The organism is Nannocystis punicea (assembly GCF_026965555.1).
Lineage (GTDB): Bacteria > Myxococcota_A > Polyangia > Nannocystales > Nannocystaceae > Nannocystis > Nannocystis punicea.
In genome coordinates, this window is the sequence record NZ_CP114040.1 from 7600001 (window position 1) to 7657671 (window position 57671).

Genomic DNA, 57671 nt, shown 5'->3' on the forward strand with positions numbered 1-57671 from the left:
CAGCTCGACGGCCGAGGGGGTGAAGCGGTCGTCGAAGAGCTGCTCGAGCCGGGTGTCCCAGGTGCTCGCGCCAGTAGGCGCGCCGAGCTCGCCGCTGTTCGACGCGCGACGGCAACCCGCGAGCGCGGACCACGAAGCCAACGACAACCCGAGCGCGATGCTGGCCCAAGGGCCAGGTCTCCGCGCTGCCCGACGAACGTCCATCTATGAGGAGAGTAACGTATGCTCACGCCCGTGCGCACCCCTCTCCGCTCTGGCCTCGGACTCGCCCTCGCCGCGCTGTGCGCCTGCGCGAGCGGGCCCCGGCCCTTCCCGCCGCCGGTGCCGGAGGTCCTGGCGAAGAACCAGGCCGCCGGCGATCCGCACGCCGGCCGCTTCACCTACGACGAGGCGGTCGCCGGCCTCCCCGAGGGCTCGCGCCTGCTCGCCGTCCTCAGCACCGACGCCGGCGAGATCCACTGCGCGCTCGACCCCAGCGAGGCGCCGATCGCGGTGGCCAACTTCGTCGGCCTGGCCCGCGGCGTTCGCCCGTTCCAGGACACCCCGGACGGCCCCTGGCACACCGCGCCGTACTACGACGGCACCCCGGTCCACCGCGTCCAGGACGGTGAATTCATCCAGACGGGTCGCCGCGGGACCGGTCCGGGCTTCGTCCTCCAGGACGAGATGTCTGCCGGACACGTGTTCGATCGCCCGGGCCTGCTCGCGCTCGCCAACACCGGGGCGCCGCACACCAGCGCGGCCGAGTTCTTCATCTCGATCGCCCCGCTGACCCAGCTCAAGGGCAAGCACACCATCATCGGCTCGTGCGACTCCGAGGATGTCGTCCGCGAGCTGGCGCGCCGGGCCCTGGCCGATGCCGCGAATCCGCCGCAGATCCAGACGGTCACGATCCGGCGCGAGCCGTGACCCGCGATCTTCCTCACGGCTCTGCGCTCGCAGATTCGCTGGCCACGGCGCGCGGTCGTGGGAAAACCCTCGCCGTCTACGGACCTACGACCATGCCCGAGATCTCGCACGTCCGCATCCTCTCCTACTCCTGTGCGCTGGTGCTTTCCGCCTGCGCCCCCGACGCCGACAAGACCGACGCCGGCAAGGCCGCGCCGACCAAGACCGAGGCCAAGAAGCCGGACGCCAAGGCGCCGGAAGCGAAGGCCCCGGAGGCCAAGGCCCCCGAGACCAAGCAAGAGCCCAAGACCGAGGCGCCGCCCGCCTCGAAGTTCAAGAAGGGCCAGATGGCGCGCCCGGGCCTCTCGCCGGCCGAGGTGCTCGAGTTCAACAAAGCCCAAGGCGACCCGATGGGCGAGATCACCCTCGAGCAGGCGCTCGCCGGTGACGAGGCGCTCGCCGACAAGTCGAAGGGCAAGCTGTTCGCCACCCTCGACACCACGATGGGGCCGATCCGCTGCGAGCTGTTCGAGGAGCAGACGCCGAAGACGGTCGCCAACTTCGTCGGCCTCGCGCGCGGCGTGCGGCCCTACTACGTCAAGAAGGAAGACACCTGGAAGACGGGCAACTTCTACGACGGCACCCTGTTCCACCGCGTGATCCCCGGCTTCATGCTGCAGGGCGGCGACCCGCTCGGCACCGGCACCGGCGGCCCCGGCTTCCTCATCGTCGACGAGTTCGACAAGAGCCTGCGCCACAACGGCCCGGGCATCCTGTCGATGGCCAATCGCGGCCCCAACACCGGCAGCTCGCAGTTCTTCGTCACCGTCGCGGCCACGCCGCACCTCGACGACAAGCACGCGGTGTTCGGCAAGTGCGACTCCAAGAACGCGATCGCCATCAGCAAGGTCAAGACCCGCGCCGACCGCCCGCTCGACGACGTGAAGATCAACAAGGTCACGTTCGAGCGCGCCAAGAAGTGAGCGCGTCTCCACGGCATGGCCGCCTGGACCTGTGCTTCGAGACAGGTCTAGACGGCCATGTGCCGTTTCATCGCGCGCGGCCGGCGGGATGACGAGCGCTCTCAGGTGAGCTCCGGCGGTCGGCGGGCGTAGGTTTGGCATGTCCTCAAGGGCATGTGCGAATCGACATGCCCTGACGGACAGTATGATTCAACGCCGCGAGCCGCGATCGGCAGCTCGCGAACAAACTGACGGCGAGTGACCGATGCAGCGCCTCGGCGACTTCGCCGATGCCGCCCGACAAGCCCCAACTGCCCTTAAACGGCGAAGCCGCCGGAGACTCGCGTCCCGGCGGCTTCGTTCACGCGGCTGCGCCTCAGTGCGGCCCGTGCTCGCTCTCGTGGGCGGCGCGGTCCTTGCGGCGGCGCTCGTCGAGGTACTGCGCGACCGCTCGCCAATCGGCCGGCCCTGCCACCAGCTCACCGGACATGAACTTGCGGAACGGCGCGTTCGGGTGGTCTTCCGGCGGCATCGAAAGGGCGGCGCGGAGCACGTCGTCGATGGTGTCGGCGAGCTTGACCTCGAGCGCCTTGAGGACGTTCTTCGGCACGTCCTGCAGGTCCTTCTCGTTGTCGCGCGGGCAGATGACGGTCTTCATGCCGCCGCGGAAGGCCGCGAGCAGCTTGTCCTTGAGCCCGCCGATCGGCAGCACCTTGCCGCGCAGGTTGATCTCGCCGGTCATCGCCACGTCCTTGCGCACGGGCACCTGCAGCAGCGCGGAGACCAGCGAGGTGACGATCGTGACGCCGGCGGAGGGCCCGTCCTTCGGCACCGCGCCCTCGGGGAAGTGGACGTGGAAGTCGATGTGCTCGTAGAAGTCGGGCTCGAGGCCGAACGACAGCGAGCGCGAGCGGACGTAGGTGACGGCCGCCTGGGCCGACTCCTGCATCACCTCGCCGAGCTTGCCGGTCAGGGTCACCTTGCCCTTGCCGGCGGAGACGGTGACCTCGGCGGGCAGCAAGTCGCCGCCGAAGATCGTCACGGCGAGGCCGTTCGTCATGCCGATCTGGTCGTTGGTCTCGGCGACGTTGTAGCGGAACTTCTGCGGCCCCAGGAGGCGCTGGACCGTGCGCACGTCGACCTTGTACGCCTTCTTCTTCTTGCCCTCTTTGATGTACTCGCGGGCCAGCTTGCGGACCACCGAGCCGACGGCGCGCTCGAGGTTACGGACGCCGGCCTCCTTGGTGTAGTGGTGGATGAGCTCGCCGACCGCCTGGTCGGTGAACGTGACCTCCACCGACGCCAGGCCGTTGGCCTCGAGCTGCTTCGGGATGAGGTACTGGCGGCAGATCTTGCCCTTCTCCTCGTCCGTGTAGCCGGTGAGCTCGATGATCTCCATGCGGTCCTGCAGCGGCAGCGGGATCGAGTGCAGCGAGTTCGCGGTGCACAGGAACAGCACGTCGCTGAGGTCGTAGTCGAGGTCGAGGAAGTGGTCGACGAAGGCCTGGTTCTGCTCGGGGTCGAGGACCTCGAGCATCGCCGCCGACGGGTCGCCGCGGAAGTCCATCGAGATCTTGTCGATCTCGTCGAGCAGGAACACCGGGTTGTTGGAGCCGGCCTTGCGCAGACCCTGGATGATCTTGCCCGGCATCGCGCCGATGTAGGTGCGCCGGTGGCCGCGGATCTCGGCCTCGTCGCGCACGCCGCCGAGCGACACGCGGACGAACTTGCGGTTGGTGGCCCGAGCCACGCTCTTCGCCAGCGACGTCTTGCCGACGCCGGGCGGGCCGACGAGGCACAGGATCGGGCCCTTGAGCTTCGGCACCAGCGAGCGCACCGCCAGGTACTCGATGATGCGCTCCTTCGGCTTCTCGAGCCCGTAGTGGTCCTGGTCGAGGATCTTCTCGGCCTCGTCGACGTCGAGCTTCTCGACCGTGCGCTCGTCCCACGGCAGCGCCAGCACCGTGTCGATGTAGTTGCGCACGACCGTGGCCTCGGCGCTCATCGGGCTCATCATCTTGAGCTTGCGCAGCTCCTTCTTGAGCCGGTCGGTCGCCTCGGCCGACATCTTCTTGCGGCGCACCTTCTCCTCGAGCTCCGCGATCTCGTTCTTGAACTCGTCCTGCGAGCCGAGCTCCTTCTGGATCGCCTGCATCTGCTCGTTGAGGTAGTACTCCTTCTGGTTCTTCTCCATCTGCTTCTTGACGCGCGTCCGGATCTTCTTCTCCACCTGGAGAATCTCGATCTCGTTCTGCATCAGCTCGTAGAGCTTCTCCAGGCGCGCGCGGACCGACTCGGTCTCGAGCAGCTCTTGCTTGGCCGACAGCTTGAAGTTCACGTGCGCCGCGATCGTGTCGGCCATGCGCGACGGGTTGTCGATGCTCGCCACGCTCGCGGCCAGCTCGGGCGGCACGCGCTTGTTGAGCTTGACGTAGTTCTCGAAGGTCGCCTGCACCGAGCGCATCAGCGCCGCCAGCTCGGGCTCCTCCTCGACGGTAACGACGCTCGGCTCGACGACGTCGACCTCGACCAGGAAGTACTTGTCGTGGTCGATGTAGCGCCCGATCTTCGCCCGGCTCTTGCCCTCGACCAGCACCTTGACCGTGCCGTCGGGCAAGCGGAGCAGCTGGATGATGCTGCCGATCGTGCCGAACGTGTGGATGCCGTCGGGCCGGGGATCGTTGACCTTGGCCTTCTTCTGCGCGCAGAGCAGGATGCTCCGATCGCTGGCCATGGCCTCTTCGAGGGCGTTGATCGACTTCTCGCGCCCGACGAAGAGCGGCACGACCTCGTGCGGGAAGACGATGAGCTCGCGGAGCGGGAGAAGCGGGATCTTGCGTGCCATGAAGGAGCCTGGCGGCAAACCTAGCATCCGGCCCAGGTGGGGTCAAACACCGCGCGTGCGCTGCCCCCCCGCGGCACACCTCGGCGCGACTCGAGACCGATGTGTGTGTCTCCAACGAGTCCGATCGGCCAGGCTCGTTTTGTGAGCCCTCGCTCACCCTCTCGGCGCGATGAACCACCGCCACAGCCGCGCGAGCGCGGCGCCGACGAGCACACCCCAGGGCAGGCCGGGCGCGCCCGTGACGGCCAGCGCGAGCGCGACGACCTCGACGCGGACGTCGCTGTGCGACCACGGAGGGAGCCTCGCGCCGAGCCGCGCCGCGAACGCGTCGGCGCTCGGCAATTCGAAGCGCGGTCGCTCGCCGCGCAACACGTCCCGCGCGTGCGCCAGCGACAGAAATGCCGCGAACGCGCCGAAGCCGAGCAACACCAGGCCCGCGACGCTCGAGCGACCCGCCTCGGCGACCAGCGCGTAGGTCAACGCGGCGACGTAGGCCGCGTGCCCGAACGGCTGCACCGCGGGCGCGAGCCACTGCACGTCGGCCGCGCCCCCGCGCCCGCGGACCAGTCGCGCGAGCGCGGGCACCACGGCCGCGAGCTGCACCCCGATGCAGAGCAGCGCGGCCCCGAGGACGATCCCGAGCCGACCACCGAGCAGAGCGGCGGGCCCGGCGAGGACCGCCGTCACCGTGGCCGCGAGCTCGATCTGTCCCAGCGGACGGCCGCCGTCGGCCAGGCGACTCACGATCGCGCGCAGCCACCCCGACGCGCTCGCGGCGCCCTCGACCGCGTCGCCGCGATCGCTCCAGATCACCGCCTCGAGCCGCGCCCGATCCTCGCCGTAAACATAGCGCGCGAGATCTGCGGGCCCGCGCTGCGGCGGCCACCGCATCTCCTCCGCGATCGGCAGCTCGGCCGGCACGCTCGCGAGGTGGCCGGTGCACCACGCACTCGGACGTCCGAGAGCGTCGCCGAGCGAGTAGCCCTCGTCGGCCGCGAGCGGGTGCTCGACCAGCGCCCGCAGCAGCGGCTCGGCGATCACCGCGCTCTCGAACGCCAGCAGCGCCGGGGCCGCGATCGGCTCGCCGGACGACACGACCCTCGCGCCATGTACGATCGAACATGTCCCCGGGGCCATGAGCACCTCGGCGAAGCCGGCGCGGCGGGCGGCGTCGGCGAGGCGGACCGCGGTGGTGGTGCCGAGCACCGGGAGGGCGAGGTCGACCCGCGCCTCGGCGTCGGGCATGAGCACGAGGACGGGCGCGCTCACGACGTCATCACCGCCGCGAGGTCGCTCAGCTGCAGCCCGGCGAGCCCGGGGATCACGCGGTGGGCCGACTGTTGCCGCTGGTGCCCCGGCCGGCCTGGCGGCGGGTTGGCCGCCGCGGTCGCCAGCACCCGCATGCCGGCGGCCAGCCCGGCTGCGATCCCGGCCTCGCTGTCCTCGATCACCAGGCAGCGCTCCGGCGCCGCGCCGAGCCGCTGGGCGGCCAGGACATAGCCCTCCGGCGACGGCTTGCCGCGGGTCACGTCCTCCGCCCCGACGTAGAAGCGCAGCGCCGCGGCGATCTCGAGCACCGCCAGCGCTTGCACGATCTCCGCCCGCGACGAGCCGCTCACAATCGCCACCGGGATCCCGGCGGCGTGGGCCAGAGAGACCAGCTCGCGCGCCCCCTCGAGGACAGGAAGCCTCAACCCGGCGGCGAACATCTCGTCCTTGGCGGCCGAGGTGCCGGCGAGGACTTCGGCCAGGGTGGTCCCCAGGCGCGCTTCCAATCGCAGCTCGGCGTAGATCTCCTGCCACGCGTGGCCAATCACGAACAGCTGTTCGGATTCGCTGAGTTCGAGCCCGCGTCCTGCGCAGAAGCGGACCAGGCCCTCGGTATGGATGTGCTCGCTGTGGACGAGGGTCCCGTCGAGGTCGAGGAGCAGCGCTTGCGGCAGGCCGATCATGCCGCGACAGGCTAACCGACCTCCGGCCCTGATACACTGTCACCTCCAGATGCCTGACCCCGGCGATGAACGCTGCCTGCCCGCCCTCGCCGCGGCCTTGCGGAGCCTCCTGCTCCCCGGCGCGGGCGCGGCCGAGCGGGCGCTCGCGGCCTTCGCCGAGCCGCAGGGGCTCGACTTCGCCGCCTTCCTCGAGCCCAGCGGACTCGGCTTTGCCCCGCGCGGCGTGTGGATGCGCGAGCGTGGGGCGCCGCGCGGCGACGAGCTGCGGTTGCCCCCGCGCTGGCTCGAGGCGTTCGCCGAGGGCCGAGTCGTCAGCGCCCCGGCCGGCGAAGTGTCTCCACCCGAGCTCAAGCCGCTGCGACTGTTCGGCGCCCCTGCGCTGCTCGCCGCCCCCGCGCGCGGCGACGGCCTCGTCGGCGTGCTCCTGTTCGCCGCCTTCGGCCAGCGCTTCACCTGGTCCGAAGGACATGCCCATTCGGCCAGCGCCCTGGCCGCCGCCCTGGCCGCCGCGCTCGTGCGCATCGACGAGACCGCCGCCGTCCTCGACCACCTGCCGCAGCGGATCGCCTGGAAGGACGGCCGCCTGCGCTACCGCGGGGCCAACCGCGCCTTCGCCCGCGCGGCCGGCCTCACCGGCGCCCAGCTGGCCGGCCGCACCGACCGCGAGTTGGTCCTGCGCCCCGAGCTGTGCGACGGCGGCGACGTCGCCCGGCGGCACGAGCGCGAGGTGCTCCAGAGCGGCCGGCCGCAGATCGCCCGCATCGAGGCGACGCAGGTCGCGGCGGGGCGCGAGCAGTGGCTCGCGGTCAGCCGGATCCCGCTCACCGGCAACGACGGCAAGCCCTCGGGCGTGATCGTCGTCAGCGAGGACATCACCGACCGCCTGCAGGCGGCCGCGCTGCTGCGCCACGCCGAGCGCACCGGCGCGGTCGCGCGGCTGGCCGCGGCGATGAGCGCCGACCTCCAGGCGCCGCTGACCGACATCGAGAACCTCGCCACCGACGAGCGGATCCGCGGCGCCGCGCGCAACGCCACCGACCTCGTGCGCCAGCTCGCCGCGTTCGCGCGCCGCCAGCTGGCCGACCCGATCGACGTCGCCCCCGCCACGCTGATCGCCCGCATGGGCAGCCTGCTCGCGCGCGTGCTCGGCGACGGCCTCGCGCTCGACCTCCCGGTCGAGGGCCTGCGCAGCGCCGTCCGCGTCGACCCGCGCCAGCTCGAGCTGCTGGTCGTGGCCATCGTGCGACATGTCCGTTCGTACATGCCCCAAGGTTCCAAGCTCTCGATCGACGTCGCCCCGCAGACGCTCGGCCTCGAGCGCTCCCTGGGCTTCGGCCTGCCCGCCGGCGAGTACGTCCGGATCCGCTTCCTCGCCTACCCCGTCGACTACGGCACCGCCGAGGAGAGCGAGGCCCTGCGCGCGCGCCTGGCCCTGGCGCAGACGATCGCCCGCCACGGCGGCGGCGCCCTGCGCCTCAACCGCGACGGCGAGTCGAGCTTCCGCGCCGGCCTCGACTCGCTGGCGATCGAGGTCGTCCTGCCGCGGGTGTTCAGCATCCCGCGCGTCGTCGACACGCCCCCCGCGCCCGACACCCGCGGCATCGAGTCGGTGCTGATCCTCGACGACGACCTCCACCTGCGCGGGGCCGTGGCCGCCGCCCTGCGCCAGCTCGGCTACACCGTCCACATCGCCGAGCACCTCGACGAGGCGCTGGCGATGCAGCGCCAGACGCGGCCGCCGCCGGCCCTGGCGCTGATCTCGTCCGAGCTGTCGGCCGGGACCGGCGAGGCCGCCCGCGCCCTGCAGAAGGCCCAGCCCGAGCTGCGCGTCCTGGTGCTGTCGCGCCACGCCGGCGGCGAGGGCGTGGTCGTGTCCGGCAGCTTCGAGGCCCTGGCCGCCCGCGTCCGCCAGGCCCTCGACACCCGCCCCGGCTGACGCGCGCGCCGGCGCGAGAGAAGCACGACGCCTGTCTGCAAGGACATGTCGTCGTAGGCATGTTCGAACGAACATGTCCATTCGAGCATGCTCTCTCGATCCTGCCCTCCGGAGCATCCTCCCGCGCGCCGCGCTCGCCGCCGGGTCGGCGCGACCTCGCCCCCGATCTGCGCACGCGGACTGCGCACGCGGACACGCACGCGAGTTCGCCGGTGCTGGTTCGCCGTCGCGATTCGGGCGCGGTCCGGTCCGCATCGCGGGTCTGCGTCCGAACAACGCACAGCGGGCCCTGCGCGCCCTTGTGGGCCCGATCCGGCCCTGGAGATCTCCCCGCGCGCGTTGCTGGGGTGAGGCGCAAGAACAGCGTATCGAAGCGACCGCGGGGCCTGTCGGCGCGCGCGCCGCTGCGCGTGTTCGCGGCGAGTTTTGGTACACCTTGCCCAGCAACCGGTGATGACGGCGCAGGGGCACACGGGAGTTCGCATTGCCGTGGCGTGACCACTACCTCGCGGCGATGCACGACATCCGTCGGGGCCTCGGCGAGCAGGTCGACCTGCCGGCGCTCGTCGGCTCGATCTTGTGGCACGCCGAGCAGTTCTTCGACGGCGGCGGCGCGGCCTTCTACCTCGCCCAGCCCGAGGGCCTGCGGGCGATCGCCGGCGCGAGCGCGGTGATCCGCGTCCTCGGCGAGCACATCGAGGGCGACGGCAGCCCGGTGATGGACGTCTGGCGCACGGGTCACGCGGTGCTCGTCCCGCCCGACCACGACAGCTCGATCGGCCTCGCGCTGACGCCCGTCGAGACCCACGACCGTCGGCTCGGCGTGATGGTCATCGGCGGCCTCACCGGCCTGTCGGCGGTCGACAACATGACGCTCGCCGAGATGACGCCGTTCGCGGGTCTCCTCGCCATCAGCGTCGTCAACGCCGGCCTCTACATCACCGCCCGGCAGGAGCTGGCCGAGCGTCGCAAGGCCGAGGCCGCCCTGCGCGAGAGCGAGGAGCGGTTCCGGACCCTGTTCGAGTACGCCCCGGACGCGATCCTCGTCGTCGACGCCGACACCGGCCTGTTCGTCGACCCCAACGCCAACGCCACCCGGCTGTACGGCCTCTCGCGCCAGGAGCTGCTGCACGTCGGCCCCGGGACCATGAGTCCGCCGGTCCAGCCCGACGGCCGCAACTCGCTCGAGGGGGCGCGCGAGCACGTCCTCGCGGCCATGGCCGGCGAGGCGCCGGTGTTCGAGTGGTACCACCGCAACGGGGCCGGCCAGGACATGCCGTGCGAGGTCCGGCTGGTGCGCATGCCCGCGAGCGGCCGCAACCTGGTGCGCGCCAGCGTCACCGACATCACCGAGCGCAAGCGGGCCCAGCAGGCGCTGGCGGCCGCCAAGGAGGCCGCGGAGGCCGCCAACGCCGCCAAGGGCACCTTCCTCGCCAACATGAGCCACGAGATCCGCACGCCGATGAACGCCATCATCGGCATGACGGGCCTCCTGCTCGACACCCCGCTGAGCAGCGAGCAGCGCGACTTCGTCGACACCCTGCGCTCCTCCTGCGAGTCGCTGCTGACCATCATCAACGACATCCTCGACTTCTCGAAGATCGAGGCCAACAAGCTCGAGCTCGAGAGCGAGGCCTTCAACCTGCAGGAGTTCATCGACGGCGTGGTCGACCTCGTCGCCGCCAGCAAGCTCGGCGACAAGCCGCTCAACCTGGCCGTCTCGATCGCCGCCGACGTCCCGCGCCGGCTCGTCACCGACTCCACGCGCCTGCGCCAGATCCTCCTCAACCTCCTCAGCAACGCCGTCAAGTTCACCGCGCACGGCGACATCAGCCTCGACGTCAGCGTCCGCGGCGTGCGGCGCCCGGGCGAGGGCCCGCCGCGCTACAGCCTCCTGTTCGCGGTCGAGGACACCGGCATCGGCATCCGCGCCGACCGCATGGACCGCCTGTTCCAGAGCTTCAGCCAGCTCGACAGCTCGACCACGCGGCGCTTCGGCGGCACGGGCCTCGGCCTGGCGATCAGCAAGCGCCTGGCCGAGATGCTCGGCGGCACCATGTGGGCCGTCAGCGAGGTCGAGCGCGGCTCGACCTTCTACTTCACCATCGACGCCGCCAGCGAGCCGTCGGCCCAGGCGATCGTCGCCGACCACGACGGCCGGTTCCGCGGCAAGCAGTTGCTGCTCGTCGACGCCAGCGGCCCGCAGCGGCGCCTGCTCGCCGGCCACGCTCACGCCTGGGGCCTGCAGACGCTCGCCTTCGCCAGCGCCGGCGAGGCTTTGGCCGGCCTGCGCGAGGTCGCCGTCGACGTCGCGGTCGTCGACACCCTCCTGCCCGACGAGCGCCACAAGGAGCTGCTCGAGGCCCTGCGCGGCGCCCAGGTCCCGGTGGTCCTGCTCGCGCCGATGGCGAGGCGGTCCTTCGGGACAGTGATCGAGGAACACGACGCACTGGTCACCAAGCCGATCAAGGGCGCCTCGCTGCTGGCCGCCCTGTCCAGCGTGCTCGGCGACGCCGACGCCCAGCCGAGCCCGCGGGTCGAGCTCGGCGCGTCGGAGTTCGACCCGTCCCTGGCCGAGCGGCTGCCGCTGCGGATCCTCGTCGCCGAGGACAACGCCACCAATCAGAAGCTCATGCTGCTGATGCTCGAGCGGTTCGGCTACCGGGCCGACTGCGCCTTCCACGGCATCGAGGCGCTCGACGCCATCAGCCGCCACGCCTACGACATCGTCCTCATGGACGTGCAGATGCCGGAGATGGACGGCCTCGAGGCTACGCGGCTGATCCGGCGCAGCGGCGGCCCGCAGCCGCGGATCGTCGCCATGACCGCCAACGCCATGGACAGCGACCGCGAGGCCTGCCTCGCCGCCGGCATGGACGACTACGTCAGCAAGCCGATCCAGATCCGCGAGCTGCGGGCCGCGCTCGAGCGCTCGCGGCGGCCGGTCGAGGTCCCGCCGCCGGTGCCGCAGCTCGACCCGTCGCTGGTGTCGACGCCGGTGGAGCTCGAGCGCGAGGCCATGGCCGGTTACCGCCAGCTGCGCGACCTGCTGGGCGTCGCCACGGCCGACGAGATCGCCGCCCTGTTCCTGCGCGAGGCCGACGAGCTGATGGCCCGCCTGCGCGCCGCCATCGCCGACGGCGACGTCGACGGCGTGCGAGAGGCCGCGCACAGCCTCAAGGGCAGCTCCGGCGGCCTGCGGCTGATGAGCCTCCACGCCCTCGCCGCGGCGCTCGAGGCCAGGAGCCGCGCCGGCGACCTGTCGCACGCGCCGGTCCTGTTCGGCGAGCTCGAGCGGCAGTACGGCGTCGTCTACGACCACCTGGCCGGGCGCCCCGGCTGACCCGACCGGGCTCACGGCGCGCGGGCCGGAGCCCCGGCGCGCTCCTGCTATACCTGCGGCGCCCGCCATGCAACGCGCCCTCCGAAGCCCCAAGGACAACGCCCCGGTCGCGCCCGAGATGAAGGTCTGCGGCGTCAACGCCTGCCTGGCGCTCGCCGCCCGCCGCCCCGACGACGTCCGCCGCGTCTACGTCCATCCGTCGCGCCTGCCCGCCTTCGGCGCCTTCCTCAAGCGCTGCGCCGAGCGCCGGATCGCCTACCACGTGGTCGAGGACGACGAGCTCGAGCGGATCACCCAGTCCGTGCACCACGAGGGCATCTGCTTCATCGCCCGCGAGCGGCCCCTGGTCGGCCTGCAGGGCGCGCTGCAGCGGCGCGACCCGACCCGCCCGCGCTGCCTCCTCTACCTCGGCGGCGTCGGCAACCCGCACAACCTCGGCGCCATCGTCCGCGTGTGCGCCCACTTCGACGTCGACGCGGTCTTCGCCGGCGGCCTCGAGTCGCACGCCTCGCCGGCCATGCTGCGCACCGCCGAGGGCGGCGCCGAGTTCGTCGACGTCGTCCCGGTCGCCGACGGCCCCAACCCGCTGGTCGCCGCGCGGCGGGCCGGCTTCCGCCTGATCGCCACCGCCGCCCGGGCCAAGCGCTCGCTCTACAGCGCCCCGCTGCCGCCGCGCTCCATCATCATGCTCGGCGCCGAGGCCGACGGCCTCGCACCTGCCCTCTTGAACATGGCCGACGAGACAGTCCAGATCCCCGGCACCGGCGCCCTCGACAGCCTCAACGTCGCCTGCGCCGCCGCCGTCGTCCTCGGCGAGTTCTGGCGCTGCCACCGGGCCCCCGCCGCGGAGTAGCCGTGGCGCGCCACCCGGTCCTCACCGACGCGCTGCTCGACGCCGCGCTCGGGCCCGAGGCCAAACCTGACCTTCAGGCCAGGTCCCCGCGCTTCTTCCACCGCCCGCTGTTCGAGCGCCTGACGCGTGCGCACTGGGCCAGCCCCTACCTCCTCTGGTCCGCCCCGATCGCGGTCTGCCTGGTCTTCGGGACAGCCGCCTACGGCCCCGCGCCGCTCGCCCTGTGGGTCGCCGGCGGCTGGCTGGTGTGGACCTTCGTCGAGTACTGGCTGCACCGCGGCTTCTTCCACCTCGCCCCGACCACCCCGGCGCGGCGGGTCACCACCTTCATCGTCCACCGCCACCACCACGTCGCCCCGGGCGACCGCGACCGCCTGGTCGCCACCCCGCTCTACAGCGGCGGCCTGGCCCTGCTCCTGTTCGGCGTCTACGGCCTCGTCGCCGGCCCCGAGGCCCGCTGGCCGCTGCTCGCCGGCACCTTGCTCGGCTACCTCGCCTACGAGTGGGCCCACTACGCCGCCCACCACCGCCGCCCGCGCACCGCCCTCGGCCGGGCCCTCCGCCGCCGCCACCTGCGCCACCACTTCGGCGACCGCGCGGTCGACTTCGGCATCTCCAGCCCCTTGTGGGACCTGGTCTTTCGCACCTGCTCCAAACGACCTGCCGCGGAGGACATGCCCGATCGGGCATGCCCTCCGTGACATGTCCCTACGGACCTGACCGCAGCAGCGCCACGCTCGCCTGCCCCGGCGCGGCAGCGATCACGTCGGCCCGCCCGTCGCCGTCGACGTCGCCGGCCGCCAGCAGCTCGGGCGTCGGGTCGTCGGCGAGCGGGTGGCTCTGCACGCACGGCCCCTCGCCGCCGGCGACGAAGATCACGCGCATCGCCGCCGGCGCGCCCGTCACCAGGTCACCGGCCCCGTCGCCGTCGACATCGCCGACGGTCCCGAGCACGACCGCCCCCTCGACGCGCAGGTCCGGCCGCGGCTGCTTCAGCGACCAGATCGTCAGCAGCTCGTGGCCCTGCGTCTCGCGGTGTCCGATCAGGTCGACCTGCCCGTCGCCGTCGACGTCGCCGGCGACCAGGCTGTCGAGCGCCACCAGCCCCGGGGCCTGCAGCGCCTCGACCTGCTCGAGCCCCACGCCGGCCGCGAACTCGAACACGTTGACCTGCGGCCCGTTCCAGTCCGTCAGCAGCAGATCGAGCTCGGCCGGGTCGCCAGCCGCGAGCCCGACCGCCGCAGTGAACTTCGCCGTGCCCAGGTTCACCGCGCCGAACGGCTCGCCGAGCCCGCCCATCCCGTCGCCCAGGCGCAGCGCGATCCGCATGTCCGGGTCGTCGCCGCGCGACAGCAGGTCGGGCGCGCCGTCGCCGTCGAAATCCCCGCTCCACAGCTGCAACGGGCCGTTCCCCGCCGAGTCCGCCACCGGCGCCGCGAACACCCCGTCCTGGCCGAACAGGAGGCTCAGCTCCGCGAGCGGCACCTGGGACACGGCCAGATCCTGCGACCCGTCGCCGTCGAAGTCCGCGACCGCCAGCCGCTGCGTCCCCTCGAACATCCCGGTCGGGAACACCTCCCCTGGCGCGAACCCGCCGAGCCCGTCGCCGAGCAGCACCTCGACCTGCCCGGCATCCGGCAGCACGACCACCAGGTCGCGCGCCGCGTCGCCGTCGAGGTCGACCAGCGCAAGCGCCTCTGCCTGGCCCTGCAGCGGCAGCTCCGACAGCGTCAGCGGCAGGCGCTCGCACAGCGGAATCGCCTCGATCAGCACGCACCCGCCCGGCTCCTCGCAGACCTCGCCGTCGCTGCAGTCGTCGTAGTACTCGCACCCGTAGCCCTGACAGCGCAGCTCGAGCTCGCCCTGCGGGCCCGCCACCACCCCGCAGCAACCGACCGCGTCGTAGCACTCGCCCTCGACGCAATATTCGCAGAAGCCGTCGCAATCGCTGTCCGACCGGCACTCCGGCGGCGGGCCTGACGTGTCGCTGGTCTCACTGGTCGCGCTGGTCTCACTGGTCGGCTCGGTCGGCGACGGATCTCCCGTCGAAGAGGTCACCGTCGACGTCGACGTCTGCTCCCCCGCGCTATCGCCCTGCGGGGGTACAGGACCACACGCGGTCACCCACACACCCGCAGCAATCCAAGTCAATCGAGTCTGCATGACGCGTAAGCTTCGCACATTCGCCGGGGCCCGACACGACAATCATGCGCCTCGCCGAAGTAGACACGTGGGGCCCGCGCGACGCAGGCGCGCCTTCGCTGCTGGTCTTCGCCTTGCGGAGTTTGTTTACTCTACGATGGGCCCGTGATCGGGCCGTAAGGAGCACATGAAGACCACGACTCTATGGTGCACGATCCTCGGCGCGTGCGCGCTCGCCTGCGATGTCTCTGACGATTCCACTCCTGGCGAGGCCCAGGACGTCGTTCTCGACCTCGACGAGGACGCGCGCGACATCTGTGAGATGGACGACGACGCCTGCGTCGACGACCTCGCGGCCGCCGAGGCGGCGCTGCAGCACGGGCGCTGCGGCGTGCATCCCAGCGCCTTCGAGGTCGCCGCGATGGAGGCCGACTTCCTGCATCGCTTCGCCGCCGGCCCCTCGCAATCGGTCGAGGGCCCGCGCGCCGCGATCCCGGTGTGGTTCCACGTCATCCGCAGCAGCACCGGCGGGGGCGACGTCACGGACCAGCAGATCAGCGCCCAGATGAACCTGCTCAATTCGACCTACGGCCCGGCCGGCTTCTCCTTCGCGCTGGCGGGCGTCGACCGGACCAACAACAACGCCTGGTACGGCATGCTCTCGGGCAGTTCGGCCGAGGTGCAGGCGAAGAACGCCCTGCGCAAGGGCGGCAAGGAGACCCTCAACGTCTACACCGCCAACATCGGCGAGGATCTGCTCGGCTGGGCCACCTTCCCCTCCCAGTACAACAGCAGCCCGAAGTACGACGGCGTGGTGCTCCTCAACGAGAGCATGCCCGGCGGCAAGGCGGCCCCCTACAACCTGGGCATGACCGGCGTCCACGAGGTCGGCCACTGGATGGGCCTCTATCACACGTTCCAGGACGGCTGTAAAAAACAGGGCGACCTGGTCGACGACACCCCGGCCGAGAAGTCGCCCGCGTTCGGCTGCCCCGAGGGCCGCAACACCTGCCCCGCCGCCGGCGTCGACCCGATCCACAACTACATGGATTACACCGACGATGCTTGCATGAACAACTTCACCGCCGGCCAGGCCACCCGCATGAAGGGCCAGATGACCACGTACCGCTGAGCTGTCGCCGGCGAGCCCGTCGCTTTCCCGAGGTCTGTCGCCCTCAGCAACGCGAGCCCCGGCCGGCACGCCATTCGACTGTCTCGCCTGAAAGGCCGCACCATGACCACGGAAGGTCACGCGGCCTTCGTTGCAGCTGCACCGCGCGTGTATTGAAAGCCGGCGGCGACCTGTGGTCTACGTGGCGTCGTCGGAGAATCTGTGATGTCGCAGCGTAGCCTCGAATTCCTCTGTATCTGCTCTCTACTCCTCCTCGCCTGCGGTGACGACGGCGGCGGCACCGGCAATGCGTCGGCGACCGGCGTGACCTCGGCCAGTGGCACGATCACGGCGACGGCCACCGCCACCGCCACCGCCACCGCGGGGACCGAGAGCACCTCGGGCAACAGCGGCACCGAATCGACCGGCACCGACCCGACCACCGGGAGCCCGACCACCGGGACGACCGCGCCGGTCGACACCACCGGGCCGGACACGACCGGCACCTCGAGCAGCACCGGCACCACCGCCACCACGCTCGACACCACCACCACCACCACCACCACCGGCGACGACACCACCACGACGTCGACCGGCCTCTCGACCACCGACGGCACCACCGGCGACTGCGCCGCCGTCAGCGAGACGGCGACGAACAAGAAGCAGCCGGCCGACATCATCTTCGCCATCGACAACTCCGGCTCGATGGACATGGAGATCGCCAGCGTGCAGGCGAACATGAACCAGTTCTCGGCCAAGATCATCAACAGCGGCATCGACGTGCACGTCATCGTCGTCTCCGACAACAGCATCTGCGTCGGCGCCCCGCTCGGCTCCGGCAACTGCCCGGCCGACAGCAAGCCGCCGACCTACACCCGCATCAATCAGGGCGTCGGCAGCAACAACGCCCTGCAGCTCATCCTCGGCACCTACCCGCAATACAAGGACAAGCTGCGCCCCGACGCCGCGACCCACGTCGTCGTCGTCACCGACGACAACTCCGACATGGGCGCGAACGACTTCGACGCCCAGTTCAAGGCGCTGGAGCCCGGCATGGCCGACTACAAGATGCACGCGATCTGCGGCGCCAAGGGCCCGAGCGACTTCCTGTGGTGCATCCAGAACGCGGTGTGCTGCGCCTTCACGGCCGACGCCGGCGACGTCTACCTCGACCTCATCGCCAACACCGGCGGCAAGTGGGGCGACCTCTGCCTGCAGGACTTCACGCCGGTGTTCAACGAGCTGTCGACGCAGGTCATCATGGGCGCGACCCTCGCCTGCGAGTGGACCATCCCCGAGCCGATGGGCGAGCCCATCGACTTCAACAAGGTCAACGTCGAGTTCGACGACGGCACGCCCGAGACCTTCGGCAAGGTCCCCAGCCCGGCCGAGTGCGCCGACGTCAGCGACGGCTGGTACTACGACGACGAGCAGAACCCGACCAAGATCTTCGTCTGCCCGCAGACGTGCGACAAGATCCAGGGCGTCCCGGACGCCAAGATCAACATCGAGTTCGGCTGCGAGACGATCATCGCCCAGTGATAGACTGGCCTCGCGCGCCATGTCCTTCCGCGACCAGCACGTCGAGCCCGGCCCCGCCGCCGACCCGTTCGCCCGCTTCGAGGCGCTGTTCGCCGCCCTGGAGGGCCTCGGCGGCGACCCCGACTCGCTGCGCCTGGTCGCCATCAACCTGATCGGCGTCGCCGGCGAACCCGACGGCATCGCCGAGCAGGTCCGCGAGTGCGACCGCCAGCTGGCGCAGCGGTTCGGCTGGTGGAGCAACACCGCCGGCGACACCCGCCGCGTGCTCGCCTCGCAGCTGGTCAAGAACGGCGACCGAGCCGAAGCCTTCGTCGCCGAGGTCGATCGCGTCGGCGACCTGTTCCGCGACGTCGGCGTCCGCCGCGGCGGCGTCTACGAGACCCTCGCGGTGCTGGTGCTGCGGCGCACTCTCGGCGGCGCCCCCGCCACGCGCGCGCACGTCGAGCGCTTCGCCGCCATCTACGGCGAGATGAAGCGCTATCACTGGTGGCTGACCGGCCCCGAGGACTTCCCGGCCTGCGCCATGCTGCTCGGCTGCGACGGCACGCCGGCCGAGATCGGCGCCGGCATCGAGGCCATCTACCAGGCGCTGCACGAGCGGGCCCACCTGTGGCAAGGCAACGCGCTGCAGACGGCCGCCAACATCCTCTACCTCAGCCGACTGGGCGCGCTCGAGATCGCCGAGCGGTTCGCCCTCGTGGTCCAGCAGTTCCGCGCCGCCGGGGTCAAGATCGGCCAGCAGGAGTACGACGACCTCGCCATCCTGTGCTTCCTCGCCCTCCCGGTCGAGCGGATCGTCGCCACAGTGCTGGCCATCCGCGATCGACTGACCGCGAGCCGGTGGTGGTCCCGGCGCGGCGACCTCGGGCTCGCCAGCAACCTCGCCTTCGTCCACCTGGTCGGCGAGGACGGCGCTCTCGGCCCGCTCGCCGACGCCAAGCTCCTGCTCGACATCCAGGCCCTCGTGGCCGCGCGTCAGGCCACCGTCGTCGCCATCGCCGCCAGCTGATCGGGCCTTTTTCGCCGCGCCTCCGGTCTGGCATCCTGGTGGCGATGTCCACGCCGCGGCTGCTGGCGCTCGTGCTCGTGCTCGCGGGTCTGCGCCTCGGCGTCGACCCGGTGGCGGCCGAGCTCGCCGGCACCCTCGGCGCAGCCCTCGCGGCGCTCCGCTTCAGCCCCGGCGATCCGCCGCGCCGCCCGTGGCTGCTCCGCGCCGTCGCGCTGAGCCTCGTCATGTCCGCCCACGCCCTGCAGCGCCTCGGCCTGGTCGGCGAGCACCGCCTCGACTACCTCCTCCTGATCGTCGCCAACATCGTCGGCGCGCTCGCCCTGCTCGGCTTCTTGCGCGTCATTCGCCAGAGCGGCCTCACCGTCCCGCTCCGCCGGAGCGAGCGCGTCGTCGCGGTGCTGATCGCTTGCGCCACCCTCGGCGTGGTCGCGTGGATCCTCGCCGCCCTCGTCTTCCACTCGCTGCGCGACGTCGCGGTCGCCGTCAGCACCCTGTGCGACGCAGTCGTCTTCACCACCGCAGCCTTGCTCCTCCGTCACGTCCTGCCGATGCGCGGCGGCCTCGTGGCCCAGCCCTACTTCTTGCTCGCAGTCGACGGCCTGTGCTTCCTCGCGCTCGACCTCGCGCACGCGCTGCGGCCGATCCCGGGGCCCGTCGTCGCGCCCCTCGGCGCCCTCGGCGGCGCGACGGGCGGCGCCGCCGGCTTCGCGCAGGCCGCTCTGGTGCGTCGCAGCGCCCGGCTCTCGCGTTGACAGCGGCAGCCTCGCCGCGACACGCTCGCGTCATGGCCGAAGAGCCCCACGCGCTCGTCCCCGTCGCGGCCTCGCGCCCGCCCGACGCGTACGAGCGGCAATACATGGCCGGCGACGGCACCGTCCTGTACCGCCACAAACACCGCGCCCCCTGGCAGCTGCACACCATCTTCGCCCTCAGCATCATCGCCGTCTGCGGCGCCGCGCTCGCGGCCGGCGGCCTCGTCGGCGGCCTCGTCGGCATCGCCGTCGGCCTGCCGATGTTCGTGCTGATGTGGATCCTCTCCTCGGTCCTGCGCGTCACCGTGTCCGAGGGCCACGTCAACATCCAGTACGCGATGTTCGGGCCGAAGATCCCGATCTCCGGCATCGAGCACGCCGAGCTCGTGCAATACGACTGGCGCCGCTTCGGCGGCTGGGGCATCAAGCGCTCGCTGGCCGGCGAGTGGATCTACAACATGCCCGGCGACGGCGGCCGCGCGGTCCGGATCGTCTGGCGCGACGCTCGCGGCAAGCGCCACGCCACCCACGTCGGCAGCCCGCGCGCCGACGAATTGTTGCAGCAGATCGAGCACGCCCGCCGGGCCCCGCCCGCGCTCGAGCCCGGCGAGCCCTGACGCGCACAATCGACAAAGGAATGCGCGCTCGCAACGTCCGCCGAGTCGCCCCGCGCCCGCGAACACGCGCGAGCCGCCGCCGCTCCTCGAACGAGTCAGGCCTGCGCGAACGACGATGCGAAGGGTCGCGGCAGATCGAGCACGACCAGGCCGCGGCACGCTCTTCGCGGCCCCGTCCCGTCGATCGACGACAGCCCCTCGCCCCGGCACCGAGACCTACTCGTCCTCACGCCTCACGCCCGCTCACGAACGCCCCCGGCCAGCCGCCGTGCGCCGCGATCGCGGCGTCGATGTCCGTCATCAGCGCGAGCGTCGCCCGCAGGGCCGCGACCATCCGGCGGTAATGCGCCACGTCCTCGGCCGTCAGCGTCCGGCCGCGGCGCGCCTTCAACCACTTCTCGCACGGCGCGTAGCCCCCGACCTCGAATTCCCAAATTGCAGCAGGTACCCCCGAGAAGCCCCGCGTCTTTCGTCTATCTATAAAGACATGTCCTTCGGACCATGTCACTTGTTCGATCGGCCCGCTCGCACCTGTCCATTCGGCCAGCCCGCCCACCACCACCTCCCCCGTCTCGAGCAGATGCGACTTCACCAGCGCCGCCCCGCGGTCGATCAGCACCAATGCCAATTCGGCCCCGGCCGCGATCGGCACGCGCGCAAAGTCCTCGCGGATCGCCGCGCCGTGGCGGGCGCGGTACGTCGGGCTGTGGACCACCGCGTACACGTAGTGCAGCAGCGCCTCCGGGCCCAATTCCAGCCCTGTCGCCGCCCGCACCGCCGCCGCGAACTCCGGCCGCAGGTTGCTCCTGCGCGGCCCGTCGGCGTCACACAGGTACAGCGGCGCCAGGAAGTCCTGCCCGCGGTTGCCCAGATAGAACGTCCCGTGACAGATCGGGTCGCGCGTCACCCCGAAGTGCGACACCCGCGGCCCGACGATCTGGCGGTTGTACACCAGCGCCAGGTTGTCGCCCGCGAGCATGTGCCGCATCACCGCCGCGCGCGGCCGGCCCAGGAATCCACCTGACCTTTCGGACATATAAGTCCAGCGCCAGTCGAACGGCCGGTAGAGGATCCGCCGCACCCGCTCCGGCGCCGGCCCGAGCGCGCGCAGCTCCGCCTGCGCCGCCGCCAGCGACCACGCCCCGTCCTCCGCGATCGCCAGCGCCCGTCGCGCCTCCGCCTCGCTCGCGCGCGCCAGCAGCTCGACCCGCGCCCGCACCTCCGCCGCAGTCCAGCCGACGCACACCGCGTCGTTCTTGCTCTGGATCCCCGAGCCGTGGACCGCGAAGATCTCCGGCAGCGCCCACCAGCCCGCGTACTCGGCCGGCCGATTCGATGTCTCTTCGGACATGTCCCAGCGGTAATACGGCTCCCGCGGCGCGTGCGGCCGCAGCAGCCCCGCCAGCCCCGCCGGCTCGCCCAGCCGCGCCAGCTTGTCGGCCCGCCGCCCGGGCAGCGAGCAGCCCTCGTGCCCCGCACCCCCGCCGCGGCACAGCCACGCGATCGCCACCCCCTGGGTGATCGCGAACACGTTCTCGTCGACCACGTCGCCGCGGACGTCGCCGTGGAGGTCGACCACCCGGCGCCACGGGAACGTCGCCTGCAGGCTGGCTCGCAGCCCGCGCTTGGCGATCCCCACCAGCAAGTCGCGGTTGATCACCAGCCCCACCACCGCGCGCGGCACCTGCTCGGCCAGCCACTCCGCCAGGCGCAGGAACTTCCACTCCTCGCGCAGCAGGTCGCTCTTGGTCTCGGACAGGCCCGACTTCCACCGGCGCAGCTCCGCCACCAGCCACGCCGGCGCCGACGACGACGACGCGTAGGGCGGATTGCCGACCACCACCGTGAACCGCCGCCCCGGCGGCTCGGCCAGCGCGTCGCGCCGCACCAGCCCGATCGGCTCCTCCCCGCTCGGCACGTAGCCGCTGCGGATCAGCGCGTCGGCCAGCCGCAGCCGCGCGACCACCAGCGGCGCCAGCATCGGCTCGTACGCGTGCACTCGCGGCAACAGCTGCGCCGGCACGTACGCTCGCCAGCGCTGCAGCACCGCAGGGTCGTCCGCTCCGCTCGCCCCCAGCTCGCGGCGCCAGCGGTCCTTCATCGTCCGCTCGATCGACCGCACGCACGCCAGCACGAACGCCCCCGTCCCGCACGCGAAGTCGAGGATCGACACGAACGGCTCGCAGTCGCCGGCGCCCGCCTCGCCCGTCACCTGCGCCCACGTGTCCGTCGCCGCCAGCCCGTCGGCGAGACCGAGCTGGACGCGCAGCACCTCGTCGACGCCGGCGACGGTCGCAGTCACCAGCGCGCGCGGCGTGTAGAACACCCCGCGCCGCCGTCGCTGCTGCGGATCGAGGGCGGCCAGCAGCGGCTCGAAGAACGCCTCCGCCGCCGCCTCGCCACCGTCCTCCGCGGTCAGCGACAGCGCATCGAGTCGCCCCGCCAGCCGCGCCAGCTCGTCCGGCGGCGGCCCCGTCAACGCCGTCATCTCGCGCTCCAGCCCGGCCGCGCGCGCCAGCTGCCGCGCCTTCGCCAGCGTCGCCCCATCACCTGTCTCTGCAGACAGACCACGCCCGACGAACAGCGCCGCCACCAGCGCCTGCGCGAGCGCCTCCGCCTCCGCCTCGCCCGTCAGCCGCGCTTGAAGCGCGCGGACCTCGGCCGCCAGCATCGCCGCGAGCGCCTCGGGCCGCTCGCGGGTGCGCGTACGCCGTGGCACGCGCGCAGCCTAACCGAACCTGTCCCTTTGGACAACTCCGCCTCACGCCGGGTAGAGCCGGCGGATCTCGTGCCCGTCGCGCAGGTCGGCGATCGAATCGTACCTCGAGGACAGGTTCAAAAAGACATATCGCTTGTGCGACCTGGGCGCCCCGAAGATCACCGGGCAGGCCTGGCGCAGGCCGCCGGCGAAGAAGCCCTCCTCGTCGCGGTCGTGGCCGTGGATCACCAGCGACACCGGCACCGCGCTGGCCGACACCCGCGCCAGGAGGCGCGCAGTCACCTCGTCGCGCTGGCCGTAGCTGCAGAGGAAGGTCGCCAGCAGGTGGCGACGGTACGGATCGTTGTCGCGGGGCGACAGGCGCACCCCGTCGAGGTCGTCGAACTGTTGCAGGCGGTCGTCGGGCGAGCCGTGGGACAGCAGCACCCCGCACGGCGCCGCGATCGCCAGCAGGGCCGGCTCGAACAGCGCCCGCAGGTCGGCCAGCTGCGCCGGCGTGCAGCGGCGCTCGAGCGCAGCGACCTCGTCGGTGTGGAACTTCGCGGTGCGCGGCCCGCCGACGTGCCCGTGGTCGTGGTTGCCGAGCACGTAGTGGACCCGGCCCGGGTACGCGCGCTGCAGCTCGAGGATGCCCGCCACGATCTCGGCGGACATGTCCGAATAGTCATACAGCTCGGGCCGCCGCCCGCGCGCCTCGTCGCTGGGCCCGTGGACGGTGTCGCCGAGGATCGCCCAGTGCGTCGCCGGATCGACGTCCAGGGCCGCGAGGAAGTGCCCGCGCAGCGCCGCGAAGTCGTCCCAGCAGCCGTGGAGATCGGTGCTGATGATCAGCGCCCCGCGAGACGGCAGAATCACGGTCCTGCGCACCACCATCGCCGCGACGATGATACACGAGAACGTGACGCACCACCGCGCGGCTCCGCGCCCTGTGCAGTCGAGCCCGCCGCCCGTGGACGTGGTCGTTCGCGAGGTCCGCACACCACGAGCGCATGCGCACTGTCGATACCGCCGATCGAGCCGGCAACTTCGCCTCCACCTGGCCACCGCGCCCCGAGCTTCGCACACAGGTGTGTCGACGAGCGAGACGCTCACGACCTCGCAAGTCTTGACGACGACCGCCGAAGCACGGCCGCGCCCGCCTTTCGAACTTGCTTGTCATCGTCCCGCAACGGCCTGCGACGGCCGATCCTTCGCCGCGGTTCAGCGGGCCTCGCCGGCACCTCCTACGTCGACGCGCCCATTCCCGTCTCGCTTCCGCCCCGTCGGAAACACGACGAGCTCGGACTGACTGCGCATGGACATCCTGTCCGCGCTGTCATGACCGACCGAATCACCGGCTGCGAATAACCCACGCATCGCGCTCTCGCTTCGCGCCGAAGAGCGCACCAGATCGATCGCTATTCTCTCCGGCAGCGACGGCTCGCGCGTCCGTGCCGCGCAACGCACTGCGCGGAAGGCGACGGCTCCTCGTCCGCCACGACCTACTCGCTTCGCGCCGAAGAGCCCCTCTCCCGCACATCCGCCGAAAAGCGGGCCCTTGTACCGCCCGACGGCTGCGCGCTATCCTCGCGCCGTGCGAAGCACCGCGCGAGTGGGGCTGTGCGTCGTGGTCCTTGGCCTCGGGAGCCTCGCCTCGGCCTGCTTCAAGACCGATTTCCTGATGGGCGCCGTGTGCAAGCGCGACGCCGCCTGCGGCGGCGGCGACCTGTGCTGCTCCGGCGAGCGGTGCCGGCTCGCCCCCTGCGAGCGCGGCGAGAGCGAGGACACCAGCTACGACAAGGCCTACTCGCCCTGCGATGTCGACGAGGATTGCCACGTCTACGGCATCCCGCGTTGTGTCCATCGCGACGGCGCCGACCGAGGGTTCTGCGCCGACCTGTGCGAGGGCATCGAGAACAACTGCGAGAAGCACCCGCAATCGGACAGCCTCGTCTGCCTCGACGTCGACGGCCAGCCCCTGTGCGCGCTCCGATGCTGCAGCGCCGGCTGCGTGGGTGACACCGAGGGCGCGGCGTGCGGTCAGGAAAAGTGCCCCGCGCCCTGCCCCATGAAAATGGAGTGCCTGGACGACGTATGCGTGCCGACGAAGTCGTCGTCGTGATCGTCCGGCGAATGCGTCGCGGTCGCGCAGGCACCCGGGAGCGCTCTCCTCATGCCGCGCTCCCGCTCGGCCCGTCGCCGTCCTCTTCCCGCGCCTCCGGGCGCCTCGTGTCCCGCTCCCTCGCCGCCGCCCTCGCCGGCATCCTGTCCCTCGAGACAGCCACCGCACGAGCCTCCGCCGTCGACCTGTCCCTTGAGACAGCGTCCGCAGCCTCTACATCCGTCCTCGACTCGCCGCACTCCTCGCTCGCCCCCCTCGGCCGGTCCTCCGAGGTCGCCGCCGCCGTCCGCGAGCGGCCGCCCCCCTCCGTCGCCGACCTCCGCCTCCCGACCTCATCCGTCTCTGCCCCGCCGCGAGCCCTGGCGTTCGCCGCCGTCCCCCCGGCGCCGACGCTCGCCTCCCACCTGTCCTTCGAGACACCCGCCCCCTCGGCGCGCGACCTCGCGTACGAGCAGGGCCAGGCGGCCAAGGAGGCCGGCGACGACGCCCGCGCGGCCGAGGAGTTCGCCCGCGCCTACCGGCTCACGCCCGCCGGGGAGAGCGGACCGCGGCTGATGCTGTTGCGCGAGAGCGTCGACGCCCGCCTCCGCGCCCATGAGCGCGGCGCCGGCCCGCGCGACCAGCTGTGCCCGGCCCGCGCCCTGCTGCGCGAGCACCTGGCCGGAGCGGGCGCCGTCCCACTCGCCGACGAGCGCGCCCGGCTCGCGCGCGTCGAGCAGGGCCTCGGCGCCGTCGACTGCGACGCCGCCGATCGACCTGTCCCTCAGGACACCCCGCAAGACCCGCCCCCACCCGCCCCTCGGGACCCCCCAAGGACGCGACCTGTCCCTCAGGACATCTCGACGGCCGCCGCCGCACCTGTCCCTTCCGCCAGCCTCTCCGGCCCGCAGCAATCTGCCCAGAAAGACATGTCCACCGCGACAGGGCGCGCGTCCAGCCCGGGTCGCGGCCTGCGGATCGCCGGCGCGGCCACGCTCGGCCTGGGCGCGGCCGCGCTCGTGCCGATGAGCGTCGGGATCGCCATCGCCCGCGACGCCATGCGCGACGGCCGGCGCGTCTGCTGGGAGATGGACATCGCCTGCGACGGCGGCACCGACCGCAAGCTCCTCGCCATCCTGGAGCGCGGCCAACAGGCCGACGTCCTGGTCAAGATCGCCGCTCCCATCGCCGGCGTCGCCCTCCTCACCGGCCTCGTCCTCCTCAGCGTCGGCCTCGCCGCCCGCCCCCGCCGGCCCCTCGCAGTCGTCCCGCGCTTCGGCCCCGGCTCCCTCGGCGTCGGGCTCCAGGGCCGCTTCTGAGGGCCCGGCCGGCCCCGCGTGTTAGACTCGGGCGCCGCAGGCGACGCGTGGACGAGGCAGGCGACAGCACGTTCCCGAATTGGCCCGAGCTGCGGCGCCTCTTCACCTACGACGAGCTCGTCGGCAAGGTCCTCCAGGGCCGCTACGAGGTCGTGAGGCGGCTCGGCGCCGGCGGCATGGGCGTGGTGTTCCTCGCCCGTCACGTCCACCTCGACAAGCTGTTCGCGCTCAAGATCATCAGCGCGCGCTACCTCGACGAGCCCGAGATCGGCCGCCGCTTCCTGCTCGAGGCCCAGGCCGCCTCGAAGATCGATCACCCCAACGTGGTCGGGATCACGGACTTCGGCCCGCCCGAGGCCGGCCCGACCTTCTTCGTGATGGAGTTCCTCGAGGGCGAGGACCTCGCCCGCACGCTCGCCCGCGAGGGCCCGCTGGCCTGGCCGCGCGCGCTCCACATCGTCGCCCAGATCGCCCGTGCGCTCGCGGCGGCGCACCAGCGCGGCGTGGTCCACCGCGACATCAAGCCGCAGAACTGCCTCCGCGTCGACCGCGACGGCGACCCCGACTTCATCAAGGTCCTCGACTTCGGCCTCGCCAAGATCCTCTCGGGCACCAACAAGAGCACCTGGACGGTCGGCGGCTCGCCGGGCTACATCGCCCCCGAGATCTACCGCGGCGGCCGCACCGACCACCGCGTCGACATCTTCGCCCTCGGCGTCGTCCTCCACACCCTCCTGCTCGGCCGCCTGCCCGCCCAGTCGCCCAGCGACGTCGAACTGCCGCCGCGCGCCCCCGTCCTCCACACCACCGACCTGCCCGCGCCGCTGCGCGCCGTCATCGACCGCGCCACCGCCGAGGACCCCGAGCGCCGCTACCCGTCGGCCGACGCCCTCCTGGCCGCCCTCGCCGAAGCCCGCGCCGCCCTCGAGAGTTTTTCAAGACATGTCCCCCAAAACATGTCTGAAAGGTCAACTCGGCCGGTCCGCCGCGGCCTGTTCCTCGCCGCCTCGCTCGGCGGCGCGCTGGCCGTCGCGTTCGCGGCCGCCAGCACTCGCGAAGCCTCCGGCGACGCGGCCGGGCCGGCGCAAACCGCTCCCGACCCGCTCGCGCGGACCGTCGTGGCGGCCGACGCGACCGCCGCTGGCCCCGCCGCGCCAGCCCGCGACGCCGGAGCAGGTGGTCCCGCGCCCGCCCCCGCAGGAGCGCTCGCGCCTGACCGCGCACCGTCGAGCTCTGCTCCCACGCCTGCCCTCGCGCCCGGCCCTCGGCCCCGCGACGCGCAGGCCACGATCGACCCACCGGCAGGCCCCGAGGACATGTCCGAAAGGACACTACCCAAAGGACCTGCCCGAAACGCCAGCGCCGGCCGACCGCAAAAGCAGCTCGCGCCGTTCGATCCGTCGGCCGCCCGGGCCCAGCTCGAGCGCCGCGCCGCCGACGTGCGCGCCTGCAAGGCCGACTCGAGCTTCCGCACCATGAGCGCGACCGTCCGCCTCGCCGGCACCGTCTCCGTCTCCCCGCGAGGGAAGGCCACGGTCGCGCTCCCGGCCGGCTACGACGTGAGCCCCTGCCTGGAGCGCCTGGTAGCAGGCACCCGCTTCCGCCCCAGCCTCGACGGCGGCGAGTTCGCCTTCACCTTCCTGCTGTGAGCCGCTCGCGCCGGCCTCGGTATTTCGCGTCTGTCCCCAAGGACATCCTCAGCCCGCCTGCTGCCGCCGACTCCCTCTCACGGGAGCCGATCATCTGTCCGAAAGGACATCATCATCGCTCGCCCCGACTCGTGGAGCCCCGCTCCGCCGAGACGGCCCTCACCCGGGCGCCGGCCCGAGCCCCATCCGCGTCAGCTGGGCGTCGAGGCGCTCCTTGGCCACGCGCAGCCGGCTCTTGGCCGTGTTCTTGGGGATCTCGTAGACCGCGGCGATCTCGGCGCTGGTCATCTCCTGGGCGTAGCGCAGCTCGAGCAAGATCTGCAGGTCGAGCGGCAGCTTGCGCAGCGCCGCCGACAGGCGCTTGAGCTTCGCGTGCGCCGACACCAGCCGGCTCGGCGACGGCGACAGGTCCTCGAGCGACGACAGGCTCGGGTCGAACTGGGCCGCGCGGGTCTTCTTGCGGTAGTGCGCGAACAGGACGAAGCGAGCCGTCCCGTAGAGGTAGGCGCGGAAGCTCGCGGCGATCGGCTCGCCGGCCACCACCTCCTCGCCCGGGACCACGAAGCGGTCACGCGCGTGCGTCAGCGCCTCCCACGTCTGCTGCGCCAGGTCGTCGACCTCGAAGTCGCGGACCTTGTCGGCGAAGAAGCGGACCACCTGCGGCCCGTAGTGGCGCACCAGCCCGTCGCCCGCGCGGGTGTCCCCGGCCCGCCAGGCCGCCAGCAGCGCCAGGTCCTCGTCGTTGCGGGCCATCGCCGCCGCGCGCGGGCCCCCGGGCTCGGCCTGGTCTTCGGGACTGGTGGGCTTCGACATGCGGGGCGGGTCGCGAGGATCGCACGACCCGCCCCGACCTCCAAGGCCCCTGAATCAGCCGCCGGCCAGCGCCGCGCTGATCTCGCCCACCGCCGACACGCTCCCGCTCAGCGCGCCCGAGCCGCTCTGGATGAGCGTACCCACGGACTCGAGCTCGGCCAGCGCGCAGGGGAGCCCGAGCGACGCTCGAAGATCGACGCCGACCTCCCCGGGCAATGACGCCAGCAGATTCACCGCCGCATCGCCCAACCTTGCCCCGGCCCCGAGCACCAGCTCGGCCCGCGCACCTGCGGCCAGCAGGCCGGCGTAGCGCAGGCGGAAGCCCTCGACCCACGCCTTGAACTTGGCCTTGTCCTCGTCCTCGAAGTCACCCTTCCACTGCCACAGGATCTCGAGCGACGGCGGCGTGCACTGGGCCTGCATCTTCGCCTCGGCCTCGACGCTCGCCTCGCACTCGGCCTTGGCCTTCGGCGGCACCACCTCGCCGTCGCACGAGCCGTCGCACTGGGCGCTGGCGTCGGCCGCGGCCTGGCAGCGCACCTCCGCGCCGGCCTCGCACTGGCCGTCGGGCGCCTCGTACTCGCACGAACCCTGACAATTGCCGGTGCATTCGGCCCCGGCCTTGAGCTCGCAGGTGCCCATGCAGTCGCCCGTGCACTCGCCCGCGCACTTGCCATCGGGCCCGATCACGCTGCAGCCCGCGCTGCACTCGCCGTTGCAGGTGCCGTTGCACGTGAAATCGTTCGTCAGCTCGCAGGTGCCGGTGCAGCTGCCGCTGCACTGCAGATTCGGCGCGGTGCCCTTGCACATCACCTTCGCCGACGCGTCGCAGCTGGCCGACGCGCTGGCGTCGACCGTGCAGGTGCCCTTGCACTCGACCGAGACCATGCCCGGATCGACCTCCGCGTCGCACTTGGCCGACGCGTCGATCGCCACCTTCGCGTCGACGGTGCAGCGGGGTGGCGCGTACTTCACCTTGAGCCCGCCCTCGAGCGCGCCCTCGAGCTTGGCCGAGAGCGCCGCGCGGATGTCCGCCGCGCTCGCGCTGGCGTCGAGCTCGAGCGACACCGCGATCGCCCGCAGCTCCGCGTCGACCCCGGCCTTCACCTCGAGCGCCGCCTTGTCGAACCCGACTACCGCGGCGAAGAACGCGTCGACGCTGGCAATACCCGAGATCGATGCGTTGCCGTCAGCCAGCCCCTCGTCCGGGCAGCCGAGATCGCAGAGGCCGGTTCCGGGCAGCGGGTTGTTCTCCTGACAACCAGCGGTCGCAGCGATGAGGAGCCCGAGGCCGAGCGCGACGGTGGAAGAATTGATAACTCGGAACATGTTCATTGTCTCCTGTCTCAAAAGACTCGTTGTCGTCGAGGCGCACCTGACCTGACCCCGAGGCCAGGCGATGGAGGTCGATCGCCGGCCTGGATCGCAGGCGCCGGTCCTGCGCGTTCGGCCCAGAGGTGTCGCGACCCGCCCGGGGGGATCGGATTTTTTTCGCGCGCCCCTCGTGGCCCTCCGCGCGAATCCGCCCATCGCACGAATTCGGCCCTGTAGCCCTACCTATCGCCGGCTACGCCGCCGAGCCCGCTCCGCAAGTGAGCCCGACCCGGGCGCAACCTCGCGCGCCGCTCTCAGTCCGCGAGCGTCACCGTCGGCCGGAACGTCGGCGCTCGCCGGGCCCGGGTCTTCTGCTCGAACGCGTAGCCCAGCGCCAGCAGCTCGGCCTCGCCGCGCGGCTTGCCGAGGAACACCAGGCCGACCGGCAGCCCGTGGATGTGCCCCATCGGCACCGTCAGGCTCGGCGTCCCCGCCACCGCGGCGGCAGCATAACCGCCGCCGCCGACCCTGTCCCCGAGGACAGGGTCCGTCGGCCAGGCCGGGCCCATCGCCGGCGCGACCACTGCGTCGAGCCGGTGCTGCGTCAGCGCCGCGCCGAGCCCCTCGTCCCACGCCAGCCGTCGCGCGGCGGCCCGCGCCGTCGCGTACGCCGGCGAGTCGAGCCCGCCCTTCTCCTGCGCCTGCTCGAGCAGCTCCTGCCCGAACCACGGCATCACCGCGCGCGCGTGCTCGCGGTTCCACGCGATCAGCCCCGCCAGCGACGACACCGGCGCGCCCGACTCGCGCAGGTAGCGATCGAGCCCGTCCTTGAACTCGAACAGCAGCGCCTCGAACTCGTGCTCGCCCCACTGCTGCCAGGTCGCGAGCTCGACCGGATCGACGACCTCCGCCCCGGCCGCGCGCAGCGACGCCAGCGCCTGCTCGGTGAGCGCGTCGAGCCGCGGGTCGTCGCCCATCGCCTGGCGCAGCACGCCGATCCGCTTGCCCTGCAGCGCCCCCGGGTCGAGCCCCGCGGTGTAATCACCTGTCCCTTCGGTCATCCCGTTCAGCAGCAGCGCCGCGTCTCGCACCGTGCGCGCCATCGGCCCCGCGGTGTCCTGCGTGGCCGAGATCGGGATGATGCCGCCTCCGGGGACGAGGCCCACGGTCGGCTTGAGCCCGACGAGCCCGTGGATCGACGACGGACAGATGATGCTGCCGTCGGTCTCGGTGCCGACGCCGACGGCGGCGAGGCTGGCCGCGATCGCGGCGCCGGTGCCCGAGCTCGAGCCGCACGGGTTGCGATCGAGCGCGTACGGGTTCTTGGTCTGCCCGCCGCGGCTGCTCCAGCCCGACGTCGAGTGGGTCGAGCGGAAGTTGGCCCACTCGCTGAGGTTCGTCTTGCCGAGGATCACCGCCCCGGCCGCGCGCAGCCGCGTCACCAGCGGCGCGTCGACGCGTGGGCGGTGCTCGGCCAGCGCCAGCGAGCCGGCCGAGTTGACCATGCCGGCGACGTCGATGTTGTCCTTGATCAGCACCGGAACCCCGTGGAGGGGCCCGCGGACCCGCCCCTGCGCGCGTTCACGATCGAGCGCCGCGGCCTCCTCGCGCGCGCGCGGGTTGAGCTCGATCACCGCCGCGAGCGCCGGCCCCGCGTCGTCGATCATCGCGATCCGCTCGAGGTACGCGGCCGTCAACGCTGCGGCCGACAACACCCCGGTCTGCATCCGTCGCTGCGCCTCCGCGAGCTCGAGCTCCACCACGTCGAGCGCGGTGTGTGTCGCGGGGGGCCGCGTTCCCTCGGTTCGTTCACAGCTCGAACACAGCAGCGCGACGACGACGGCCAGAGAGCGACGCATCGAGCGCAGCTTATCCGCGGCTTGACGACGACGCGAGCGCAGCGGACTCTGCAATATCGAGGAGGTGAATCATGGCCGACCGCAAGCCGATCGAACCCCTGGCGATCTTCGACTCGATCGTCGTCATCGATGCCACCCCGCTGCTCGGTGATCCCACCGCCCCCAGGACGACCCCGACCCCGTCCCGCGCCGCCGGCACGAGCGCCCGCGAGCACGACCTCCCGCCGCACGACCCCACCCCGGCCAGGCCGCTGTCGCACGGCCAGCTGCTCGACATCCTGCGCCGCGTCGAGAGCGTCGACATCAAGCGGCTCGACCGCGGGGACGATCTGCGGATCGGTGATCTGCGGCTGTCGCCGCGTCGACCCTACATCGAGGGTCGCGGTCACCTCGCCTTCTACGGCGCGCGCGTCCTCGGCGGCGAGGCCGACCTGGCCCAGTTCATGTACGACGATCCCGAGCTGGCGCGGGTCGAGATCTGGCCCACGGGGCTGCTGCCCGGCGGCTCCTACCTGGCCCAGATCCGCCTGTCGGGGCCGAGCAGCGGCCGGTTCCGCGTCCGCAGCAGCGACATCGGCGGCGGCGAGATCCAGTTCCCCGCCGGCCCGGGCCGCATCGTCCTCGTCGCCCTGCAGAACGTCGAGTTCGAGCAGGCGCTGCTCAGCGTCGAGGCGGTCGACTGCGTCGGCTGGACCTTCCACGACGTCTGCTTCACGCCGCTGTGATGTCTTTGTAGACATGTCCTCTTCGACATGTCCATGAAGTCACAGCGTGGCCTCGCGGCCCCAACCGCGCCGGTCCCGCCGCAGGTGGCGCTGCGGCGGTCGCTCGGCGATACTGCCGACCATGAAGGCCACCATCCGCACCCCCCTCGCGTTCTTGGTCCTCCTGCTCGCCTGCGACTCCGCGGCCGAAGGCGCCGGCAAGGCCGAGGCGAAGGCCGACATCCAGGCCGACGCCAAGGCGAACGTCCAGCTCGACACCAAGGCGGTCGCCGACGCGGCCGCGAAGGCGCAGGCGGAGGCCGACGCCCGGGCCAAGCTGGCGGCCGACGCGGCCGCGCAGATCGCAGTCCCACCGCTCAAGGCAGTGGCCGACGTCGAGGCCGCGATCGGCACCAAGGTCGCGCTGAAGCCCGCCGACCTCGATCTGAAGGGCGTCGTCGACCTGCTGGCGAAGGGCGAGATCCGCACCGCCGCCGAGCTCGAGCTGTTCCTCAACGCCCCCGGCAGCGCCGCCCACCGCGTCGACTTCGACGTCGACGGCAAGCTCGATTACCTGCAGGTCGTCGAGGTGCGGCTCGACGGCGACGTCCACTTCGAGCTGCGGGCGGTCCCCTCGAGCAAGCTCGACGCCTCGCTCGCGGTCCTGGTCGCCACCCTCGCCACGATGCGCGCCGAGGCCGAGGGCGCGCTCAAGGTCGTCGCCACCTACTCGGCGGCGGTCGAGGGCGGCGCCGACCTCAAGTTCGAGCACGACTTCAAGGCCGACTTCAAGGCCGACGGCGTCGTCCTGGCCGACGCCGGCGCCGGCGCGTTCTTCGGCTGGGCCCTCGACGTGAAGCGCCCCGCGTACGTCAGCGCCCACCTCTCGCCGGTCGACATCCAGATCGGCGCCGACGGGGCCGCGCAGTTCGCCGGCGACGTCTCGGCCTCGCTCGCGGCCGCCCGCCTCGCCGCCCTGCGCGCCGCGATCAAGGTCGAGGCGCTGGCGATCGCCGCCATCGACCCGCCCAAGGTCGACATCACGCCGCCCAAGGTCGACGTCAAGGGCGTCGCCAAGGCCAAGGGCGGCATCGACATCGACCACTCGGCCAAGGCAGAGAGCTCGGTCAAGGTCGGCTCGGGCGGCGGCGTGAAGGTCGGCGGCGGCGGGATCTCGGTCGGCGGCAGCGCCGGCGTCTCGGTCGGCGGCGGCGGCAGCGGCAAGGGCAAGGCCGGCGCCGGCTTCAAGATCGGCAAGTGAACACCCTGCGCCCAGGGACATGTCCTCGAGGACCTATCCCCGGGGACATGCTCTCTCGCACATGTCCGGGCGGGCTAGCCCATGATCCGCCGGACCAGCAGGTCGAACAGGATGCTGACGGCGTCGAGGGCCGACTGGCCCTTGCGGCGCGACCACTCGGTGTAGCGGATCGTCACCGGCACCTCGACGAAGCGCAGGCGCAGCCGGCGGATCTCGTGCAGGATCTCCGACGCGTGGGCCATGCGGTTCTGAGTGATCCGCAGCGCCCGCGCGGCCCCGGCCGTGAACGCGCGCAGGCCGTTGTGCGTGTCGGTGATGTCGAGGCCCGCGGCCACGCGGGTGAACGCGGTCGCCAGGCGCAGCACCAGGCGGCGGCTCGCCGGCATGCCCACGGTGCCGCCAAGGAAGCGCGAGCCGAGGGCGACGTCGGCGCGGCCCTCCGCGAGCGGGGCGACGAGGGCCGCGACGTCTTCCGCGCGGTGCTGGCCGTCGCCGTCGAAGGTGACGACGTAGCGGGCGCCGCGGTGGAGCGCGAGCTCGATGCCGGTCTGCAAAGCCGCGCCCTGGCCGAGGTTGACCGCGTGGCGCACCACGGTCGCGCCGGTGTCGCGCAGCCGCTCGGCGGTGTCGTCGACCGAGCCGTCGTCGACCGCGATCACGTGCGGCCAGGCGCGCCGCAGCTCGAGCAGCACCTCGCGGATCACCGGGCCCTCGTTGTAGCAGGGCACGACGATCATCACGTCCGCGGGCGCGACCGGCGACATCGGGCCGCATTGTCGGGCTCGGGCGACCGCGAAGCAATCGCCGCAGCGAGACGACACCACTCGAACGCAGCGGGCTCCGCCGGCTGCATCGACCTGGCGACGAATTGACTTCCGCCGCGGCGGGGCCGATGCTCCCGCGACCGTCCATGGCGATCCAGTTCGTGCTCATCGGCGGCAGCTTCGCCCTCCTGTTCCACTTCTTCGTGCGAGCGCGACGGCGGCCGGTGCAGAAGCTGGCGATGACAGTGGTGTTCGCCGCCATCATCTTTTTGGTGATCTTCCCCGACGTCTCGACCTGGTGCGCCCGCCGGGTCGGCGTCGGCCGCGGCGTCGACCTCGTCTTCTATCTCAGCTCGCTCGTGCTGCTGTTCCTCTGCTTCAACCTCTACCTCGGGCAGAAGGCGCTCGAGGATCGGCTGACGCTCGTCGTCCGCGAGCTCGCGCTGCAGCCTCACCGCGCGTCGTCCGGGACGCCGTCCACCGAGCGCGCGGAGCTCTGACATGGCGCGGCGCGTCCTCGCGGGGCTCGGGCTCGCGTGCGTGTACGCGGCCGTGTTCCTCGCGTTTCACCCCGCGATCGTCACCGGCGACGTCTTCCTCGGCTGGGACGCAGTCAACGAGCACTGGGGCGACCTGCTGGTCCCGTTGCACGCCTTGCGGGACGGCGAGCTGCCGCTGTGGAACCCGTACGAGCGCGGCGGCTACGACTTCCTCGCCGACCCGCAGACGGGCGTGCTCTACCCGTTCAACTGGCTGGTGTGGCTCGGCGCCGCGGTGTTCGGCGAGGGCCCGTGGGTGGTCCTGTTCAAGGCCCTGCTGCACGTCGCCATCGGCGGCCTCGGCACCCATCTCTTGCTCGCGCGGCTCGGCCTCTCGTCGTCCGCCAGCGCCTTCGGCGGCTTCGCCTTCGTCCTGTCGGGGCGGGTCGCCAAGGCCAAGGACTCGGCCGGCCTGTGGTCGCCGGTGTGGCTGCCGTGGCTCGTGCTCACCGGCCTCGAGCTGGTGCGCCGGCCCTCGCCGCGGAGCGGCCTGGCCTTTGGGGCAGCCACCGCCATGGCCTTCCTCTCGGGCTACCCGCCCAACTTCTTCCGCGACCTCGTCGGCCTCGCGCCGGTGCTGCTCGTCGCGCTCGCGCTGGTGGTCCGCGGGGCCCCGGCCGCCCGTCGGCACCTCGCGCAGGTCGCAGGCGCCGGCGCGCTGGCGGTCGCGGTGGTCGTCGGCCTGGCCCTGCCGAACATCGTCGCCACCCTCGCGTGGCTGCCCGAGACCGTGCGCGAGCAGCTCGACTTCGGCGAGGTCGTCTACTCGACCGCGCGGCCGCTGCACCTGTTCGACGCCCTCGCCCCCGGCACCTGGCGCGACGGCGCCCCCGTCCACTACCTCGGCGCCATCGCCCTGCTCCTCGCGGTGTTCGCCGTCCGCCGCGACGCCCTGCGGATCACCTACGCCGCCTGCGCCCTGCTCTTCTTCCTGCTCGCGTGCGGCGACGGCTTCGCCCTCCTGCCCTTCCTCGCCCGCCACGTCCCCGGCTTCGGTCTGTGGCGGATCCCCGCCCAGTACTTCTTCGGCTTCGCCTTCTTCGTCGCCGTCCTCGCCGCCCACGGCTTCGACGACCTCGTCCGCGCCGAGCCGGCGCGCCGGCGCGCGCTCGCCCGGCGCCTCGCGCTCGTGTTCGCCCCGGCCTGCCTCGGCCTGCTCGTCGCCCTCGCGTGGAGCCGCGCGCCGGCGAGCACCGGCCTCGGCGCGGTGTTCGTCGCGCTCGGCGGCGCGTGCCTCGGCGGCCTCCTGAGCGCGCGTCCCCGGCTGCGCCGCGCGGCCGCGCCCGCCGCGATCGCAGTCGCCCTGCTCGAGCTCAAGGTGCAGGCGCGGCAGATCCACGACATCGCCCAGCGGCCCCCCGATCTCGCGCGCGACGCCGCCCTCGCGGGGCTGGGCGATCGCGTCGGCTGGCGCGTCGCCGACGACGAGCACTACCGCTGGCGCGTCGGCGCGCGCCTCGGCGTGCGCGACATCTTCGGCCGCAACAGCACCCTCGTGACGCGGCGCTGGCGGGCCTTCGCCGCGCGCGCGCGCGAGCACGCCGGCCTGCTCGCCGCCGCCAACGTGCGCTGGTACGCCGGCGGGCACCGGGCTGCCGTCCAGCGCACCGCCGCCGGGCAGTCGCGCTGGACCCCGGGGCAGCCGGTCGAGCTGCTGCACGCGGCCCCGCTGGCCTACTGGACCGCGCAGGTCGAGCTCGTCGGGCGCGAGGACGACGGCCTCGAGCGGTTGGCCGCGCTCCCGCCCGGGCGCGCCGCAGTGCTCGAGGCCTCGCAGTTCGGCGCCGACGAGGCCGCCGCGGTCGCCGAGCTCCAGCCCGAGCACGCGCCGGTGCCCGCGGTCCTCGCCGCGTTCGCGCGCAACCGCCTCGCCCTCACCGTCGACGCCCCCGCCGCCGGCGTCCTGGTGGTGAACGAGGCCTGGGGCCCCGGCTGGTCCGCGCGGGTCGACGGCGCGCCGGCCCCGGTGCTGCGCGCCAACTACCTGTTCCGCGGCCTGCTCGTCGGCCCCGGCCCGCACGCGATCGAGCTCGAGTACGGCCCGCCGCGCCTCCGCGCCGCGCTGGCGGTCTACGCGATCACTGCCCTGCTCGTGCTGGTCGGGCTGATCCGCCTGCCTCGACGGACAGGCTCGAGAGGGCATGACGCCAAGGACATGTCTCCTTGAACATGTCTCTGCAGACATTCACCGCGAGGCAGCCCAGAGCACGGCGAGGCCCGCGACGTGCGCCGCGGGCCTCGACCTGACCTTCAGGTCAGGTGTTGCACCCCGCTCACTCCCCGACCAGCGCCTCGATCACCGAGCGGATCTCGGCCAGGTCGGGGTCGCCGGGCAGGGCCGCCTCGGCGAGGGCCAGGGCGGCGAGCGCCGGCTCGAGCGTCGCGGCCTCGGGGGCCTCGCGGTAGGCCTTGAGGCCCTCGGCGTAGGCGAACACTGCGGCGCCCTTCTTGAGCAGCGGCGACTCGGCGGCCACCGACTCCTGGATCTTCTTGACCACCTCGGTCTCGCGGTCCTCGAACGTGATCGGGTCCTTCCAGCGGACGGCGACCTTGAACTCGGCGGCCTCGTCGACCAGCGCGGGGGCGCAGGTCGCGACGGTCTGGTGGAACACCATCGCGTCGTTGGGCGCGAGGTGCTGCGGCTCGACCTCGGCGGGGTCGGCCGAGTACTCCTCGCCGCTGAACTTGACGATCGAGAAGCCCGGCGGCATGTCGAGGCGCACCCGTACGTCGCGGACCGCGACCGCCATGGTCTGGACGAAGCGCTCACCGAACATCTTGTGGGCCTCGGCGACCGAGGGGATGAACAGCGACGCGCCGCGGCCGACGTCGGTGACGGTGTCCATCAGGTCGTCGTTGTAGGTGTCGGGCGTGCCGACGCCGACGCCGACCAGGTAGATGCCGTCCTGGTCCTGGCTGCCGGCGCCGCCGGCGATGATGTCGATGTCGGTCACGCCCGCGTTGGCGCCGCCGTCGCTGATCAGCACCACGCGGTTGATCCGCGCCGCGTCGAACTGCGCGTGCGCCAGCTCGTAGCCGGCCTTGAGCCCGCCGTTGAGGTCCGTGCCGCCGCCCGGCTCGAGCGCGTCGCACAGCGCGATCAGCTCCGGATCGTTCGCCTTCGTCACCTTGTACTTGGTCATCTTGACCGCGTTGACGGTGTCCCAGCCGACCGCGGACACGATGTCGCCGGCGCGCAGGCTGCCGGCGATCGTGCGACACACCTCCTGCTGCAGCTCCATCGGCGTGCCGCTCATCGAGCCCGACTCGTCGAGCACCAGCGTCACGTTCATCAGCGGGCGGTCGGCGTTCTTGACCGTCTCGCTGGCCACGCCGATCTGGACCACGTAGTGGTCGTCGGGATCCTCGGCGAAGCGGGCGATCTCCGGCAGCACCGTGACCATCCCCTTCTCCGCGGCCTCGTAGCCGAACGAGTAGTAGTTGAGGAACTCCCACGTCCGGATCGGCACGTAGCTCAGCGAGCCCCAGTCCGACAGCACCGCCTCGCGCACCTGCACCGGCGACGACGTCGAGTTCGAGTCGTCCGGCGACAGGTACAGCACCACGGGCGTCTGGTCGTCGCACGCCGGCTCGCCCGTGCTGGTGGAGTCGTCGCCGGTGGTCGACGTCGCGTCCGAGGTGCTGTCCTCGCCGTCGTCGGGCGGCGGCTCCTCGCCGCCGGTCGTGCCGCCCGGATCGCCCCCGGTCGCGCCCCCGGTCGAGCCTCCGCCGCTGCTCGTCGGCGAGTCGCCCGAATCCCAGCCACCGTCGCTGCCGGCCTCGGTATCGCCGGGATTGGCCGAGCCCGAGCCCGGGCCGCTGTCGGAGCCCGGCCCGCTGAGGCCGTTGCTGCCGCCGGAGCCGTCGTGCTCCGCGGCACTGCTGCAGGCGCCGGCGAGCGCGGCGAGGAGGGGCAAGGTGAGCGCACCGAGGGTGCGCGGACGTGACGGCTTCGTAACGGTAATGGTCGGCATCGGTCCTCGGCCGGCGCGTATTGCAAGGACAGGGCAACCCGCAATTTCAACCACTTCGCCGCCTGGCGCGCGATCCGCCCTGACAGTGGTGTCGTGTTCGCGCCCGGCGCGTCATCCTCGGACCACCCGGAGGTGTCGCCGCAACAGGACCGCCGCGGCGCGGTGGTCCTCCTTGCGCGCCCAGTCGAGCGCGGTCCGCCCCGCGTGATCGCGGAGCGACGGATCGGCCCCCAGTGCCAGCAGCACCGCCGCGGCGTCGGCCTGCCCCGTCATCGCCGCCCGCATCAATGGGGTCTGGCCGCTCGCGTTCACGGCCTCGATCTCCGCGCCGGCCATGCACAGCGCGTGCACCACCTCCGGCACCGGCTCGGTCGCCGCCAGCGCCAGCGGTGTGTCGCCGTTCACGTCGCGCAGCTCGGTCGCGGCCCCCGCTCCCAGCAACAGGCGCACGCTCTCGCGGTGATCTTGCCAGGCCGCCAGGTGCAGCGGCGAGTGGCCGTGGAAGTCGAGCGCGTCGACCGGCGCGCCCGCGTCGCACAGGAGCGCCACCACCTGCGCGTGCTCCTGATCCGCCGCCAGGTGCAGCGCGGTGCGCTCCTGCACGTTGACCGCGCGCACGTCGGCGGCGTGCCCCAGCAGCTCCGCGACCACCGCCGCGTGTCCGTGGAAGCTCGCCGCCAGCAGGGCCGTCGGCAGCCCCGGCCAGCCCGGGTGACGCGCGTCGATCCGCACGCCCGCGGCCAGCAGCCGCCGCACCTCCTCGAGCTGTCCGGCTTGGGCCGCGCGGTGCAGCGCCCACTCGCCGCGGCGGCGCTCCGCCCCCGGCAGCAGCTCGAGGAACCCCGGCGCGCGGACCACCTCGGCCAGCCCCTCCGCCATCGCCCGCGCCAGCTCGCGGCGCTCGCTCGCCTCGATCTGCGCCTCGACGTGCTCGAGCCACGCCTCGATCTCCGCCGCCTCGCCGGTCCGCTCGAGCAGCGCGAAACCTGTCCCGACGGCCATCCTGCAGCCCTCGGCGTCGTCGCCCGCGCTCCGCAGCGCCAGCGCGCGGGCGATCAGCGCCCGCACCTGCGCCTTCGAACCTGACCTCAAGGCCATCTCGGCCCCGGCCGAGTGGAGCCAGGCCGCGTTCTTGGTCGAGATCGACATCACCCGCGGCGGCGGCGTCATCAACATCGCCACCCCCTCGGCGTCGCGTCCGAGGCGGTAGAGCGCGCGGATGTGGTAGTCGCGGGCCCACCCGAATTCGAGCGGGTCGGTGGTCTCGGCGGCCAGTAGATCGCGCTCGAGCGCCTCCGCGAGCGGCAGGGCGTCGGCGGGCGAGCGCTCGAGCGTGGTGGCGAGCGCGAACATGCGGGTCGGGAAGTCGACGGCGGTCATGCCCGCACCATGAGCACGCCGCGTGCCACTCCCCGCGCCGCCCCACGCGTGCACCCGCGGCCCGGCGATGCATCAAAACGATGCATCGCAAATGGCTCGATTCGATGCACATGGCTCGTTCCGATACATCTCCACCCCGCCCCGGGCGTGCAGTCGCCGACCAGGCCGGCGCCGGTGCCGGTCGCGGGCCCCGCAGCGTCGAGGACGGCCGCGTCGCCGGCCTTGGTGCCGCGCCCGCTTTCGCCGCGGCGCCGCCCCGTCCGGCGATCTACACTGCCCGCGTGTCCCCTCGCTCGTCCGCGCTCCTCCTCGCCGCCGCGCTCGCCTGTCGACCGGATGTGTCCCGAGAGACAGCCTCGCCTCCGGCCCGAGATCCTTCCGCCCCATCGTCGTCCTCCGCGTCGAAGTCGCAGCCCGCCGCCGCGCCCGCGCCTGCGCCCGAGCCTGAATCTGCGCCTGTCGCCGATCCCGAGCCGGGGCGGCTGGCCGGCATCACTGCCGCGCACAACCGGCACCGCGCGCAGCTCGACATCGCCCCGCTGACGTGGTCGCCCGAGCTGGCGCGCTACGCCCAGAAGTGGGCCGACAAGCTGAAGCGGCGGGCTTGCGCGCTCGAGCATCGCCCGCGCAAGGGCCCCGACGCGCAGAAGCACGGCGAGAATTTGTTCGCCGCCAGCGGCCAGGCCGCGACCGCCGAGCAGGTCGTCGCGGCCTGGGTCGCCGAGGTCGCGGGCTACGACGCCAAGACCGGCCGTTGCCGCGGCGTGTGCGGCCATTACACGCAAGTCGTTTGGCGAAACAGCCAGCGCCTGGGCTGCGGCGTCGCCACCTGCGGCGACAGCGAAGTTTGGGTCTGCAACTACGACCCCCCCGGTAACTTCCTCGGGCAGAAACCCTACTGATCGATCGCGGCGAACCACGCGTCCGGTCTGCATCACTCGCACCCGCGCCGACAGCCAGCCACCTCCGCGCGCACTCCCGTCCGGAGGCGAAGAGCGATCGGCGAGGCCAGCGCCGGCGCTCCGCTGTCGCTACAATCGGCGCTCGGGAGTACGTGTTGATGCTGTTCAAACGTCGTTCGCTACACAATCTCATGGTCGCTGTCACTTGCCTGTCCACCGTCGCCATCACGCCGATTGCCGACGCCAAGAAGGGCGGCGAGGACGCCGGCAAGCGGCTCTCCGACCGCGCCGAGATCACCCAGCTGACCTACTGCTACGCCGAGGCCACCGACGCGATCGGCCGCGGTGACTTTGCCACCGGCAAGCAGACTTACAAGGAGTGCTTCACGCCGAACGCCGACATCAAGGCCTACTTCCCGGGCGAAGATCCCAACGGCCCGCCGGGAGTCAGCGCCATCGGGCCCGAGGCGTATGCCGTCGCGGTCAAGGGCGTGTTCGAGAGCGCCGGCTACGTCTCGACCCAGCACCTGATCGGCAACGTCCGCATCGATCTCGACGGCAACCACGGCACCATGACGTCGTACCTCAGCGCCACGCACGTCCTCGATCCGGACGGCACCATCGAGGTCGCGCACGGCACCTATTTCGACACCGTCGTGCGCACGCCGCAGGGCTGGAAGATCGCGACGCGCAAGCTCATCCTGCTCACCTTCGTGCGCCTCGAGGCGCCCGCCCCCTAGCGCTCCGCCTGAACTGGACTTCGGATCTACGCGGGCTGGACAAGACGTCCAGCCCGCCGTACGGTCTCCTGCCGCCTAATCGGCGTTCGCGACCTCTCCGTCCCGTCATCTGCACCGCATGGCCACTGAAATGCAACGAGTCGCGCTCGACCGCATGACGCGAGCGCTCCACCTCTCCGGCGTCGCCGTCTTCGAATTCGAGGACCTCGGCGCCGACGATCCGCTCGCCGCCGACGCGCCGGCCTATTACAGCGATCGCGTCTGCTCGCTGCTCGGGCGCCACGGCGACGTCCCGCCGGTGGTCGGCACCTGGCTGGCCGCGCTGCACCCCGACGATCGCGAGCGCGTCCGGCTCGCGCGGCGCGAGCAGCTGCTGACCGCCGGCGCCGCGAAGCTCGAGTACCGCGTGCTCGTCGGCGACGCGGTGCGCTGGTGGCAGGAGCAGAGCGAGGCCGCGGCGACGCGGCCGGGTCGCGCCTCGCTGGTCGCGGTCGTCCGCGACATCACCGACGAGCGCGCCGAACAGGAGGACGTGCGGCGCTCGGTCGAGCTGCTGCACCAGACCCAGGCCGCCGCCGCGGTCGGCGGCTGGGAGGTCGACCTCGCCACCAACGCGCTCTACTGGACCGACGAGACCCGCCGCCTCCACGAGGCCCCCCCGGGCTTTGTCCCCGACGTCGCCGGCGGGATCAACTTCTACGCCCCCGAGCACGTGCCGCTCATCTCGGCGGCGTTCGATCGGTGCACTCGCGGCGAGCCGTACGACGTCCAGCTCGACATCATCACCTGCCTGGGCAACCGCCGCCACGTCCAGGCCGCGGGCGTGCCGTACTACGAGGACGGCAAGCTCACCCGCATCTACGGCATCTTCCGCGACATCACCGAGCAGCGCCGCCGCGAGGACGAGCTGCGGGCCCAGATCGAGATCATCGCCCGTCAGGACAGCGCGATCCGCCAGCTGTCCACGCCGATCATCCAGACCTGGGACAACATCCTGACCCTCCCGCTGCTCGGCAACATCGACGCCGCGCGGGCGACCCACATCATGGAGCGCCTGCTGGCCGAGGTCACGCGCACCCGCGCCCGCTTCGCCATCCTCGACCTCACCGGCGTCGACGCCCTCGACGAGAGCACCGCCGACCACCTGCTCCGCCTCGTCCGCGCCGTCGACCTGCTCGGCGCCCGCGGCGTCCTGTGCGGCCTCCAGCCGGCGATCGCCGAGTCGCTCACCTCCCTCGGGCTCGACCTCGCCGGCGTCGTCACCTACCGCAACCTGCACGAGGCGCTGCAGCGCTGCATCCACGCCCTGTCCGCCCGCCCGCGCCCCGGCGCCACGGTCCAGGGCGTGTCCCTCCGGCCATGAACCGGAGGACATGCTCTCGAGGACCTGCCTGTAAGGGCATGTCCTCGCGCGCAGCCGTCAGGGCAGCACGGTCACGCGGTCGAGCGCCGGCGGCGACACCGGCGAGTGGTCGGCGAAGTAGTCCTGCAGCGCCTGCATGTCGGTCACCCCGCCGACGCGGTCGGTGCCGGACGTGAACACGCTGAAGCCGTCGCCGCCGTCGGCCAGGTAGCCGATCGTGGCCACGCGGTACTCCTGGGCGGGGTCGATCACGACGCCGTCGAGCTCGATGCTGGCCGGGTCGACCTTCGCGCCGACCGGCGCGCTCGCGCTGTACGCGTACGAGAACCCCGCCGACATCTGCAGGATGTAGGGCTGCTCCCCCTCGACGAACTGCTGCTCGAGCAGCGCGTCGAGCTGCGCGCCGGTGAGGCTGAGGACCACCAGGTTGTTGCCGAACGGGTTGACCGCGAACGCCTCGCCGTAGGTGACGATGCCGTCGACGGGCTCGTCGCCGGAGGCGGCGTAGGCCAGGTCGGCCCGCACCCCGCCCGGGTTCATGAACGCGAGCTCGGCCCCGCCGAGGAGCGGGTCCTGGGTGGCGTCCAGCATCACGTCGGCGACCACCAGGCCCATCGTCGACAGCCCCACCTGGGGGTTCTGCGCGTTCTTCGCCAGCTTCGCGGTGATCGTGCCGATCTGCATGTTCGCCAGCGGCGCGGCCAGCTGCTTGTACATGGCCACGAACGCCGCGATCATCGGGTCGGCGGTCTCACGGGTGACGACCACGTTCTCGGCCGTGGCCATGGTGACGTCGCCGGTCTTGGTGCTGATCTCGAGGTCGATGTCGGTCAGCACCCGGCCGAACGAGGCCCCGCTGGTCACGATCTTGTCGGCGATGACGCAGTTGTAGGCCTGGTGGGTGTGGCCGCTGACGACCACGTCGACCGCGTCGTCGAGGCCCTCGACGATGTCGACGATCGGCCCGGAGATCCCCGGGCACTCGTTGTAGAGACCGGACTGCAGCCCGCCCTCGTGGAGCAGGACCACGATCGCCTCGACGCCCATGCCCTGCAGCTCGGGCACCAGCGCGTTGACCCGCTCGACCTCGTCGGCGAAGGTGAGGCCCTGGATCCCGGCCGGCGAGACGATGCTGCCGGTGGCCTGGAGGGTGAGGCCGATGAACGCGATCTGCACGCCCTCGACCGTGTGCAGCGCGTAGCTCGGGAACAGGGTCTCGAGCGGGTCCTGCTGCTTCAGCACGTTGGCCGCCAGGAACTGGAACTCGGCCCCGGGGAACGGCGTGTCGTCGCCGCAGCCGTCGACCGGGTGGCAGCCGCCGTCCTGCATGCGCAGCAGCTCGGTCGCGCCGTCGTCGAACTCGTGGTTGCCGACGGCGTTGTAGTGGAGCCCGATCGCGTTCATCGCCTCGATCGTCGGCTCGTCGTGGAACAGCGCCGACACCAGCGGCGAGGCGCCGATCAGGTCGCCGGCCGAGACCACGATCGTGTTGGGGTTCTGCTCGCGCAGGGCGGCGACGTGGTGGGCCAGGTAGGCCGCGCCGCCGGCGTCGACGCTGGTGTTGTCGTCGATCTTGACCTTGCCGCCGCTGCCGGTGGGCGGCTCGAGGTTGCCGTGGAAGTCGTTGAACGCGACGATCTGGACCTTCACGAAGGTCTCCTCGCCGGTCGTCTCGGTCGTCGTGTCGCCGGTGTCGGTGGTGTCGACCGTCGTCTCGCCGGCGGTCTCGGTGGCCGAGGTCGTGTCGGTGCTCGTGACCCCGTCGGTGGTGTCCGTGCCGCTCGTGGTCGTCGTCGTCGTCGTGCCCTCGGTCGTGTCGGGGCCGGTGGTCTCGCTCGTCGTCGTCGTGTCCGTGACCGTCGTGCCGGTCGGCGGCTCGTCGGTGGTCGGCCCCGCCGAGGAGGTCGGCGCGACGTCGGTCGTGCCAGGGTCGGTGTCGTCGGTGGTCGTGGGCATCGTCGCAGTGTCGCCGCCCTCCGAACCGCACCCGCCCAGCGCCAGCGCCAGCGCCCACAGGGGCGCGCGCACGGTCTGCATCCAATTCGCTGCCTGCATAAGTCGTAGCTCTCCCGAAGTCGGCGGTGCATACCACGAGCCTCCGCGGCGAATTGTCACGGCGGCGAGAAGCTCACGTCGCCGGCGATTCACGGAGCTTCCCCCGGTACCCCGTCCGGCCTGGCCCGAGCCGCCCGCGCGCGCCCTTGCCATCGCGCGGGAAAGCCCGCGGCGCCGCGACCTCGGAACGCGATTAGATGTCTCTCCGGACATCTCATCAATGATGCATCACCAATGTAGCGACCAGCCCCGATGGAATTGTGGATACCCACAATCATCATGGCGGCCCCTCGATGCGACGACTCGCGGCGCTCGCCATTTGCATCGTCCGCGCCGGGAGCGGACCCGCGCGCCGGCCAACCGGGCGAGGCCGCGGCGCCCCGGCGGCGAGATCCGGCACGGGAGGGTGTCCTCGCGCGCCGGCTGCTCCGGGGCCGACCTATTCCCCGGACGCCGGCGCGGCTGACCGGGGCGGCAATCGACATGGCTCACAGCAATCCGTTCAGTACGGGAAGCGCGCCGCCGTGGTACCAGAACCTCATGTCCGATTGGACCCGAGACAGGCTGTTGCGCGCGCTCGACAGCCGCGATCCGGCCGAACTGCAGGCGCTGGTGACCGAGCTCGAGCCGCCGGTCGTCGCGGCCCGCGCGCTGCTGTTTCACAAGAAACCGTGGCTCCGCGTCGGCCCCGAGCGCAGCAAGGAGGACGACGTACAAACGGTGCTGACATACCTGTTCAATCGCGACGCGAGGGTCCTGCGCAAGTTCGGCGAGAGCCCGGACTTCGTCCACAAGGAAGGCGCACTCCGCCGATTCGTGATGGGAGTCACGATGCTGTGCCTGCAGAAGCTGTGTCGTAAACGGGCCCTCGCCTGGGAACTCCTGGAAGAGGACATGACCTCGACCGATCAGAGCGACAACACCGGCTCGGGCATCGAGGTGCTCGACCGCCTGCTGGACGCCCGGCGGGCCGTCGGCGCGCTGTCGCCCAGCGACCAGCAATTGTTCGAGCTCATTTATGACCAGCAGCTGTCGCAGGACGAGCTGTGCGAGCGGCTCGGCATCTCGGCGCAGACCTATCAACAGCGCAAATCGCGGCTCCTGCGGCGGCTCGCGCAGTTCTTGAGGCCCCAGGGAGGAGCGGTATGAAGGCCCCAGCGGACAATCAGCATCAACCATCGCCGGACGACGCGCTCGACGAGGAGCTCGCCGCGCCGGGGGACATCCCGGAGCAGTGGCTGGCCGTCGGCGAGGGCCGCCTCTCGCCCGAGGCCGCGTTCCCCGACGACCCCGCCCTGCGCGAACAGCTGGCGCCGCTCGATCCCGCCGCGCGCTCGCGGATGGTCGCGCACGCGATCGCGACCCTGTCGACCCCGGCCGAGGCCCCGCGGCCCGACAACGTGGTGCCGCTGGCCCCGCGGCGCACTCGCTGGCTGCGCTGGACCGCCCCGCTCGCCGCCGCCGCCGCCGCGGTGCTGCTGGTCGTCTTCCGACCCGCAGGTCCCGCCGGAGACGGCACCGGCGCGGGCGAGGTGCGCGTGTTCCCGGCGCTGCGCGGCGACGAGGCCGGCGGGCCGGAGCTGCGCGTCGCCGGCGGCGAGCACTTCTATCTCCAGTGCCGCAGCGACGATTCGCTCGAGATCGTCGCGGTGCGAGCGACCAGGGTCGGCGAGCCGGCCAATCAGCGGATGCTCGGCGGCAAGCCGGCGCCGCAGGACGAGCGCGGCGAGGTGCTGCACGTCCTCGCCGACCTCGGCCGCGGCGCGTGGGAGGTGACCTGCGGCGCGCGGCAGACGCAATCGGGGCAGTTCGTGTGGCTCGGCCCGCCCGCGCGCGTGCTCGTCGAATAGCCATTCGGTGCAGCGATGAATCCGGCGATCCTGGCGGCGGCGCTGTGGCTCCGGGCGACCGGACCCGAATCGGTCGACCCGGCCGGCGGGTTGCGTGAGGAGCGGCGCGCCGCCCACCGCGCCGGCGATCCGCGGCGCGAGCTCGAGCTCGTCGACCGCGAGCTGGCCGCGCTCGATTCGCAGCACCCCCTCGCCGCCGCCTGCGACGCCGCCCAGGCCGGCTTTCGCGTGTGCGGCGAGCGGCTGCCCGAGCTCGGCTGCGCCGGCAGGTACCTCCAGCGCTACGCCGACGCCGGCTGCCTCGCCGATCCGTTGCAGCTGCCGCGCTATCATTATATGTGGGCCCTGCACTGGCAGCGGCAGATGGACTTCGCCGCGGCGCTGGCGGCCCTGCGCCGCGTCGTCGAGGCCGCCCAGCCGCTGTTCCTGTCGCGCCTGTTCCGCCGCGATCCGCACGGCGCCGCGGAGTTCCTCGACCTCACCCGCGACCTCGCCGCGAGCGCCGCGCTGCGCACCGAGATCGCCGCCCACCTGCGCAACCGCGTCGCCTGGGATCGCAGCTTCGCCGCGCTGTCGCTGTTCCTCGACGTGCTCGCGCGCGAGGGCGACGCCTACGCGGCGGCCGTCCTGCAGAACCAGGTCGCCTGGGGTCTGTTGGTCCTGCGCGAGGCCGGCCTCGCGGTCGCCGATCCGGTCCCGCTCCTCGCGTCCGCGCTGGCCACCTTCACCCGCGACGGCACGCGCGACCGCTCGCACGCCAACAACGTGCGCATCAACCTCGCCCTCGCGGCCCTGCAGCGCGGCGCTCTCGCCGACGTCGACCGCGAGCTCGACGGCCTCGCCGACGCGGCCATGAGCCCGGAGGAGCGGATGTGGCTGCACATCATCCGCCTGCGCGCCGCGCTGGCCCGCGGACGGGTCGCCGAGGCGTCGCAGTGGCAGGCCGCGATCGAGGGCGCGGAGCCCGGCGCGGTCGTGCCGATGGGCGAATGGTTCGCGGCCTGGACGCGCGGCCTCGTCGACGAGGCGCGCGGCGATCGAGGCGCGGCGATCGCCGCCTACGAGGCCGCCGAGGCGGTGCTCGAGGCGCACGCGCACGCCCGCAACGTCGCCGCCTACGGCGCGGCGGCCGACGGCCGCTATCGCATGTTCGCCACCACCACCCGCCGCCTGCTCGACCTGCTCGTCGGCGACGGCGACGACAGGTCCGCCCTGTGGCTGGCGCGGAACGCCCGCAACCGTGCCCTGCGGATGCACGCCCGCGAATGGTGCCAGGAGGCCGAGCGCCCGCGCGACGACGACCCCGAGCCCGGCGCGCTGCACCTCCTGTATTTCCCGCTCGACCCCGCCGGCGACTCCGGGCTCGCCCCGTGGGTCGGCTTCGCAGTCACTGCCGGGGGCGTGCGCGCCGAGGCGCTGCAGGTCGCCCACGTCCCCGGCGACGCCCATCGCCTGTCCGAAGAGACACTCTCGACATTCGCCGAACAATTGCTCGCGCCGTTCGAGGCCGACATCGCCGCCGCCGAGGTCGTGACGATCTTCCCCACCGACGCGCTGCACGCCTTACCGTTCCACGCCTTGCCGTGGGACGGCGGCGTCCTGCTCGACGCGGTGCCGGTGCAGTACGGCCTCGACGTCGCCGCCTGCGGCGAGCCCTCGACGCGCCACGGCGACGGCGCGCTGGTCGTCAGCGGCAGCGATTATTCGCTGCCCGAGGAGGGTCGCGCAGTGGCTGCCGCGCTGCGCCGCGGCGGCGTGCGCGTCGACCACCTCGCCGCCGGCACGCCCGAACCGTTCGCGCCGCTCCTGACCGGCGGGGCCGCCCTCGCCCACCTCGCCGCGCACGGCCAGCACCCGGCCGACGAGGCGGTGTTCGCCGCCGACGTCCAGCTCGTCTTCGGCGGCGATCGGGTGCTCACGCGCGAGGCCATCCTCGCCGCGCCCGCGGTGCCGCGGCTCGTCTACCTGTCCGCGTGCCGCTCGTCGTTCGTCGACGCCGACACTCTCGGCGGCGGCCTCAGCCTCGCGCACGCCTTCCTGCTCCGCGGCGCCAGGCACGTCGTCGGCTCCGTGCGCGACGTCGACGCCGACGCCACCCGCACCTTCGCGCTCGAGTTCTACGCCGCGCTCGCCACGCTGCCGCCGGGCGACGTCGCCGAGGCCTGGCGCGGCGCATACCTCTCGGCCCGCGCCGCGATCGAGCCGAGCCTGCAGGACGACCTGCGGATGCTGCGGCTGTTCGTGCCGTGATCGTCGCGCGCGACTCGGAGGCGAGGACGATGGCCTGAGCGAGGGGACGTCGTTCGGACGTCGCACGAGCGCGCAGTGACGGCGCTCACTGTCAGTTCGAGTTTTCCCGTATCAGTCCGGCCCGGCGCGTGGGCAAGACCTCGATACAGGAACACTTCATGGTTTACGCGCGATTTCAGTCCACTGCACTCTCGGTCCTGGCGAGCACGGTGCTCGCGGGCATCACCGCATGCGATGTCGAGCCCGGCGTCGGCTTCCGTGAATTGGAGCTGCCCGGGGGCGACCCGGTCCTCGACGAGAGCCCCGGCGGCAGCTATTGCCGCGGGTGCGTCACCGACTTCCGCGTCCTCCCCTCCGACACCCCCGGCATGACCTCCCTCGATCTGTGCGTCGACCTCTCGGTCAAGCGCATCGACAACGTCTCGACCCTGCCCGGCGCCGCCGGCAATCCAGCCTGGTTCCAGGGCATCCTCTGGTCCCTGTACGACGCCGCCAGCGACACGGCCCTGTGCGAGAACTGCCAGTACAAGGTCCTGGAGTCCGAGCTCGAGCGCCGGGCCCTGATCCGGATCTCCGACCTGCCGAGCGCGCTCACCGACGACCTCCTCCGCCTGGACATGGTGCTCGGAGCCGGCAGCACGACCTACCCCGCCAACCTGAACGACTTCCCGAGCGTCAGCATCAGCGAAGCCAGCGGCCCGTGGAGCTGCGTCAACGGCGACAGCAAGAAGGGGCCCGATGTCGACGCAGTGGGCGACGGCGCGATCCTGCCCGACGACGAGATCGCGGCCGCGGCCGTGCACATCGCCTACGACTGGCCGTACGGCGGCGTGCGCTCGTGCAGCGGCGTGCTCGTCTCGCCCAGCCAGGTGCTGACCGCCGCCCATTGCTTTCACCCCGGCGTCGCGCCCAAGAACCTGCGGATCAGCGTCGGCGAGCGCGAACCGGTGCTGCTGCCGGACCAACCGAACATCGTCGCCACGTCGATCACCCCTCATCCGAGCTGGGACATGGGCAAGCCGGCCCTCCAGCACGACCTGGCGATCGTCGAGCTCGACAAGGCAGTGGACGTCCCGCCGGTCCAGATCGCCGACTTCGACCCCCTGGTCGACTGCGATGATTCGGCCGAGGCCTACGGCTTCGGCGTCGGCGCCGTCGGGGCGGGCACCTTCGACTGGGGCCTGCTCCGCAGGGTCGAGCTCGAGGCCCGGTCCAAGCTGTGCATCGACCCGTTGAGCCAGCACTGCGTCGACACCCAGGCGCTGCTCCCGTACACCCCGCCTGCGGGCCTCGACGCCGACTTCCACGGCATGTGCCACGGCGACAGCGGCGGCCCGGTCGTCGCCACCTGCGGCGGCGGCCGCTTCGTCGTCGGCATCACCGCGGCGCGCGTGCTCGGCCTCGCCGACGGCGAGAAGCTGCCGGACGAGACCCCGCTCGAGCCGCTCGGCGCCGCGTTCGCCTTCACCCACCACAACGTGTGCGGCCGCGACGACGCCGTCGGCTTCGCCGCCACGCGCCTCGACGTCCCCGACGTGCAGAGCTGGCTGGCCGACGTCCTCGACTCGCCGGAGGTGTACGAAATCCCCGTGTCGAAGTAGCGACATTGCCCGCGAGCTGCCCTCGTCACCGGCGGCCGTCGCACCTGCTGCGCGGCCGCCGGCTTCGATCCCGCGATCGCCCGCACCCCCCGCGAGGACACCCTCACCCGCTCGCCACCGCCCCCATCCTCGCCGACGCCTCGCCGCCCTCGCCCCGCGCGCTCGCAACCAGTGCGCGCAGATCCGCGTGCTCCGCCACAGATCGCGCGCGAACCCGAGACTGGCGTCATGGCCCTCGCGCTCCCCTCCCCCCGCCACCTCGTTCCCCTGGCCGCGCTCGCGTCCGTGCTCGCCGCCTGTCCCAAACCCGACGACCCCGAACTCGACGACGGCTCGGGTGCGCCCGACGACCCCGACACCACGGGCACCTCCGCCCCGAGCGACACCGCAGGCGTGCTCCCGACCACCGGCGAGCCCGGCGACAGCGAGCCTACCAGCACCTCCACGGGCGAGAATTCCACATCGGGACAGGTCCCTCCGGACAGCACGAGCGAGGCCGACACGGGCACCACCGAGCCCGACTTCGGCCACTGTCCGTACGAGCCGGACGGCGTCGAGATCACCCTCGCGCGCACCGACCAGGGGGTCACCACCGACCTCAGCGCGCGCGAATGCGGCGCCCTCGAGCAGCTCGTCGGCCTGCAGGTGATCGCCGCCGCCGGCGATCTCCTCGAGGTCTCGGTCTGCGCGGACGCGACCTGCGGCGCCTGCGAACCGGCCGCCACGCTCGAGCTCGCGCTCGCCCTGCCCGACGGCCTGGTCGGCCTGCCCGCGCAGCTGGCCGCGGGCGACTGCCTGCAGCTCGACGTCGAGTGGAGCCGCGCCGGCGCCGACCCGCAGCAGTGCGCAGTCGGCGGCCTCACAGTGGTCGGCCTCCGCGGGGGTCAGCCTGAACCTGTCCCGAAGTTCATGTACCGCTACACCGAGGCCGTGCCGCACGGCGACGAGGCCGGCCCCTTCGCCCTCACCGGCGTCCCCCACGGGCCCGGCGCGATCGCCTGCCCCTGCGCCGGCGACTGCTGCGACGAGCCGCCCGGCGCGCGCCGGCTCCGCTTCATCGCCGCGCTGTGGAACGCCGAGATCGAGAGCCCGCCCGTCGACCCCGGGGCCACCATCCCGCTGTTCGCGTTCGGCACACCCGAGGGTGACGACCTCTACGGCGACCTCTCCCTCGCGCGGGCCCACGTCCCCGGCGACTGCGCCGCGCCGGCCCGGTACGAGTGGCTGCTGAGCGTCTCCCCCGGCTGAGCCTGCTGGACGCCCGGCGCCGGGTGGTAGCATCCGCCGCCGATGATCGTCACCAGCCCGGAAGACTTCCTGGCCGCCCTCCCCGAGCAGATCGAGGCCCGCGGCGCGTGGGGCAAGCCGACCATGTCGGCCGCCATGGTCGTCAGCCCGATCGGCTTCCGGGTCAGCCCCGAGGCGGTCGACAACCTGTACATGCAGCGCAGCGAGATCGACGTCGAACGCGCGTTCGCCCAGCACCAGGCGCTCGTGCGGGCCCTCGGCGACTTCGGCCTGCCCGTCCTCGTCGTCCCCGGCCGCGACGGCCTCGACGACGCGGTCTTCCCCAACAACGCCTTCGCCACCATCCCCGACCGCCTGATCGTCGGCTCCATGCGCCACCCGGTCCGCCGCGCCGAGGCCGCCCGCGACGACGTCCGCGACCTCTTCACATGGACTTTTGGACATGCCCTCACGGACCTGTCCAACAAGCCAGGTGTGTCCGAACTGACCGGCCCGCTGGTGATCGACCGCCGCCGCGGCCTCGGCCTGTGCGGCCTCAGCCAGCGCGCCGACGAGCTCGGGTGCGCCGCCATGCACACCGCCTTCGGCCTGCGCCTGACCTTCCGCTTCGCCTTGCAGCCGAGCGAGTACCACACCAACGTCGTCCTCGCGGTCCCGGCCGGGCGAGCCTGCGTGATCCACCCCGGCTCGTTCGCCGACCCCGAGGTCCCGGCCGCGATCGCGCGCGCCTACGAGGGCCGCACCCTCGTGCTCGACGACGCCGAGAAGCAGGCGTTCGCCGCCAACTGCATCGCCGTGGGCGAGCACGACCTGATGCTCAGCGCCACCGCCTACCGCGCCCTGCGCCCCGACTCGCGCGCCACGCTCGAGCGCTGGGACTTCCGCCTGCGCCCGGTCGAGGTCGACGAGTTCGAGAAGGCCGGCGGCAGCCTGCGCTGCATGATCACCGAGATCTTCTGAGCCGCGGGCGCGCGGTTCGAACCTGTCCCTCAGGCCATGTACTGACATTCCTCGCCGGCCCTCGCCACCGGGCCTCCGACGTCGCCCTCTCGGGTCCGGCGACGACATCGGTGAGCGCCGGTCCGCAGCGGCGAACCCTCGCGCGAGCGCGCGCCGCGATGCTGCCCGCGAGCCGCTGGTAGACTCGCCGCGTCATGCGGACGCTCTCGATCTCCTTGCTGCTGCTGCTCGCCTGCAACGGCGGCGACCCCGGCGACACCGACGCCTCGTCGACCAGCTCGACCACCGGCTCGACCCCTTCCACCGAGGCCTCGACCGAGAACACCACGAGCACCACGAGCACCACCGCGGACGATCCCATCACCACGACCACCGCCGCGCCCACCACCTCGACCACCGCCGAGACCACCGGCCCCGTCGATCCGACCACCACGACGACCACCGACGACAGCACCACCGGCGAGCCCGCCGAGCCGCCCGGCATCCACTACGTCGGTCGTCACGACGACAGCGACCCGAACGCCATCCGCATGAGTTGGTCGGGCGTCGGCGCGTTGCTCCGCTTCGACGGCACCGACGTCCACGCCAGCCTCGACGACAACGGCCGGTGGTTCACGGTCGTCGTCGACGGCGTCGTCCAGCCGCCGCTCATGACCCAGCCCGGCGCGCAGACCTACCCCCTCGCCGTCGGCCTCGCGCCCGGCGAGCACACCGTCGAGCTGTACCGCCGCACCGAGGGCTCGTTCGGCGTCACCACCGTCCTCGGCTTCGAGGTCACCGGCGAGCTGCTCTCGCCGCCGCCGGTGACGCGGCGGATCCAGGTCATCGGCGACTCGATCTCCTGCGGCTACGGCAACGAGGGCGTCTCGCCGTGCAGCTTCAGCGCGGAGACCGAGAATCACTACCTGACCTACGGCGCGATCGCTGCCCGGAGCGTCGGCGCCGAGCTGCACACGGTCGCCTGGTCGGGCAAGGGCATGGTCAACAACTACGGCGACGACGTGTTCGAGCCGATGCCGCAGATCTACGACCGCACGATCGCCGGCGACGGTGGCACCGCGTGGGACCACGCGCGCTGGCAGCCCGACGTCGTCGTCATCAACCTCGGCACCAACGACTTCAGCACCGACAAGGACCCGGCCGAGGACGCGTTCGTGCCGGCCTACGTGGCCTTCCTGACCCACCTGCGCGACGTCTACCCCGACGCCTTCATCCTTCCGGTCGCGCCGCTGCTGTGGGGCGAGGAGGCGACGATGGTCACCGGCTACTTGCAGAGCGCCGTCGATCAGCGCCACCAGGCGGGCGACATGGACGTCGCGTTCGTCGACATCAACGCCGACCCGAACGGCTGGGGCTGCGACGGCCACCCGAGCGTCGCCACCCACGAGGCCATGGCGCAGAACCTGACGGACGCGCTGAGCCTCCACGTCGGCTGGTGAGCGATACCCGGGCTCTTCCTCGCGCCGCGGCGCGAGGAAGCCGCGTGTCGGCCAACGCCGTCAGGGCGCCATCACGCCGAACTTGTAGTTCCCCGCCGCCCAGGCGGACACGACCGCCTGCGCCTGGTAGGTCCCGCTCTGGCTCGACACGGTGATCACATTGCGGCGACCCTGCTTGACGTCGGTGTCGCCCGTCAGGAACTGCAAATTGTTGGGCAGCGACCGATCGTAGAGATAATGCGCGAAGCTGTAGTCGACGTTCGGGGCGACCGAATTGTTGCACACGTGGGTGATGAAGTTGCTGGCGGCCTTCTGCGCCGAGTCGGTCTGCGCGGCGCTGGTGTTGTGATACGTGTGGTAGGTCCAACCGCGCGAGCTCCACTCGCCGTCGAACCACCCGCCGTCGGCGGTGAGCGAGCACGTCGCGGCCGTCTCGCCCTGCGACACGCTGCGGAACGAGACCTGCGGCAGGCTCAGCGCCCGCGGCGGCGCCTTCGTGGTCGCTTCGTGGTCGATCCGCAGCTCCTCCGGCACCTCGCCCTCCGGATCGATCGCGAGGAAGATCTCCATCGGGGTGGCGTGCTCCTCGAGCGAGAGGTGCGCGAGGTACGAGGGCTGATCCATCGGGCCGTCCTCCGACACCGCGATGGTCCCGCCGGCCGACTTCGTGAAGCGGAGGACAAAGTCTTCCTGCTCGACCTCGGCCAACAGCGTGACCCCGCGCTCTTCGAGCTCCGCCGCGGCCGCGCCGGCACCGTCGTCACAGGCGCCCGCTCCGAGAGCGAGGAACATGCCGAGCAATGCACCACGATGAATGTTCATGCACGATTTCATGGTCGGATCCTTCATTCCAAGTACATCGGCGAGCCCGAGCAGGGCATCCGCGCAGGATTCGTCGATGAGCGCAGGCATTAGCAACCGATGTGCCTCGCTTTTGTCGTGGAATTCCGCGAGTCGGCGACCACGTCCCGCCGCGCGGCCGCAGGCCAGCCCCGGGGTGCCCCATGGGGCCGTAAAGGCCGCACCAGGCTTCGCGGCAGGGGGTGAGCGGAACCGCCACGGTCTACACGCTGGCGGAGAAGTACGGCATCAAGACCGCGTTCGGCACCGACATCCTGTTCTCCGAGGAGCTGGCCGAGCGGCAGGGCGCCATGTTGGCTGCTCTCTCACGCTGGTACACGCCCACCGGCGCGCTGATCATGGCCACATCGACCAATGCCGAACTGCTAACTTTGTCCGGACGCGCGCGACGGCGACGATCGCCGAGCGCACCGCCACCGAGTATCCCGAGCGCCGCGAGCTAGCGACTGCATCTCTCGCGGCGCGCGCGGATGTCCGCGCGCAGCGCCCGGCGGACGCCGTCGATGCACCTCCGCATCACCGCGGAGAGCGCCGGGTCGCCACCGCTGAAGCCGGCCGGCGCGCTGCCTGAGCGTGCTTGCGGGCCAAGGCGCGTCGCCCATGTTCTCCTCGAGGTATCACCGATGCATCGATCTCACTCGCGCATGTCTTCGCGCCCGTGCACGCACGCACGACGATGGTCCCACGCCCTCGCGCTCGCCTCACCGCTCGCTCTGCCCGCCGAGCCGGCGGCTGCACCGACGCGGAAGGACGACATGGCATGGTGCTACACACACGAGCAGGTCCCCCCGCTCGGCATCGTCGAGGAGATGAGTCAGTCCTTCGTCGATCTCGACGAGCGCGGGCGCGTCCTCCTCAACGCGCTCCCGGACGACACGGGCGAGGCGTGGGGAGCGGGCGAGTCGTCGATCGCCGCCTTCCTGTGGTCGGGCGGGCAGCCCGAGCCCATCGTGGTCGAGGAGTTCTTGCAGACCAGCGGCCAGGCGCTGAACGAACGCGGCGAGGTCCTGCTGCTCGCCACCAACTTGCCCGGCCCCGAGGAGCACGGGCCTGGTATGTCCGCCGACTGGACCCACGCAGTGCTCTGGCAGGACGGCTCGGTGGTGGCGACGATCGCCGCCCCGGACGGCCTGATCTTCACGCACGGCAGGCTCAACGAGCTGGGCCACGTGGCCCTCACCACCGACTTCGACTACAACAGCGACGCCGCGTCGACCCCGCCGCCGCGCACGTACCTGTGGCGCGACGGGCAGCTCGTCGACCTCGGAGAGGGAGCGCTCTCCGACTTCAACGACCACGACGAGATCACCGGCTACGACTTCGACCTCGACGAGTTCGTGATGTGGCGCCAGGGCGAGCGGCACGTGTTTCCCACCGGCTGCGCGTCGGGGCCCGAGTCCATGGCGGCGATTCACCTCAATGAGCACGGGCGCGCTGCGGCCTCGTTCTGGTGCGACGACAAGGACGTGAGCCTCACCTGGTCGGGCGACGAGGTGGTCGAGCTACCGACGCTCGCCGGCCAGGCCATGGCCATCGCCGACCTCAACGATCGCGGAGAGATCGTGGGCGTGGTCCGCACCGACGAGGGCGAGGTGCCGGTGCGGTGGCACGACGGCGACGAGCTCATCGTCGTTCCGCTCCCGCGGGACGCGCCCAGCGGCGAGCTCGGCGACATCGACGAACGAGGCCGGTTCATCGGCGCGTACGGCGGTGACCCGTTCGGTGGCGACGGCAGCCACGGCGGTTTCTTCTTCGTCGGGGACGAAGCCGGCACGCACGAGCTCCCGCTCGACTCGCTATGGGGCTCGATGATGATCGTCGGCGAGATCAACGAGAAGGGCGTGATCGTCAACTCCATGGCCGGAGACGTGTGGGATCACGAGCGCACGATCGTCTGGCGGCCGTGCGACCCCGGATCGCCGTAGCGAAGCGACCGCGGCACCAGCAATTCGCCGGGCGGATCGCGGCAGCGACGCAGCCCGCTCACGGAGCGATCGGACGAGCGAGGGCTGCCCGCAAATGCCCCGGGTCGCGGCGCTACGACGCCGCCGACAGCCCGCGCGAGCGGATGTCTT

At 72.2% G+C, this 57671-nt stretch carries 45 protein-coding genes and 1 pseudogene (2 of these 46 running past the window's edge); 30 read left to right on the top strand and 16 right to left on the bottom strand.

What is annotated here, in order from left to right:
* Positions 1-147: the start of a hypothetical protein gene (locus O0S08_RS29200; RefSeq protein ID WP_269032616.1), read on the bottom strand. 438 nt of this gene lie to the left of the window's left edge; 147 of the gene's 585 nt are visible here — the first part of the coding sequence; it begins with the start codon at positions 145-147; its stop codon lies off the left edge, out of view.
* An 87-nt stretch (positions 148-234) separates the two neighbouring features.
* Here O0S08_RS29200 and O0S08_RS29205 point away from each other — a divergent pair, with 87 nt between their 5' ends.
* A complete protein-coding gene (locus tag O0S08_RS29205; RefSeq protein WP_269032617.1) occupies positions 235-909 on the top strand; it encodes a peptidylprolyl isomerase in 675 nt (224 codons plus the stop codon).
* Between the two features lie 92 nt (positions 910-1001).
* Complete coding sequence (locus O0S08_RS29210) at positions 1002-1871, top strand: peptidylprolyl isomerase (RefSeq protein ID WP_269032618.1); 870 nt, start codon at positions 1002-1004, stop codon at positions 1869-1871.
* A 355-nt stretch (positions 1872-2226) separates the two neighbouring features.
* Here the strand turns inward: O0S08_RS29210 and lon are convergent, their stop codons facing one another.
* From lon to O0S08_RS29225, 3 genes are all read right to left on the bottom strand, one after another.
* Positions 2227-4695: an endopeptidase La gene (lon, locus tag O0S08_RS29215; protein WP_096332162.1), complete on the bottom strand. Its 2469-nt coding sequence runs from the start codon at positions 4693-4695 to the stop codon at positions 2227-2229.
* Between the two features lie 153 nt (positions 4696-4848).
* Positions 4849-5964: a hypothetical protein gene (locus O0S08_RS29220; protein WP_269032619.1), complete on the bottom strand. Its 1116-nt coding sequence runs from the start codon at positions 5962-5964 to the stop codon at positions 4849-4851.
* Positions 5961-6647 carry an HAD family hydrolase gene (locus O0S08_RS29225; RefSeq protein WP_269032620.1) on the bottom strand — a complete coding sequence of 229 codons (687 nt, stop codon included), beginning with the start codon at positions 6645-6647 and terminating at the stop codon, positions 5961-5963. The genes O0S08_RS29220 and O0S08_RS29225 overlap by 4 nt, the downstream gene beginning before the upstream one ends.
* 49 nt (positions 6648-6696) lie before the next feature.
* Between O0S08_RS29225 and O0S08_RS29230 the strand changes: the two genes are divergently transcribed.
* From O0S08_RS29230 to O0S08_RS29245, 4 genes are all read left to right on the top strand, one after another.
* On the top strand, positions 6697-8583 hold the full coding sequence (locus O0S08_RS29230; RefSeq protein WP_269032621.1) for a PAS domain-containing protein: 1887 nt from the start codon (positions 6697-6699) through the stop codon (positions 8581-8583).
* Between the two features lie 514 nt (positions 8584-9097).
* Complete coding sequence (locus O0S08_RS29235; protein ID WP_269032622.1) at positions 9098-11926, top strand: response regulator; 2829 nt, start codon at positions 9098-9100, stop codon at positions 11924-11926.
* A gap of 67 nt (positions 11927-11993) precedes the next feature.
* Positions 11994-12779, top strand: a complete 786-nt coding sequence (locus O0S08_RS29240) for a TrmH family RNA methyltransferase (protein WP_269032623.1) — start codon at positions 11994-11996, stop codon at positions 12777-12779.
* Positions 12780-12781: 2 nt separating this feature from the next.
* Positions 12782-13480 carry a sterol desaturase family protein gene (locus tag O0S08_RS29245; protein WP_269032624.1) on the top strand — a complete coding sequence of 233 codons (699 nt, stop codon included), beginning with the start codon at positions 12782-12784 and terminating at the stop codon, positions 13478-13480.
* Positions 13481-13487: 7 nt separating this feature from the next.
* Here the strand turns inward: O0S08_RS29245 and O0S08_RS29250 are convergent, their stop codons facing one another.
* Positions 13488-14837, bottom strand: coding sequence for an FG-GAP and VCBS repeat-containing protein (locus tag O0S08_RS29250; protein WP_269032625.1), 1350 nt, complete (start codon positions 14835-14837; stop codon positions 13488-13490).
* A 271-nt stretch (positions 14838-15108) separates the two neighbouring features.
* Here O0S08_RS29250 and O0S08_RS29255 point away from each other — a divergent pair, with 271 nt between their 5' ends.
* From O0S08_RS29255 to O0S08_RS29275, 5 genes are all read left to right on the top strand, one after another.
* Positions 15109-16053 (top strand): zinc metalloprotease, encoded by a 945-nt coding sequence (locus tag O0S08_RS29255; protein ID WP_269032626.1) that lies wholly within the window; start codon positions 15109-15111, stop codon positions 16051-16053.
* Between the two features lie 204 nt (positions 16054-16257).
* Positions 16258-17574, top strand: coding sequence for a vWA domain-containing protein (locus O0S08_RS29260; RefSeq protein WP_269032627.1), 1317 nt, complete (start codon positions 16258-16260; stop codon positions 17572-17574).
* Positions 17575-17593: 19 nt separating this feature from the next.
* Entirely contained in the window at positions 17594-18583 is a 990-nt protein-coding gene (locus tag O0S08_RS29265; protein WP_269032628.1) for a DUF4003 family protein, read from the top strand.
* A gap of 44 nt (positions 18584-18627) precedes the next feature.
* The gene (locus tag O0S08_RS29270) at positions 18628-19335 is read left to right on the top strand and encodes a hypothetical protein (protein ID WP_269032629.1); all 708 of its coding nucleotides are present in this window, start codon (positions 18628-18630) and stop codon (positions 19333-19335) included.
* A gap of 32 nt (positions 19336-19367) precedes the next feature.
* Positions 19368-19952: a hypothetical protein gene (locus O0S08_RS29275; RefSeq protein WP_269032630.1), complete on the top strand. Its 585-nt coding sequence runs from the start codon at positions 19368-19370 to the stop codon at positions 19950-19952.
* 226 nt (positions 19953-20178) lie between these two features.
* Here the strand turns inward: O0S08_RS29275 and O0S08_RS29280 are convergent, their stop codons facing one another.
* Entirely contained in the window at positions 20179-22671 is a 2493-nt protein-coding gene (locus O0S08_RS29280) for a type ISP restriction/modification enzyme (RefSeq protein ID WP_269032631.1), read from the bottom strand.
* Positions 22672-22713: 42 nt separating this feature from the next.
* The gene (locus O0S08_RS29285; RefSeq protein WP_269032632.1) at positions 22714-23526 is read right to left on the bottom strand and encodes a metallophosphoesterase; all 813 of its coding nucleotides are present in this window, start codon (positions 23524-23526) and stop codon (positions 22714-22716) included.
* Positions 23527-24244: 718 nt separating this feature from the next.
* Here O0S08_RS29285 and O0S08_RS29290 point away from each other — a divergent pair.
* The 3 genes from O0S08_RS29290 to O0S08_RS29300 all read left to right on the top strand — a co-directional run bounded on the left by O0S08_RS29290 (position 24245) and on the right by O0S08_RS29300 (position 27719).
* Positions 24245-24772: a hypothetical protein gene (locus O0S08_RS29290; protein WP_269032633.1), complete on the top strand. Its 528-nt coding sequence runs from the start codon at positions 24245-24247 to the stop codon at positions 24770-24772.
* 107 nt (positions 24773-24879) lie between these two features.
* On the top strand, positions 24880-26070 hold the full coding sequence (locus tag O0S08_RS29295; protein WP_269032634.1) for a hypothetical protein: 1191 nt from the start codon (positions 24880-24882) through the stop codon (positions 26068-26070).
* 47 nt (positions 26071-26117) lie between these two features.
* The gene (locus tag O0S08_RS29300; RefSeq protein ID WP_269032635.1) at positions 26118-27719 is read left to right on the top strand and encodes a serine/threonine-protein kinase; all 1602 of its coding nucleotides are present in this window, start codon (positions 26118-26120) and stop codon (positions 27717-27719) included.
* Between the two features lie 159 nt (positions 27720-27878).
* On the opposite strand, the gene O0S08_RS29305 is transcribed toward O0S08_RS29300, so the two are convergent.
* The 3 genes from O0S08_RS29305 to O0S08_RS29315 form a co-directional block, all read right to left on the bottom strand.
* Positions 27879-28532, bottom strand: coding sequence for an RNA polymerase sigma factor (locus tag O0S08_RS29305; RefSeq protein WP_269032636.1), 654 nt, complete (start codon positions 28530-28532; stop codon positions 27879-27881).
* A 54-nt stretch (positions 28533-28586) separates the two neighbouring features.
* Positions 28587-29861 carry a hypothetical protein gene (locus O0S08_RS29310; RefSeq protein ID WP_269032637.1) on the bottom strand — a complete coding sequence of 425 codons (1275 nt, stop codon included), beginning with the start codon at positions 29859-29861 and terminating at the stop codon, positions 28587-28589.
* A gap of 299 nt (positions 29862-30160) precedes the next feature.
* Positions 30161-31705: an amidase gene (locus O0S08_RS29315; protein WP_269032638.1), complete on the bottom strand. Its 1545-nt coding sequence runs from the start codon at positions 31703-31705 to the stop codon at positions 30161-30163.
* 71 nt (positions 31706-31776) lie between these two features.
* Here O0S08_RS29315 and O0S08_RS29320 point away from each other — a divergent pair, with 71 nt between their 5' ends.
* Positions 31777-32430 (top strand): hypothetical protein, encoded by a 654-nt coding sequence (locus tag O0S08_RS29320; protein WP_269032639.1) that lies wholly within the window; start codon positions 31777-31779, stop codon positions 32428-32430.
* A 121-nt stretch (positions 32431-32551) separates the two neighbouring features.
* The gene (locus O0S08_RS29325; protein WP_269032640.1) at positions 32552-33670 is read left to right on the top strand and encodes a hypothetical protein; all 1119 of its coding nucleotides are present in this window, start codon (positions 32552-32554) and stop codon (positions 33668-33670) included.
* Positions 33671-33744: 74 nt separating this feature from the next.
* Here O0S08_RS29325 and O0S08_RS29330 read toward each other — a convergent pair whose 3' ends face one another.
* Positions 33745-34434, bottom strand: a complete 690-nt coding sequence (locus O0S08_RS29330) for a glycosyltransferase family 2 protein (RefSeq protein WP_269032641.1) — start codon at positions 34432-34434, stop codon at positions 33745-33747.
* Positions 34435-34580: 146 nt separating this feature from the next.
* Between O0S08_RS29330 and O0S08_RS29335 the strand changes: the two genes are divergently transcribed.
* Both O0S08_RS29335 and O0S08_RS29340 read left to right on the top strand, forming a co-directional pair.
* The gene (locus O0S08_RS29335) at positions 34581-34934 is read left to right on the top strand and encodes a DUF2304 domain-containing protein (protein ID WP_269032642.1); all 354 of its coding nucleotides are present in this window, start codon (positions 34581-34583) and stop codon (positions 34932-34934) included.
* Between the two features lies 1 nt (position 34935).
* Positions 34936-37140: a hypothetical protein gene (locus O0S08_RS29340; protein WP_269032643.1), complete on the top strand. Its 2205-nt coding sequence runs from the start codon at positions 34936-34938 to the stop codon at positions 37138-37140.
* A 106-nt stretch (positions 37141-37246) separates the two neighbouring features.
* On the opposite strand, the gene O0S08_RS29345 is transcribed toward O0S08_RS29340, so the two are convergent.
* Positions 37247-38890: a vWA domain-containing protein gene (locus tag O0S08_RS29345; RefSeq protein WP_269032644.1), complete on the bottom strand. Its 1644-nt coding sequence runs from the start codon at positions 38888-38890 to the stop codon at positions 37247-37249.
* Between the two features lie 168 nt (positions 38891-39058).
* A complete protein-coding gene (locus tag O0S08_RS29350) occupies positions 39059-40327 on the bottom strand; it encodes an ankyrin repeat domain-containing protein (RefSeq protein ID WP_269032645.1) in 1269 nt (422 codons plus the stop codon).
* 281 nt (positions 40328-40608) lie between these two features.
* On the opposite strand from O0S08_RS29350, the gene O0S08_RS29355 reads away from it, so the two are divergent.
* The 3 genes from O0S08_RS29355 to O0S08_RS29365 all read left to right on the top strand — a co-directional run bounded on the left by O0S08_RS29355 (position 40609) and on the right by O0S08_RS29365 (position 43332).
* Entirely contained in the window at positions 40609-41229 is a 621-nt protein-coding gene (locus O0S08_RS29355; protein ID WP_269032646.1) for a CAP domain-containing protein, read from the top strand.
* 191 nt (positions 41230-41420) lie between these two features.
* A complete protein-coding gene (locus O0S08_RS29360; protein ID WP_269032647.1) occupies positions 41421-41969 on the top strand; it encodes a nuclear transport factor 2 family protein in 549 nt (182 codons plus the stop codon).
* Between the two features lie 130 nt (positions 41970-42099).
* The gene (locus O0S08_RS29365) at positions 42100-43332 is read left to right on the top strand and encodes an STAS domain-containing protein (protein WP_269032648.1); all 1233 of its coding nucleotides are present in this window, start codon (positions 42100-42102) and stop codon (positions 43330-43332) included.
* A gap of 57 nt (positions 43333-43389) precedes the next feature.
* Here the strand turns inward: O0S08_RS29365 and O0S08_RS29370 are convergent, their stop codons facing one another.
* Positions 43390-45387, bottom strand: a complete 1998-nt coding sequence (locus O0S08_RS29370) for a bifunctional metallophosphatase/5'-nucleotidase (protein WP_269032649.1) — start codon at positions 45385-45387, stop codon at positions 43390-43392.
* 252 nt (positions 45388-45639) lie between these two features.
* On the opposite strand from O0S08_RS29370, the gene O0S08_RS29375 reads away from it, so the two are divergent.
* From O0S08_RS29375 to O0S08_RS29405, 7 genes are all read left to right on the top strand, one after another.
* Positions 45640-46536 (top strand): RNA polymerase sigma factor, encoded by an 897-nt coding sequence (locus tag O0S08_RS29375; protein ID WP_269032650.1) that lies wholly within the window; start codon positions 45640-45642, stop codon positions 46534-46536.
* Positions 46533-47237, top strand: coding sequence for a hypothetical protein (locus O0S08_RS29380; RefSeq protein WP_269032651.1), 705 nt, complete (start codon positions 46533-46535; stop codon positions 47235-47237). Before O0S08_RS29375 ends, O0S08_RS29380 begins: the two co-directional genes overlap by 4 nt.
* Positions 47238-47252: 15 nt before the next feature.
* Complete coding sequence (locus O0S08_RS29385; protein ID WP_269032652.1) at positions 47253-49487, top strand: CHAT domain-containing protein; 2235 nt, start codon at positions 47253-47255, stop codon at positions 49485-49487.
* Between the two features lie 158 nt (positions 49488-49645).
* On the top strand, positions 49646-51088 hold the full coding sequence (locus O0S08_RS29390; RefSeq protein ID WP_269032653.1) for a trypsin-like serine protease: 1443 nt from the start codon (positions 49646-49648) through the stop codon (positions 51086-51088).
* Between the two features lie 228 nt (positions 51089-51316).
* The gene (locus O0S08_RS29395; protein ID WP_269032654.1) at positions 51317-52336 is read left to right on the top strand and encodes a hypothetical protein; all 1020 of its coding nucleotides are present in this window, start codon (positions 51317-51319) and stop codon (positions 52334-52336) included.
* A 42-nt stretch (positions 52337-52378) separates the two neighbouring features.
* Positions 52379-53296 carry an arginine deiminase-related protein gene (locus O0S08_RS29400; RefSeq protein ID WP_269032655.1) on the top strand — a complete coding sequence of 306 codons (918 nt, stop codon included), beginning with the start codon at positions 52379-52381 and terminating at the stop codon, positions 53294-53296.
* Positions 53297-53490: 194 nt separating this feature from the next.
* Complete coding sequence (locus tag O0S08_RS29405; protein WP_269032656.1) at positions 53491-54735, top strand: SGNH/GDSL hydrolase family protein; 1245 nt, start codon at positions 53491-53493, stop codon at positions 54733-54735.
* A 60-nt stretch (positions 54736-54795) separates the two neighbouring features.
* On the opposite strand, the gene O0S08_RS29410 is transcribed toward O0S08_RS29405, so the two are convergent.
* Positions 54796-55557: a hypothetical protein gene (locus tag O0S08_RS29410; protein ID WP_269032657.1), complete on the bottom strand. Its 762-nt coding sequence runs from the start codon at positions 55555-55557 to the stop codon at positions 54796-54798.
* 212 nt (positions 55558-55769) lie between these two features.
* Here O0S08_RS29410 and O0S08_RS29415 point away from each other — a divergent pair.
* Positions 55770-55976: pseudogene (locus O0S08_RS29415) on the top strand (amidohydrolase family protein); the annotation flags it as partial.
* 375 nt (positions 55977-56351) lie between these two features.
* Entirely contained in the window at positions 56352-57521 is a 1170-nt protein-coding gene (locus tag O0S08_RS29420) for a hypothetical protein (RefSeq protein ID WP_269032659.1), read from the top strand.
* A gap of 112 nt (positions 57522-57633) precedes the next feature.
* On the opposite strand, the gene nadA is transcribed toward O0S08_RS29420, so the two are convergent.
* Positions 57634-57671: the 3' portion of a quinolinate synthase NadA gene (gene nadA, locus O0S08_RS29425; protein WP_269032660.1), read on the bottom strand. It continues 1408 nt past the right edge of the window; the window shows 38 of its 1446 coding nt (coding positions 1409-1446); the start codon falls outside the window, past its right edge; the stop codon is at positions 57634-57636.

Bases quoted from the DNA above. Each gene is read 5' to 3' on its own strand.
- O0S08_RS29210 (WP_269032618.1), top strand. From the start codon at position 1,002: ATGCCCGAGATCTCGCACGTCCGCATCCTCTCCTACTCCTGTGCGCTG.
- lon (WP_096332162.1), bottom strand. From the start codon at position 4,695: ATGGCACGCAAGATCCCGCTTCTCCCGCTCCGCGAGCTCATCGTCTTC.
- O0S08_RS29225 (WP_269032620.1), bottom strand. From the start codon at position 6,647: ATGATCGGCCTGCCGCAAGCGCTGCTCCTCGACCTCGACGGGACCCTC.
- O0S08_RS29230 (WP_269032621.1), top strand. From the start codon at position 6,697: ATGCCTGACCCCGGCGATGAACGCTGCCTGCCCGCCCTCGCCGCGGCC.
- O0S08_RS29235 (WP_269032622.1), top strand. From the start codon at position 9,098: ATGCACGACATCCGTCGGGGCCTCGGCGAGCAGGTCGACCTGCCGGCG.
- O0S08_RS29240 (WP_269032623.1), top strand. From the start codon at position 11,994: ATGCAACGCGCCCTCCGAAGCCCCAAGGACAACGCCCCGGTCGCGCCC.
- O0S08_RS29255 (WP_269032626.1), top strand. From the start codon at position 15,109: ATGAAGACCACGACTCTATGGTGCACGATCCTCGGCGCGTGCGCGCTC.
- O0S08_RS29260 (WP_269032627.1), top strand. From the start codon at position 16,258: ATGTCGCAGCGTAGCCTCGAATTCCTCTGTATCTGCTCTCTACTCCTC.
- O0S08_RS29265 (WP_269032628.1), top strand. From the start codon at position 17,594: ATGTCCTTCCGCGACCAGCACGTCGAGCCCGGCCCCGCCGCCGACCCG.
- O0S08_RS29270 (WP_269032629.1), top strand. From the start codon at position 18,628: ATGTCCACGCCGCGGCTGCTGGCGCTCGTGCTCGTGCTCGCGGGTCTG.
- O0S08_RS29275 (WP_269032630.1), top strand. From the start codon at position 19,368: ATGGCCGAAGAGCCCCACGCGCTCGTCCCCGTCGCGGCCTCGCGCCCG.
- O0S08_RS29305 (WP_269032636.1), bottom strand. From the start codon at position 28,532: ATGTCGAAGCCCACCAGTCCCGAAGACCAGGCCGAGCCCGGGGGCCCG.
- O0S08_RS29310 (WP_269032637.1), bottom strand. From the start codon at position 29,861: ATGTTCCGAGTTATCAATTCTTCCACCGTCGCGCTCGGCCTCGGGCTC.
- O0S08_RS29315 (WP_269032638.1), bottom strand. From the start codon at position 31,705: ATGCGTCGCTCTCTGGCCGTCGTCGTCGCGCTGCTGTGTTCGAGCTGT.
- O0S08_RS29320 (WP_269032639.1), top strand. From the start codon at position 31,777: ATGGCCGACCGCAAGCCGATCGAACCCCTGGCGATCTTCGACTCGATC.
- O0S08_RS29325 (WP_269032640.1), top strand. From the start codon at position 32,552: ATGAAGGCCACCATCCGCACCCCCCTCGCGTTCTTGGTCCTCCTGCTC.
- O0S08_RS29330 (WP_269032641.1), bottom strand. From the start codon at position 34,434: ATGTCGCCGGTCGCGCCCGCGGACGTGATGATCGTCGTGCCCTGCTAC.
- O0S08_RS29335 (WP_269032642.1), top strand. From the start codon at position 34,581: ATGGCGATCCAGTTCGTGCTCATCGGCGGCAGCTTCGCCCTCCTGTTC.
- O0S08_RS29340 (WP_269032643.1), top strand. From the start codon at position 34,936: ATGGCGCGGCGCGTCCTCGCGGGGCTCGGGCTCGCGTGCGTGTACGCG.
- O0S08_RS29350 (WP_269032645.1), bottom strand. From the start codon at position 40,327: ATGACCGCCGTCGACTTCCCGACCCGCATGTTCGCGCTCGCCACCACG.
- O0S08_RS29360 (WP_269032647.1), top strand. From the start codon at position 41,421: ATGGTCGCTGTCACTTGCCTGTCCACCGTCGCCATCACGCCGATTGCC.
- O0S08_RS29365 (WP_269032648.1), top strand. From the start codon at position 42,100: ATGCAACGAGTCGCGCTCGACCGCATGACGCGAGCGCTCCACCTCTCC.
- O0S08_RS29370 (WP_269032649.1), bottom strand. From the start codon at position 45,387: ATGCAGGCAGCGAATTGGATGCAGACCGTGCGCGCGCCCCTGTGGGCG.
- O0S08_RS29375 (WP_269032650.1), top strand. From the start codon at position 45,640: ATGGAATTGTGGATACCCACAATCATCATGGCGGCCCCTCGATGCGAC.
- O0S08_RS29380 (WP_269032651.1), top strand. From the start codon at position 46,533: ATGAAGGCCCCAGCGGACAATCAGCATCAACCATCGCCGGACGACGCG.
- O0S08_RS29385 (WP_269032652.1), top strand. From the start codon at position 47,253: ATGAATCCGGCGATCCTGGCGGCGGCGCTGTGGCTCCGGGCGACCGGA.
- O0S08_RS29390 (WP_269032653.1), top strand. From the start codon at position 49,646: ATGGTTTACGCGCGATTTCAGTCCACTGCACTCTCGGTCCTGGCGAGC.
- O0S08_RS29395 (WP_269032654.1), top strand. From the start codon at position 51,317: ATGGCCCTCGCGCTCCCCTCCCCCCGCCACCTCGTTCCCCTGGCCGCG.
- O0S08_RS29400 (WP_269032655.1), top strand. From the start codon at position 52,379: ATGATCGTCACCAGCCCGGAAGACTTCCTGGCCGCCCTCCCCGAGCAG.
- O0S08_RS29405 (WP_269032656.1), top strand. From the start codon at position 53,491: ATGCGGACGCTCTCGATCTCCTTGCTGCTGCTGCTCGCCTGCAACGGC.
- O0S08_RS29410 (WP_269032657.1), bottom strand. From the start codon at position 55,557: ATGAACATTCATCGTGGTGCATTGCTCGGCATGTTCCTCGCTCTCGGA.
- O0S08_RS29420 (WP_269032659.1), top strand. From the start codon at position 56,352: ATGGCATGGTGCTACACACACGAGCAGGTCCCCCCGCTCGGCATCGTC.